Origin of the sequence: Burkholderia sp. 4NA327C6, assembly GCF_005502655.1 — a bacterium.
Classification (GTDB): domain Bacteria; phylum Pseudomonadota; class Gammaproteobacteria; order Burkholderiales; family Burkholderiaceae; genus Burkholderia; species Burkholderia contaminans.
Window position 1 is genome coordinate 1 of the sequence record NZ_SCNZ01000043.1, and the last position, 53,925, is coordinate 53,925.

General features: G+C 64.4%; 58 protein-coding genes, 1 tRNA gene and 3 pseudogenes (1 of these 62 only partly in view). 5 read left to right on the forward strand and 57 right to left on the reverse strand.

Annotated features, from left to right (window positions below; all coding sequences use genetic code 11):
* Positions 1-113: 113 nt before the first annotated feature.
* Positions 114-1,178: pseudogene (mobH, locus tag FFS49_RS31660) on the reverse strand (MobH family relaxase); the annotation flags it as partial.
* A gap of 317 nt (positions 1,179-1,495) precedes the next feature.
* On the opposite strand from mobH, the gene FFS49_RS31670 reads away from it, so the two are divergent.
* The 3 genes from FFS49_RS31670 to FFS49_RS31680 all read left to right on the forward strand — a co-directional run bounded on the left by FFS49_RS31670 (position 1,496) and on the right by FFS49_RS31680 (position 3,218).
* Positions 1,496-2,122: a hypothetical protein gene (locus FFS49_RS31670; RefSeq protein ID WP_023093422.1), complete on the forward strand. Its 627-nt coding sequence runs from the start codon at positions 1,496-1,498 to the stop codon at positions 2,120-2,122.
* Between the two features lie 12 nt (positions 2,123-2,134).
* On the forward strand, positions 2,135-2,767 hold the full coding sequence (locus FFS49_RS31675) for an RES family NAD+ phosphorylase (RefSeq protein WP_023093423.1): 633 nt from the start codon (positions 2,135-2,137) through the stop codon (positions 2,765-2,767).
* 85 nt (positions 2,768-2,852) lie between these two features.
* Positions 2,853-3,218, forward strand: a complete 366-nt coding sequence (locus FFS49_RS31680) for a DUF3742 family protein (RefSeq protein WP_023093424.1) — start codon at positions 2,853-2,855, stop codon at positions 3,216-3,218.
* A gap of 11 nt (positions 3,219-3,229) precedes the next feature.
* Here the strand turns inward: FFS49_RS31680 and FFS49_RS31685 are convergent, their stop codons facing one another.
* The 56 genes and pseudogenes from FFS49_RS31685 to FFS49_RS31965 all read right to left on the reverse strand — a co-directional run bounded on the left by FFS49_RS31685 (position 3,230) and on the right by FFS49_RS31965 (position 52,502).
* Positions 3,230-4,750: a conjugal transfer protein TraG N-terminal domain-containing protein gene (locus FFS49_RS31685; protein ID WP_023093425.1), complete on the reverse strand. Its 1,521-nt coding sequence runs from the start codon at positions 4,748-4,750 to the stop codon at positions 3,230-3,232.
* A gap of 15 nt (positions 4,751-4,765) precedes the next feature.
* On the reverse strand, positions 4,766-5,122 hold the full coding sequence (locus tag FFS49_RS31690; protein WP_023093426.1) for a hypothetical protein: 357 nt from the start codon (positions 5,120-5,122) through the stop codon (positions 4,766-4,768).
* The gene (locus FFS49_RS31695) at positions 5,119-6,513 is read right to left on the reverse strand and encodes an integrating conjugative element protein (RefSeq protein WP_023093427.1); all 1,395 of its coding nucleotides are present in this window, start codon (positions 6,511-6,513) and stop codon (positions 5,119-5,121) included. Before FFS49_RS31695 ends, FFS49_RS31690 begins: the two co-directional genes overlap by 4 nt.
* 9 nt (positions 6,514-6,522) lie before the next feature.
* A complete protein-coding gene (locus FFS49_RS31700; RefSeq protein ID WP_023093428.1) occupies positions 6,523-7,470 on the reverse strand; it encodes a TIGR03756 family integrating conjugative element protein in 948 nt (315 codons plus the stop codon).
* Positions 7,467-7,913, reverse strand: coding sequence for a TIGR03757 family integrating conjugative element protein (locus FFS49_RS31705; RefSeq protein ID WP_023093429.1), 447 nt, complete (start codon positions 7,911-7,913; stop codon positions 7,467-7,469). Before FFS49_RS31705 ends, FFS49_RS31700 begins: the two co-directional genes overlap by 4 nt.
* A gap of 162 nt (positions 7,914-8,075) precedes the next feature.
* Positions 8,076-8,570, reverse strand: coding sequence for a JAB domain-containing protein (locus FFS49_RS31710; protein ID WP_023093430.1), 495 nt, complete (start codon positions 8,568-8,570; stop codon positions 8,076-8,078).
* Between the two features lie 175 nt (positions 8,571-8,745).
* Positions 8,746-9,510, reverse strand: a complete 765-nt coding sequence (locus tag FFS49_RS31715; RefSeq protein WP_023093431.1) for a DsbA family protein — start codon at positions 9,508-9,510, stop codon at positions 8,746-8,748.
* A 13-nt stretch (positions 9,511-9,523) separates the two neighbouring features.
* Entirely contained in the window at positions 9,524-12,391 is a 2,868-nt protein-coding gene (locus FFS49_RS31720) for a conjugative transfer ATPase (protein WP_023093432.1), read from the reverse strand.
* Positions 12,391-12,831 carry a TIGR03751 family conjugal transfer lipoprotein gene (locus tag FFS49_RS31725; RefSeq protein WP_009459662.1) on the reverse strand — a complete coding sequence of 147 codons (441 nt, stop codon included), beginning with the start codon at positions 12,829-12,831 and terminating at the stop codon, positions 12,391-12,393. Before FFS49_RS31725 ends, FFS49_RS31720 begins: the two co-directional genes overlap by 1 nt.
* Positions 12,812-14,242 (reverse strand): TIGR03752 family integrating conjugative element protein, encoded by a 1,431-nt coding sequence (locus FFS49_RS31730; RefSeq protein ID WP_023657222.1) that lies wholly within the window; start codon positions 14,240-14,242, stop codon positions 12,812-12,814. Before FFS49_RS31730 ends, FFS49_RS31725 begins: the two co-directional genes overlap by 20 nt.
* Positions 14,232-15,158, reverse strand: a complete 927-nt coding sequence (locus tag FFS49_RS31735; protein WP_023093434.1) for a TIGR03749 family integrating conjugative element protein — start codon at positions 15,156-15,158, stop codon at positions 14,232-14,234. The genes FFS49_RS31730 and FFS49_RS31735 overlap by 11 nt, the downstream gene beginning before the upstream one ends.
* A complete protein-coding gene (locus FFS49_RS31740) occupies positions 15,155-15,844 on the reverse strand; it encodes a PFL_4703 family integrating conjugative element protein (protein WP_023093435.1) in 690 nt (229 codons plus the stop codon). Before FFS49_RS31740 ends, FFS49_RS31735 begins: the two co-directional genes overlap by 4 nt.
* A complete protein-coding gene (locus FFS49_RS31745; protein ID WP_023093436.1) occupies positions 15,841-16,239 on the reverse strand; it encodes a TIGR03750 family conjugal transfer protein in 399 nt (132 codons plus the stop codon). Before FFS49_RS31745 ends, FFS49_RS31740 begins: the two co-directional genes overlap by 4 nt.
* A gap of 11 nt (positions 16,240-16,250) precedes the next feature.
* Entirely contained in the window at positions 16,251-16,610 is a 360-nt protein-coding gene (locus tag FFS49_RS31750; protein ID WP_023093437.1) for a TIGR03745 family integrating conjugative element membrane protein, read from the reverse strand.
* A 16-nt stretch (positions 16,611-16,626) separates the two neighbouring features.
* Positions 16,627-16,860, reverse strand: a complete 234-nt coding sequence (locus FFS49_RS31755) for a TIGR03758 family integrating conjugative element protein (RefSeq protein ID WP_009459672.1) — start codon at positions 16,858-16,860, stop codon at positions 16,627-16,629.
* Complete coding sequence (locus FFS49_RS31760) at positions 16,857-17,240, reverse strand: RAQPRD family integrative conjugative element protein (protein WP_023093438.1); 384 nt, start codon at positions 17,238-17,240, stop codon at positions 16,857-16,859. Before FFS49_RS31760 ends, FFS49_RS31755 begins: the two co-directional genes overlap by 4 nt.
* A gap of 98 nt (positions 17,241-17,338) precedes the next feature.
* Complete coding sequence (locus FFS49_RS31765; RefSeq protein WP_023093439.1) at positions 17,339-18,088, reverse strand: TIGR03747 family integrating conjugative element membrane protein; 750 nt, start codon at positions 18,086-18,088, stop codon at positions 17,339-17,341.
* Entirely contained in the window at positions 18,085-20,274 is a 2,190-nt protein-coding gene (gene traD / locus FFS49_RS31770; RefSeq protein ID WP_023093440.1) for a type IV conjugative transfer system coupling protein TraD, read from the reverse strand. The genes FFS49_RS31765 and traD overlap by 4 nt, the downstream gene beginning before the upstream one ends.
* A 4-nt stretch (positions 20,275-20,278) precedes the next feature.
* A complete protein-coding gene (locus FFS49_RS31775; RefSeq protein ID WP_023093441.1) occupies positions 20,279-20,818 on the reverse strand; it encodes an integrating conjugative element protein in 540 nt (179 codons plus the stop codon).
* The gene (locus FFS49_RS31780) at positions 20,815-21,420 is read right to left on the reverse strand and encodes a transglycosylase SLT domain-containing protein (protein ID WP_023093442.1); all 606 of its coding nucleotides are present in this window, start codon (positions 21,418-21,420) and stop codon (positions 20,815-20,817) included. The genes FFS49_RS31775 and FFS49_RS31780 overlap by 4 nt, the downstream gene beginning before the upstream one ends.
* Positions 21,402-22,127 carry a TIGR03759 family integrating conjugative element protein gene (locus FFS49_RS31785; protein ID WP_023093443.1) on the reverse strand — a complete coding sequence of 242 codons (726 nt, stop codon included), beginning with the start codon at positions 22,125-22,127 and terminating at the stop codon, positions 21,402-21,404. The genes FFS49_RS31780 and FFS49_RS31785 overlap by 19 nt, the downstream gene beginning before the upstream one ends.
* A gap of 14 nt (positions 22,128-22,141) precedes the next feature.
* Positions 22,142-22,783 (reverse strand): hypothetical protein, encoded by a 642-nt coding sequence (locus FFS49_RS31790; protein ID WP_023093444.1) that lies wholly within the window; start codon positions 22,781-22,783, stop codon positions 22,142-22,144.
* Positions 22,780-23,379, reverse strand: coding sequence for a PilL N-terminal domain-containing protein (locus tag FFS49_RS31795; protein WP_023093445.1), 600 nt, complete (start codon positions 23,377-23,379; stop codon positions 22,780-22,782). Before FFS49_RS31795 ends, FFS49_RS31790 begins: the two co-directional genes overlap by 4 nt.
* A gap of 160 nt (positions 23,380-23,539) precedes the next feature.
* Positions 23,540-24,022 carry a hypothetical protein gene (locus FFS49_RS31800; RefSeq protein WP_023093446.1) on the reverse strand — a complete coding sequence of 161 codons (483 nt, stop codon included), beginning with the start codon at positions 24,020-24,022 and terminating at the stop codon, positions 23,540-23,542.
* A gap of 112 nt (positions 24,023-24,134) precedes the next feature.
* Positions 24,135-25,379 (reverse strand): annotated as a pseudogene (locus FFS49_RS31805) (helicase-related protein); the annotation flags it as partial.
* A gap of 82 nt (positions 25,380-25,461) precedes the next feature.
* The gene (gene ltrA / locus FFS49_RS31810) at positions 25,462-27,180 is read right to left on the reverse strand and encodes a group II intron reverse transcriptase/maturase (protein ID WP_033955702.1); all 1,719 of its coding nucleotides are present in this window, start codon (positions 27,178-27,180) and stop codon (positions 25,462-25,464) included.
* 617 nt (positions 27,181-27,797) lie between these two features.
* Positions 27,798-28,832 (reverse strand): annotated as a pseudogene (locus FFS49_RS31815) (DEAD/DEAH box helicase family protein); the annotation flags it as partial.
* Positions 28,833-28,967: 135 nt separating this feature from the next.
* Positions 28,968-29,273, reverse strand: a complete 306-nt coding sequence (locus tag FFS49_RS31820; RefSeq protein ID WP_023093452.1) for a hypothetical protein — start codon at positions 29,271-29,273, stop codon at positions 28,968-28,970.
* Positions 29,274-29,363: 90 nt separating this feature from the next.
* The gene (locus FFS49_RS31825; protein WP_023093453.1) at positions 29,364-29,684 is read right to left on the reverse strand and encodes a hypothetical protein; all 321 of its coding nucleotides are present in this window, start codon (positions 29,682-29,684) and stop codon (positions 29,364-29,366) included.
* Between the two features lie 50 nt (positions 29,685-29,734).
* Positions 29,735-30,868 carry a DUF6094 domain-containing protein gene (locus tag FFS49_RS31830; RefSeq protein ID WP_255302663.1) on the reverse strand — a complete coding sequence of 378 codons (1,134 nt, stop codon included), beginning with the start codon at positions 30,866-30,868 and terminating at the stop codon, positions 29,735-29,737.
* A 40-nt stretch (positions 30,869-30,908) separates the two neighbouring features.
* Complete coding sequence (locus tag FFS49_RS31835; protein ID WP_023093455.1) at positions 30,909-31,556, reverse strand: hypothetical protein; 648 nt, start codon at positions 31,554-31,556, stop codon at positions 30,909-30,911.
* A gap of 73 nt (positions 31,557-31,629) precedes the next feature.
* Complete coding sequence (locus tag FFS49_RS31840) at positions 31,630-31,890, reverse strand: hypothetical protein (RefSeq protein ID WP_003050326.1); 261 nt, start codon at positions 31,888-31,890, stop codon at positions 31,630-31,632.
* Positions 31,891-31,906: 16 nt separating this feature from the next.
* Positions 31,907-32,314, reverse strand: a complete 408-nt coding sequence (locus FFS49_RS31845) for a hypothetical protein (RefSeq protein WP_023093456.1) — start codon at positions 32,312-32,314, stop codon at positions 31,907-31,909.
* Between the two features lie 101 nt (positions 32,315-32,415).
* A complete protein-coding gene (locus tag FFS49_RS31850; RefSeq protein ID WP_023093457.1) occupies positions 32,416-32,742 on the reverse strand; it encodes a hypothetical protein in 327 nt (108 codons plus the stop codon).
* A 94-nt stretch (positions 32,743-32,836) separates the two neighbouring features.
* On the reverse strand, positions 32,837-33,529 hold the full coding sequence (locus FFS49_RS31855) for a DUF3275 family protein (RefSeq protein ID WP_105816298.1): 693 nt from the start codon (positions 33,527-33,529) through the stop codon (positions 32,837-32,839).
* Between the two features lie 57 nt (positions 33,530-33,586).
* Positions 33,587-34,504 (reverse strand): DUF3577 domain-containing protein, encoded by a 918-nt coding sequence (locus tag FFS49_RS31860; protein WP_023093459.1) that lies wholly within the window; start codon positions 34,502-34,504, stop codon positions 33,587-33,589.
* 366 nt (positions 34,505-34,870) lie between these two features.
* A complete protein-coding gene (locus tag FFS49_RS31870) occupies positions 34,871-35,224 on the reverse strand; it encodes a DUF3085 domain-containing protein (RefSeq protein WP_023093460.1) in 354 nt (117 codons plus the stop codon).
* 123 nt (positions 35,225-35,347) lie between these two features.
* Positions 35,348-36,160, reverse strand: a complete 813-nt coding sequence (locus tag FFS49_RS31875) for a hypothetical protein (RefSeq protein ID WP_023093461.1) — start codon at positions 36,158-36,160, stop codon at positions 35,348-35,350.
* A 283-nt stretch (positions 36,161-36,443) separates the two neighbouring features.
* Complete coding sequence (locus FFS49_RS31880; protein ID WP_023093462.1) at positions 36,444-36,722, reverse strand: hypothetical protein; 279 nt, start codon at positions 36,720-36,722, stop codon at positions 36,444-36,446.
* Positions 36,723-36,818: 96 nt separating this feature from the next.
* Complete coding sequence (locus FFS49_RS31885) at positions 36,819-37,556, reverse strand: hypothetical protein (protein WP_023093463.1); 738 nt, start codon at positions 37,554-37,556, stop codon at positions 36,819-36,821.
* An 80-nt stretch (positions 37,557-37,636) separates the two neighbouring features.
* Positions 37,637-38,323, reverse strand: a complete 687-nt coding sequence (locus FFS49_RS31890; protein ID WP_023093464.1) for a hypothetical protein — start codon at positions 38,321-38,323, stop codon at positions 37,637-37,639.
* Positions 38,324-38,497: 174 nt separating this feature from the next.
* A complete protein-coding gene (locus tag FFS49_RS31895; protein ID WP_023093465.1) occupies positions 38,498-38,890 on the reverse strand; it encodes a hypothetical protein in 393 nt (130 codons plus the stop codon).
* 21 nt (positions 38,891-38,911) lie between these two features.
* A complete protein-coding gene (locus FFS49_RS31900; protein WP_023093466.1) occupies positions 38,912-39,124 on the reverse strand; it encodes a hypothetical protein in 213 nt (70 codons plus the stop codon).
* 329 nt (positions 39,125-39,453) lie between these two features.
* Positions 39,454-40,011 (reverse strand): hypothetical protein, encoded by a 558-nt coding sequence (locus tag FFS49_RS31905; protein ID WP_023093467.1) that lies wholly within the window; start codon positions 40,009-40,011, stop codon positions 39,454-39,456.
* Positions 40,012-40,254: 243 nt separating this feature from the next.
* Positions 40,255-41,862 (reverse strand): DNA cytosine methyltransferase, encoded by a 1,608-nt coding sequence (locus FFS49_RS31910; RefSeq protein ID WP_023093468.1) that lies wholly within the window; start codon positions 41,860-41,862, stop codon positions 40,255-40,257.
* A 517-nt stretch (positions 41,863-42,379) separates the two neighbouring features.
* Positions 42,380-44,392: a DNA topoisomerase III gene (locus FFS49_RS31915; RefSeq protein WP_023093469.1), complete on the reverse strand. Its 2,013-nt coding sequence runs from the start codon at positions 44,390-44,392 to the stop codon at positions 42,380-42,382.
* A gap of 279 nt (positions 44,393-44,671) precedes the next feature.
* Positions 44,672-45,112: a single-stranded DNA-binding protein gene (locus FFS49_RS31920; RefSeq protein WP_031684101.1), complete on the reverse strand. Its 441-nt coding sequence runs from the start codon at positions 45,110-45,112 to the stop codon at positions 44,672-44,674.
* 71 nt (positions 45,113-45,183) lie between these two features.
* Positions 45,184-45,711: a DUF3158 family protein gene (locus FFS49_RS31925; protein WP_034084952.1), complete on the reverse strand. Its 528-nt coding sequence runs from the start codon at positions 45,709-45,711 to the stop codon at positions 45,184-45,186.
* Positions 45,708-46,487 carry a PFL_4669 family integrating conjugative element protein gene (locus FFS49_RS31930; RefSeq protein ID WP_023093472.1) on the reverse strand — a complete coding sequence of 260 codons (780 nt, stop codon included), beginning with the start codon at positions 46,485-46,487 and terminating at the stop codon, positions 45,708-45,710. The genes FFS49_RS31925 and FFS49_RS31930 overlap by 4 nt, the downstream gene beginning before the upstream one ends.
* A 318-nt stretch (positions 46,488-46,805) precedes the next feature.
* Positions 46,806-48,038, reverse strand: coding sequence for an STY4528 family pathogenicity island replication protein (locus tag FFS49_RS31935; RefSeq protein WP_023093473.1), 1,233 nt, complete (start codon positions 48,036-48,038; stop codon positions 46,806-46,808).
* Between the two features lie 3 nt (positions 48,039-48,041).
* Positions 48,042-48,602 carry a DUF2857 domain-containing protein gene (locus FFS49_RS31940; protein ID WP_023093474.1) on the reverse strand — a complete coding sequence of 187 codons (561 nt, stop codon included), beginning with the start codon at positions 48,600-48,602 and terminating at the stop codon, positions 48,042-48,044.
* Positions 48,603-48,617: 15 nt separating this feature from the next.
* Positions 48,618-50,276: a ParB family protein gene (locus FFS49_RS31945; RefSeq protein WP_023093475.1), complete on the reverse strand. Its 1,659-nt coding sequence runs from the start codon at positions 50,274-50,276 to the stop codon at positions 48,618-48,620.
* Positions 50,269-50,517, reverse strand: coding sequence for a hypothetical protein (locus FFS49_RS31950; RefSeq protein ID WP_019726333.1), 249 nt, complete (start codon positions 50,515-50,517; stop codon positions 50,269-50,271). Before FFS49_RS31950 ends, FFS49_RS31945 begins: the two co-directional genes overlap by 8 nt.
* Positions 50,501-51,376, reverse strand: a complete 876-nt coding sequence (locus tag FFS49_RS31955) for a ParA family protein (protein ID WP_023093476.1) — start codon at positions 51,374-51,376, stop codon at positions 50,501-50,503. Before FFS49_RS31955 ends, FFS49_RS31950 begins: the two co-directional genes overlap by 17 nt.
* A gap of 42 nt (positions 51,377-51,418) precedes the next feature.
* Complete coding sequence (locus tag FFS49_RS31960) at positions 51,419-51,631, reverse strand: AlpA family transcriptional regulator (protein ID WP_009459729.1); 213 nt, start codon at positions 51,629-51,631, stop codon at positions 51,419-51,421.
* 118 nt (positions 51,632-51,749) lie between these two features.
* Positions 51,750-52,502, reverse strand: coding sequence for a hypothetical protein (locus tag FFS49_RS31965; protein WP_023093477.1), 753 nt, complete (start codon positions 52,500-52,502; stop codon positions 51,750-51,752).
* A gap of 891 nt (positions 52,503-53,393) precedes the next feature.
* On the opposite strand from FFS49_RS31965, the gene FFS49_RS31970 reads away from it, so the two are divergent.
* Positions 53,394-53,467 (forward strand) — tRNA-Cys (locus tag FFS49_RS31970).
* 158 nt (positions 53,468-53,625) lie between these two features.
* On the forward strand, positions 53,626-53,925 hold the 5' portion of the coding sequence (locus FFS49_RS31975; RefSeq protein ID WP_105816297.1) for a GNAT family N-acetyltransferase. The gene runs 144 nt beyond the window's last position; 300 of the gene's 444 nt are visible here — the first part of the coding sequence; the start codon lies at positions 53,626-53,628; the stop codon falls past the right edge of the window.

Genomic DNA, 53,925 nt, shown 5'->3' on the forward strand with positions numbered 1-53,925 from the left:
GCTACGCAGGTCTCGTTTTTCACTCATACACTCTGATACCAGCTGTCCACGTGGACACGTAGCATCAGAGTGAAGCGATTTCTAGACAAGGACGTCGTTAACGGATCGCATACGAACGAATGGGACCAGCCGGTCGTGCTGGTGACGGTCGCGCGCCAGACCGCTTTGCCGTCCGAGGTGGGCTGGAGCATGCCGTGGTCCTGCAGTACGTTGAACACGGCGGTGTTGTTCGCAGGAATGCCATCGATCCCCTGAGACAGGAGGTGTGCGCGCAGTTTGTCCGAGACCGTCTTGCTCACCAGCCACAAACCATCCTCGGTGAGCCAGCCATCGGAGGCTTCCGGCTGGTTCAGCTTCAACTGTTCCTTGAGCAGGTAGCGCAACCCGTCCAGCAGCTTGCGTTGCAGTGCGTGCTTGGGCGCGGCCATGGCGCGCGCCGGATCGCCGCCCAGCTCCTGGGCCACCGACGCCCGGTCTGCTTGCACGACGAGTTCCCCTAGTACACCGGCATGTTCGTACTGACCGGCCAGCACATAGAGCAGCGGTGCCCAGAGAGCCGGATAGTCGCTGAGCCAGTCCAGGACGTGGCGGTCGAGCAGTTGGCGATAGAGCAAGCCTGTTGCAGCGCTGTGCAGGCGGTATTCGCGGTCGTCACGGTAGCGAAATCGGTACGCCTGGTGCAGCGGGCCATGCCACGGATGCCAAGTACTGCCGTCGGCCAGTTCGACGTGTAGATCGACGGCGATCTTGCCAATATCGTGGAGCAGCGCAGCATAGGCGACGGCGGCGGTCCAGGCTTCGGACTGCGCCGCCTGGTCTTCGGGACTGGCACCGATGGGCAGCAGATGGGACTGCCGCAGTTTCAGGCTGTAGGCCACGATCTCCAGGCCGTGGTCGAGCATGCCGCCCGGATAGGCATGGTGATGCGCCTCGGAGGCCGGAAAGGCTTGGACCAGTTCGGCGTAGCGTTCCAGGGGCGTGCGGTACAGGGTGGCGAATTGCCGGTGTGAGAGCGACGTGCGCTGCCAGATGTGCTCCAGCAGCTTCTGCCGGCGTGGGGTGGCCAGCAGCGATGCGGCCGACTCAGGACGCAGCAGCCCTTTCGGGAGGTCGGTGACGGGTGGTGGCGTCGGTGCGGCAGCGACCGGGGGCCGTTTTCGCTGGAACAGGGAGAGCATGTGAGGTGTCCTAATGACGGGCCGACCGGGAGGCCTTTTGGCCTTTTCGAGGTAGGGCCTTTCCCCTTGCACCCCATTCCCTTGCCATTTCGACCCTTTGGCCTTTAACCGTTTCGGTATAGCGGGGCCTGGACCGCGGCTCCACCGTCAATGTGGAACCCGCTCGAATGCATTGGACGGCGACCAGGCGCTGGCCTCGGTCTATGCTGCGAAGGCGCTGCTTCCGCCGGGTACGTTGCTCTCTAGGCGTCAAAGTTGACAAACGCGACAAAGGCGACTAGAGTGAAGCCTGTCTCAAACCTACTCGGGAGATGACCATGCCCACTGCCATTGAATTCATTGCCGACCGTCTGCCGCGCGTCACGGTGGAAGATGTACGCCGCTTCGCGGATACCGTCGAAATCCGGGATGCCACGGCTTTCGCGGCCGAGTTGCAGGCGTTCGTCCACGAGCGCGTGGAAGCGGTGACACTGCCCGCCAACTTGCAGGGGGAGACCGTTGGGCAGGCCCTTGCACGCAAGGCGGCCGCGCTGCGCGCCGACACGCGCTGGGCACCGAATGAAACCGACGTCCAGCGAGGCCGTGCCGTGCTGCTGGAAACCTTCAACCAGCCGCACAACCTGCCGCCCGCGGAGTTCGCCAAGCTGGCGGACAAGTCGCGCCAGCAGATCTACAAGGACATCCTCGCGCGTCGGCTGCTGGCGCTGAACGTGGGGCCACGCGGTCAGAAGCTGCCCGACTGGCAGCTCGACCCGGTGAAACAGCAGTTGACCCAAACCGTGCTTCAGGAGGTCGAGGGTATCGATCACTGGACGATCTACCGCGCACTGTCCGAACCGCTCGAAGGCTTGGGCGGTCGCTCGCCGGTGGATGCGGTGACGCATGGCACGATCGACGACGTGGCCGAGGCCGTGTTCAACGTGCTGGGCGTTCAGGTGCATTGAAGCGAGACTGCCATGAGCCACGAGCTGCCTTCGTTCCTGATCGATGCCGGTGAACTGCTCCAGCATGTGAGCCGCGTCGTCTATCGGGGCAGCCCGCTGTACTATGGTCGCAGCAGCACCAATCGCTACGACGACCCTGCCCGAACCTACGGCGTGCTCTACCTGGGGCGCGACCTGCCCACGGCGCTGATGGAGTCGGTGTTTCACAAGCATCAGTGGCTTGATGACGCGAAGCGCTCGATCGCATTGAAAGAAGTCCAGGGCAGGATGGTGCGCGCCGTAGGGGTGATGGCCGACGTGCTTCTGGCCGATCTCACGGCACCAGGCGTCATGGCGGGCTACTTTGGCCTGAACCTGGAGCAGTTGGCCAGCCGTGGCTACACGCACACGCAGCAGGTGTCCGCTCATGTGCATGCGATGGTCGGCGACGACGGCCAACCTCTGTTTGACGGGGTACTCTATCCGTCGCGCAACAACTATCCCGCCAAGAGCATCGCCCTGTTCGAGCGTGCGGAAACGAAGGTCAGCGTCATCGAGGACATCGATCTGGTTGACCATGTGGACTGGCCGCGTTTCGTTGCCACCTACCGCATCGGCGTGGAACCCGACCCCGGCCCGATAGAACCGGATGACGAAGCGTCCTGAAGCAGCGAGAAGACACATTGGAAGCCCGAAACGGAATGAAGTGGAGCACACTGGAATAGGCATTCCTCAGTAGCAGGAGACGACCATGAACACCACAACCCGCACCAGCACCGCAGAACGTATCGGCCGCGCCTTTGGCCGTGGATGGCGTGCCTATGCGCGTGGCGAACGGCGGGTATCGAATTGGTTGGTGGCCACAGGGGTGCCTTCGGTTGGTGTCACAGTGCTGCTGTGGGCGGTCAAGCTGGCTGTGCTGGGCGCGCTGCTCTACGCCGCCTTCTGGTTCGCACTCGTGTTGCTGGGAGTCGTGGTGGCGGGATGGGCGGCGGCTGCCAATACCTCGGAAGAAGACGAGTGGCCGTTCACCGACCTCACCGAACTGCGCAAGACACCCGGCTACGATCCCAATCTGTACAACGATACGTCGCACGAGTTGTACACCGACGACTGATCGGCACCGCGCTACTTCAGCTTACCTCCGGTAAGGGCCCCAGCGCCCTTACCGCCTGCTTGGCCGGCGCTCTTGCTGCCATCTGAAAGCCCCTGGATGACGTGCCCGGCCCGAATCCCAACCCAGGTAAGGCTCGCAAGCCAAAAGCCCGGCAAGACCAGGAACATCGTGCCCATGACGAACATCAGGAGCAGGTCGCCAAAGGCATTATTCAGCCCCACCAGTGGATCGAAGTTAGTGTGTGGCCGGTTCCAGCCGAAGCCCCACCCATAGAGCGCATCGAGGATGGTGCTGTCGATCCAGCGTGCGAGTTGGAACCAGAAATCGGTGAAGAACAGCGCGAACTGCACGACGCTGACGGTGACGACCGTCTTCAGGTCATAGGTTCCGACGACCAGTACGAGCGGGATGCAGATGACCAGTGCCATCTTGAGCAAGGCAAGCACCATGGGCAGCGCCTGGCGCACCACGTCCATGGCGGGAAATGCGGCAAGTGCCCCGACCGCCATTCCTACATCCCCCGTGGCCCGCGTCACGATGTTCGGCAGGGTCTTGTCGATCTGGCCGCCGTAGTCGGTATAGACCGAACCCTGGTTGAGCTTCTGCTGTCGCGGTGACGCGATGGTACGGACCACCGAATCGTCCACCTCGGTACGGCTCAGGAACCCGGCCCAGCCCGCCAAGCGATTCAACAGGCTGGGGTCCACCTGGCTCAGCAGCCGTGCCCGCAGGCCGTTGCTGCCATCGGCCCACCACTGCCTGCAGGTCGGGTAACCGCCGCCACTGGCCACCTGCGCAAGCCCTGCGTCGCGGGTGTCGTCATAGGGCCATGACTCGCGCGCCGTGCTGGAACGGTAGCTGTCGTAGTAGCCGCCGGTATCCGTGAAAAACCTCGAACCGATCCAGGTCACGTCGTTCATTTGAGCTTCGTCCAGCTCCGGCCGCGCCATGAACAATTTAGCGCGTGCAGGTCCGTAGCAGTCGTGTGTGAAATCGGCCACTTCCTGAGCCAGAACTGGGTCGTTGATGCGGGTAGCGTCGATCTCCATGCGCATCTGTCGTAGGTCTGTCCCGCACGGAATTGCCGCCACCGAGGCGCTGGTGACGGCGCGCGAGAGCGCGTGCATGAAGGCCCACCAGACCGGCACCTTGGCACTCTGGTTGTTGATGGTGCTGAAGGACTGGGACCAGCCGGTATCCGTGGGCTGCGGCACGTTGACCTGGCACTGGGCCGAGCGCGAGCTGTCGTACTGAATGGTGTTGAGATCCACGTCGATGAAGGGGATGCCGGCGAACATCACCACTACGATGGCGACGAACACCCGGTTCTCGATGCGTGCGGCCGAGAGCACGCCCTTGTTGCCTTCGTCGGCACCCTCCGCACGGGCCTTGAGCCATTCCTGCACGATGATCGTCACGAAGGGCAGTGCGAATACCCCGCTGGATACCAGTACCGCCCAGATGCCGTTGTTGACGATCCAGGACACCAGGGTCAGGTAGTACTCCAGGTAGTCGGTCGTGAAAAGCGTCATGGCTCGGCCCTCCCCTCAACCCTGCATCAACAGGCTGGCTTCAAGCGCCACGATGGCAACGACGCCGGCGATCTCGCTGCGCACCAGGCGGCGCCGCGCTTGCGCGTCGTCCTCACGCGCAAGCAGCCGGCGACGCATCCAGACCCAGCCGTAGGCCGTCGCGCCATACAGGCACAGCCGCCAGACCAGGAAGTAGCCCGCTGCTGCCGCCAGCCAACGCTCCCAGCCCGCGACGCTTCCGACGAGGTAGATGCCAACGATGTTGGCGCTCACGGCGACGGCCGCGAGTACCACCGTCCACAGCAGCGCCTTCGCTGCGCGCCGGCTGAACAGCCAGCGCGGGCGCAGCCAGGTCGCACGCATCAGGCTCATGGCCGGCCTCCCGGATTGCCCTTCTGCAACTGATCGAGGCGGTCAGGCACTGGATCGCCTTCGTAGATGCCACGCGAGCCCGCCGCGCGCGTGCCGTGGCGCTGGATGATCGCCATGGGCGAGTTGTTCGCCAGCTCCCGGCGCAGCTCCAGCTCGGTCTTGAGGTTGCGAATCTCGCGATCGAGCGTGTCGCTCTCGTGGTTCACCGCCTCCACGGCGAGCTGGTTGGCCGCCACGTTGGGTTCCTTCTTGCCGGTCAGCAGAGTGCGTTGCAGCAGTAGCGCCTTCTCCAGCACCGACGCCAGCGCAACCTCGGACGCCAGGCGCTGCGACAGGAGGTGCTGATCCGGCTCGTCGCGCAGTGCCTCGACCACGCCGCGCGTGATGGGCAGCGACGCACTGCCGGCCTCCCGCAGGTTTTCGGGCGTCGTGTTCTTCGCCTTGGATACCAGGTCTTGGAGCGCCTGCAGCTTGGCGTCGTACTCCTCCTGGATCAGGGGCGTCAGCCCGACGCCGGGCACCGTCTCCGTCTTGGTGCAGGCGTCGCAGGTGCGCTGCTCCTTCTCGCCGAGCACCCGTGTTGCCCACTCGATGGCCGCCTGCGGCGTGGTCCAGGTTTGGCACGACAGGCTCGTGCAACTGGCCGGAGCGATTGCCGACGTGTCGGTCACCCCGCGGCCATTGACCAGGTTGTAGCCCGCGCGGGTGACGTCACCGACCACCTTGATCGCGGGCTGACCGGAGCCGCCGGCATTGCTTCCCCCGACCCAGGGCACGCCATCGTTGCCACGGCGCGTCTCGGCCTGCTCGATGGCCGAGACGGCATCCGTGCTCGACACTGCATCACGCAACGCCATGCCTTCGGCCATCTGGCTCCAGCCGAGTTGGCCGCCCGCCGTTTCGGCCATCTTTTCGGCCATGGCGCGGCACGTCAGCTTCGAGCGGTCGAAATCCAGCCGCGCTTGCAGAACGCCGTTGGTGAGCAGGTTGTAGAGGCCTGGATCTGCCCGCTGGATGATCAACGCCGGCAGGGACGCCACAGCACTCGTAGCACTCTGGATCACCGAGGACATGATCTGCTGAAAGCCATTGGTGACACCGTTGAGTTGATTCTTCAACGTGGTCTGGATGCTCATGTCGCCGCAGATCAGATTGCTGTTCCAGCCGACACCCACGCCGAGCGAGCGCATGCCGGCTGCGCGACCCATCGAAACGGCGCTGCCGCCGCCGATGGAATACATGACGTCATCGCCGATGACGTTGCCGCTGGTCTGGTAGCCCAGTTGGCCCCAGGCCACGCCGCTTGCCAGAACCAACGCGCCGGTAAGCGCCAAACAGATCCTCTTGCCACGAGCCGGTGGGGAGAACTGCATAGATTCGGAACGCTTCATCGCGACACCTCAAAGGAAATCAACGCTGCCAAGGAACACCTGTCCACGGCGTTCGCAGCAGGCATACGGCCGCCACAGCGCCCAGGCGTAGTCGCCTTGCTGGGCCTGGGTCAGGAAGCCGGTGCGTGGGAAAACCGTGCAGGACGAGGACAGGACGGGCGTGAGTTCCTGCCACTTGCCAGTCGAGGCATCACCCTCCATCAGCGCGCCGGCGGGCCAGTAGCCATCGCGGGCATTGGCAAGCAGCGGCTGGTACACGTGCAACTGCCCGCGGCGCGTGACGACATCGCCCGCACGCTGGGCCACCACGGCTCCCGATTTGTGGTCGTCGGTCTGGTGTAGGAAGCCGCCGCGGGGATACACGTTGCCCCAAAGGTTCATCGTGGTGCGTGCGCCGACCTCGCGCATGCCGGGAATCAATGCCTCCGGGTAGGCCATCTCGGGCACGTTGTAGCGCCAGGCAAGCGTGTCCAAGGTGCTGAGCAGATACGGCATGAATGCCGTTCCCGCGCCCTCGCAGAAGTAGCCCGAGGACGAAACAAACTGGTTGAACACCTCGACGCCGGGATGGCCGATCACGTCGGCGTTCTTGAATTTCGCGAGATTGTTTTCGTGATCCTCGTTCGTCGTTCCATCGCCGCCCGCTTGGGCGGACGGGTTGGCCGTACTCATCGCCCGGACTTCGACCCACGGGTTCTCGCCCGTGTTGCTGTAGCTGGAGACGACCGCATCGGGAATGTAGTGGCGCACCTTGACAGAGGTGCGCACCGTGCAGCCTCCCCAGGTGCAGTAGAGCCAGTAGCAGATACCCACCACCCGGTACTCCAAGCAATCGGGCGAGGCCACCGAGGCAACGATGGCGGTGGTGTTCAAGGCGTAGCTACCCGTGGCGCTGAGCAGCAGCAAGGAAGCCACGCCAGCCCGCATGCGGCGCATAAGGTCGAATGGCCGCTTCATGGCTGGGCCCTCCGACGCTGCTCAATGCGCGCGACGGCGCGCGCCACATCCGGCTCGCCATAGACCACGTAGCGCTGATCCACCACGACAGCCGGGATGCTGGTGATGCCCAGGCTCCATGCGTCGGTGACGCCTTGGTATGCGGAAGCGATGCGGCGCTGTAGGTCGGCGCCGCCTTGGTTCAGCCGACGCTTGACGGTGGCCGCCGCCTGTTCGGGGGCGGCGGGCAGTTCAGCAGAAAGCTCCGCTTCAATCCGGCGGGCTTCGTCCAGCTCGATCAGCCGCTCGCCGCCCATGGTCTTGACCGGGTGGTGGCTGTCGGTGACGACCAATACGTCGGCCGCGAAGATGACGGGGCTGAACACGGCCAGGGACGCCGGCAGCGCCACAACCAGGCCAAGGGTTCGCCAGCCCGACGCGAACGTGGAAAAGGATGCCGGCATGTCGCGTGCCCCGAAAGTTGATCAGGGCCATAGTCAAACGCGAACCTCATGCCACCCCAACAAACAATGCGCATCGCGGGCTGCCCGCATACCTGCTTGTCCCGCGCCAATAAAAAAACGGAGGCCGAAGCCTCCGCGAGGATCAATGAAGCAATGCGACCGTTACAGCAGGCCGGACTCCGCAAAGGAGAACGGGGAACCCTGGCCGACGATGATGTGGTCCAGTACCCGCACATCGATGAGCGCCAGCGCGGCCTGCAGTTGCTGGGTCAGCATGCGATCCGCGCTCGACGGTTCGGAGATGCCCGAGGGGTGCTGGTGGGCGAAGACCACCGCGGCGGCATTCAGCTCCAGCACACGCTGTACGACGACACGTGGATAGACCGAAGTCGCGTTGATCGTGCCCTTGAACAGCGGCTCGTAGGCCAGCACCTGGTTCATGCTGTTCAGGAACACAGCGGCGAATATCTCGTTGGGCTCAGCGACCAGTTTCAGGCGCAGGTAGTCCCGCACAGCGGCCGGTCGGCTGAGGCACGGTCCAGCTTTGAAAACCCGCCTCTCCAGCAGCACGATGGCTTGCTGGATGATCCAGTCCTCGTGTTGGGCAGCGGTGGCGGAAAGCGACTCCAGGCAGGAGTCGTTGACGACGAAAGACATGGCGAACCTCCAGACGGTGAGATCGGAGGGCGCGCGCCCTGGGAGGGCAAGCCCTCCTGGGGAACGAACAAGGTGCATCCATCACCGCGGCAGCGGTGATCGTTCGCGACCAGGATGCGAGGCGAACGGGTTGCGGTCAGCGCAGCGGACTGCGCCGTAGCCATGAAGACCGGGGCTACCTGGGCATGTCGCCGACGACGTCGGCAGGCATTTCGGATGGGGGTGTGCCGGTCGGACCATCAGCCGCCAGCATGTCCATGGCAGACAACAAGGCGTCGCCCTCGATCGGTCCCTGCAGCAGGATGGCCTGGCCCGTCTGGCGATCGAGCAGGCGCAGTGATGGAGTGGCGGTTACGCCGCTCTTGGTGGCTTCCGCAGCCTGGGCGCGGATAGCCGCACTGGGTCTTTCGCTTGACATGCACTGCTCGATGGCTGGCGTCGATTCGGGGTAGCGCAAGCCATCCGGCAAGCCCTGGCCGTCGCTGCGCGTGTGGGCATAGACCCATTCGACCGCCTGCCAGAACGCGGCATGCCCGCCAGATTCGGCTGCGCATTCGGCCAGACGTGCCTCGGCCGACGCAGCCGGCTCGTGCGCGGCCAGCGGCTGGTGGTGCCATTGCAGCGCCACGTCGGCGTTGGTGCCCACCCACCGCTTGAGCTGCGGGAAATACTCCCGGCAGAACGGGCACTCCAGGTCAGCATAGAGCGTCAGCGTGAAACGGCCTTTGGGGTTGCCCATTAGCCAGGGCGGCCCGGCCACCGGTGCCATGCTGACCGGCGTGGGCGGCTGCGGCGGGGATTCGCCGGGCGACCTCGACACAAGCCAGATCAGCAGCAGCGCGACCAGCACAGCAGCCAATGCCCAGGGCCAGCGGGGCCGCCCGTTGCGGCGGCGGAACGCCTGGACCTGCATCGGAATGGAAGGACGTTTCTGTTCCATGGCGTTCTCCGTCTTACGACAGTTCCAGGGCCGGCGACTCGATGCCGCGCGCCTGGTCGATCTTCTCGGCCACCTTGAAGGCCGCTTCCAGTTCGGTGCAGCCGTAGTGCTGCATGAGCTGGTAGCGCTCGGCCTTCTCTTCGGGTTCGGTCTGCGCCAACGCCAAGTACAGGCTGGGCGGCACGGCGCGGAACAGCACTTCCATGCTCTTGGAGAGGATGACGCCCTCGGTGAATTTCCCCGCCTCCTTGCGCGCAGAAAGCATCAGCGCTTTCTGCGCGGGTGAGAGTTCGCGGAAGCGTGCGATCTTCTCGACCTCATCGGGCGGCATCGACAGGCAGATCCACCACTCAATCATGTTGAGCATGGGCTCCGCGGCACGCGGCAGATCGTCGATATTTTGTGTAGCCAGCCAGAACCAGGCCCCTAGCTTGCGCCACATTTTTGTAATTTTTACGACGTAGGGCGCGAGTAGCGGGTTCTTCGTGATGATGTGGCCTTCGTCGGTCACATTGATGATCGGACGGCCCAGGTACTGGTCGCGCTCGGCGATGTTGTTCACCGTGCTGATCAGGCTGATGTAGGCGATGGAGAGCTGCGCGTTGTAGCCCTCCCGAGCATAGGTCGCGAGATCCACCAGCGTGATGTCGGCCTCGGGCCACGGCGTGCCATCGCGATCGAACATCTCGCCGTCCGTGCCTTGGCAGAACATGTCCATCGCGTCCGCCATCTCCAGCAGCCGCACGCGCCGCATCTCGGGCAGCGTCGGGTCCTGGCCGCGCGTGCGCAGCGCGTTGCGCACGTCGCGCGTGAGCACCGTGCGTTTCTCGGCCACGCAGTGCTCGGCGGCATCGAGGATGCACTGGCGGATCAGCGAGCGATCGGCCCGCGTCATCCGAGCTTCTTCCTTGTCCTCGCCGCCTGTGATCATCAGCCGTGCCGTGATCTCCAGTTCACCCAGCACGTCGCGCTGCTCGTCCTCCTCCATGACCGAGGAATCGGCTGGCAATTCTTCATCCAGTGCATCGGCATCAAGCGTCTGCACGTTGCTGGGCGTTTCGATCAGCCGGCGAGCGTCGGCGAACGGCGCCAGGCTGATGCCTGAGCCAGGAGCCAGCTTGACTCGGTTTACGGTCAGACCCAGGCGCTTGGCGAAGTCGCTGAACAAACCGAAGCTGTTGCCGGCTTCCACGATGAACAGCCGCGGCCGGTAGATGGCCGTGACCTGATTCAAGAGGTTGTTGAGCGTTGCGCTCTTGCCCGAGCCGGTGGGGCCGAATAGGAACAGATGGGCGTTCATCTGCCTGTCCAAGCGGTTCAGCGGATCAAACGTGATCGGCCCGCCACCGCGGTTGAAGAACGTGTTGCCCGGATGGCCCGTACCCTGGCTGCGACCCCACGCCGGCGAGAGATTCGCCACATGCTGGGCGAACATCAGTTGGGTGAACCAGTTCCGCCGATCCTGCGCAGGGTTGTAGCAGCACGGTAGCCAGCGCAGGTAGCTGTTGAGCGGCGCGACTTCATCGTCCTCGCGCACGGGCTGCAACCCCGCGTTGAGCATCACGTTGGCGAGGTCCAGGCCGCGCCTGTCAAGCTCGGCTTCGTCGCGTCCGCGCAGATAGAAGGCCAGCGTGCCGCGGTAGAGCTTGTGCGCGCTGCCGATGAGCGAGCGCGCCTCCTGCACATCCTTGAGCGTCTGCTCCGATGCCAGTGTTTCGCCGACAGCCTTCTTAGCCAGGTGATTCAGGTGCGATTCGAGGATGTCCTGGGGCGTCGCCACCATGGTCAGACACATCGTGGTGTCTTCGGGCATCTGATCGAAAAGCGTGTTGATCGCATCCCCCTTGCGGGTTTCGCCAGTCAGGTGTCCCGTACCGGGCGGCATGCGTAGTCGGTCGGTGACCAGCACACGGTGCGGCATGCCGTCGAAGTACCAGGTGCCGTGCCCGGCATCGGAGCGAGGCTGACCGAAGAACAGCCGTTGGCTGAAATCCCGACCACTCGCCAGCTCGATCTCGCCTTCCTCCACCTCGTCGGGATAGCGGGCCAGCGCATAGAAGCGCTCTCGATCCTCAGCGCTTGGCCCGAGCATCGTGGGGCGTGGGTTGAACCACCGCAGCAACCAGTCGTGAACATCGGCCGCGACCATGCGCCGGGCTTGGATGCCGGCGTTCGCCAGGCCGCCGCAAAGGCGATCGCAGACGATGTTCAGCATTTGCTCGGGTGTCTGGCCACGGCGGTTCGCCTGACCGGTGGCCCGGCGATAGACCACCATGCGCACGCGCCGCGTCTGGCCGCGCCAGCGCAACCGCGTGACCACCGTGTCCTCGAACAGGCCGCCGGGCTTGGCCACCGCGCGCAGGTGGTGGCCGAAGAAGCGAAGATAGAACTCGGTGAAGGCCGTGCCGCGAGCGCGCGGCTGCACGTAGTTGCGCAGGGTCTGCATGTACTGGTCGAAGCTGGGTTCGTCCTGGGCGTAGAGCTGGAGCACCCAGGGGTTCTCGTCCAGCTCATCGAACGAATCCTGGAGCGCGTTTTCGAGCGCGTCGCGGGCATGCGCGAGCCAGCCAGGCTCCCGACCTTCGGTGCCCAGCGGGACCAGCTCGTAGAAGGCTGCGACCGATTGCCCGTCCTCCAGCAGCATGGACTTCGACGGCGGCAGGAACTCCACCCACGGCAGCAGCTCCGCGAACGACTGCGCGACGTCGTACAGCGCCTGCTCGTCCGCCACGGTCGCCGGCTTGCGGCCCTGGATCGTCGCTCCGGGTTCGGCGATGCCGGCCTGGCGCAACGCCTCGACGTGGCGCTGCCAGCCGTCCGGCTGCTCGTCATTGCCACCATCGGATGCAGCCAGCTTCGGCCAAGGGAGTTTCCAGCGCATCAGTAGTCCTCCACGCGCTCGCCCGGCATGGCGTACTGCACGCGCTGGTACAGGGGGAAGACTGTCGTGTAGCCCGGAACCGGCACGGGGTCGGTACCCGCCAGGTGCGGGTACACATACATGACAAGGTCGGGGTTCGGCAGGCGGTGGAACTGGCGATAGACCTCGTTTCGCGCCGTGCGCGTGTAGCGCATCTGTTCGGCGGGTGCGGCCTCCACGTCGGCCTCGGTCAGCGGCCGGCGCAGGCTCTGGCGTGCATCGAGCAATTGCCTGCGCGCCACCTGGCCGGCGCCACCGCTGCCGTCGCCGGCGTTCTGCTGCCAGATGTCCATCATCGTGCTATCGCCGTGCGGGAGCAGCTTTTCCTTGCTGGTGGCACAGCCGCCGAGCACCGCGACGGCGAGGGCCAGCGCCAGGCCCTTATTCAAGTTCGAGAGCATGGCTTTCTCCTGCGCGGTGATCGACCTTGCGGCCTTCGGGATCGAAGTCGATGGCAAGCGGCTTTTCGAGGTGGACGGCGACCTTCGCGCCGGGCTGGACATAGACGGCGGCGAAGGCCTGGCCGTATAGCTTGTTCACCCAGTCGGCCATGTCGCGCACGCCACCGGCCAGGATGCGGCCCACGGCTTCATTGCCCGAGATGCCGACGCTGCCGATGGAGCCGTCGGCGCCGACGTAGGACATCTGGCCGCTGTCGCTGTCGATCAGCGAGGCGACGCCGGCACCGGCGGCGGTAATCAGGGCTTGCGAGCCAAGGTACTGCTGGGCGTTGCTGCGACGCTCCCCGCTGACGCAGGGAATGCCGTATGGGTCGCTGATCCAGCCCAGGCCTCCACTTTGAGAGTTCTGCTGCTGGTTGTTCTGCTGGTTGCCGTCGCGGTCTTCGGGGATGGTGCGGATCGTGCCGTCGTGGAAGACGAAGGTGATGCTGCGTACCTGGCCGCGCACGCACGAGAGCGTCCAGTCGCCCGATGCGGTGCCGCTGAACACGGCACCGGCCACGTCGGGAATGTCGATGCCATTGGCGGTCAGGTTGTCCGATCCGACCAACACCTTGAAGGGGTACGGATCGTTGACGGTTCCGTCGATCGGCACGCGGCCGATCAGCGCCGTCATCGCCACCGACCCCATCAGCGTCGAATTGGTCGGTACGGTATAGACCGCCTTGGCGCTCTTCACGCCTGCGGCGCGTGCGCCTGCGTTCGCCACGGTTTCCGCCGTGGTTTCCAACGTGCTCTGTGCGGGGCCGAAGCTCGTCGGGAAGCTCATGCCGCTACCCGTGCCACGACTGCTGTTGCGCCCCTCGACTTTCCTCGCATCGTCGGGTTCGACCCAGCGCACGCCGCCTTCCATGCCGGCCTCGTCGCCGTCACGCAGCCCCAGACCCACCGGCAGGTCGGCATGGCCGCCGCCACGTCCCCCGATACTGTCCAGGCGCCGTTGCAGGTCGGCAAGCAGCCCTTCGGTCTGCTGGCGCGCGCTGGCTGCCTGCTCTTGGTCGCGACGTAGGTTAGTGCGCTCGGAGTCGAGGGCCGAATTGATGCGCTGGTCAATGGAGTTCTCGCGCTGGCGCAGTCGCTGGTTTTCTTCGCGCTGGGATTTGTTGTCCGAGAGCGCGGTCTGAAGCTCGGTGCGCAACTGCTTCACTTGAGCAACGAGCGTCGCCACGGTGTCGCGCGGGGTATCGCCCTCGATGCCCAGCGCCTTCATTTCCGCTGGAGTGAGCTTGGCGCCGGCATCCGCGGTCGGTGGTGCCGAAGTGCTGCCACCCGAGAACAGCCGGATGGCGACGAACAGCACCAGCACGGCAACCGGGATCATCAGCCACTTCAGGAGTCCATTACTGCGCATGGCGGACCTCCTTGCGGTCGGTGCCATCCTGGGAACTGGCTTCCGGTTGTGGGAGATGCACGGCCGGGTCGAAGCGGTTGACCGCTGGTAGCAGCGATTGCGCCAGGCCACGCCCGCGCGTCACCAGGTACAGGACGGTCGTGTCCTCGGGCGTCCCGCGGGGACCAAGCGCCTCGTGTTGGAAGGTGGCGGTGAGGAAATCGCCTTGCAGCACGCGCGGGTCCAGGGTGATCCAGCCGCTGCTGCTGTTGGTCAGGCGCACGGCGGTCACCCACTGGTCTTCCAGACGCCACGACGCGAGCGCGACCGCGCGCACGGGCAGCGTCGGCATCAGCGTGCCGAGGTCGAGGTCACGGCGCAGGTTCACCCGCATGACGCTCGGCAGCGGCTCCACGGTGCGTAGCGGCGCGTAGAGGTTCTGTGCGGCGAAGCGCGTCAGGACAACCGGCACCGGGGTCTCGCGTCGCGCCGCTCGCGCGCCGGCCTGGTCCTGGGCGCGCGCCGGAGCTTCGTTGTCATCGCCGGGCTGATCGCCATAGCGCGCCGGGGTGCTGTTGCCCTCGACGATGCGCACTGGTTCCAGCTCGGCTTCCCCGTCCTTGGCTGGCTCCGCCGCAATGTCCAGCAGGATCAGCGCGCCCGTGTCGGCGTCCTGCAATTGCAGCCGCGTGGGTTCGATCGGCTCGCTGGCGCGCAGGTACACCGCACCGCCCGCGCTCTGCACCCGCAGGCGCTCGCCGACGCCCGCGGGCACGCCCACGCGGACGTTGCGGTCGATAAACACGACGCGCTCCTGGCCGACCTTCAGCGGCAACGCCAGCGGCATGCGTTCCCAGCGCAGGATCTCCACCGCCTGGACAGCGGGAGCCGCGGCCACTGCCAACAGCCCCAGCAACGTGAGTACAGGATGCTTCATGGGATTTCTCCTTGAGGCGCTTGCGGAGACAGGCCGCCAGACGCCGGGCGCGTCGGCTCCGGCGTGCTGATGCGCTGGGGCGCGCCCTCATAGCAGTCGAGCGCCAGGCCGAACGGGTTGCGGGCAGGATCGACGTCCACCCGCGTGACCTTCACGGGATAGCGCACCAGAGCGCGCTTGACTTGCTCGGCGCCGTAGTACTCGTCGGCGGTGATGTCCAGCGTCACTACCCAGTCGCGGTCGGAAACCACGCGCACGCGGGCCGTGGGGTCGTCGCCGTAGCCGCGGCCGGGGATTTCGTAGATACCGCGCACGCGCTGGCGCAGCTCGCCCGTGCTGCGGCGGTAGTCGTAGTCCGCGCGCAGGAAGGCCTGGCAGGACGGGGTGAGGTACGGCGAGAGCGTGTGGAGGTTGCGCGCGTAGTCCTCTTCGCCATTCGTCGGCCAGCGGTTGAGCGTCTGGAACACGTAGAACGTGAACGCATAGACCGATTCGGGCGGCACTTCCCACCACTTCCTGGTACTGCCGGAGCGCAGGTCAGGCGGAACGTGGATGGTCAGATCGCGCGGAGCGCTCCACCAGCCGCCACCCATGACCAGGGCGACGATGATCAGGGCACCAGTCCCCAGGCGAAGCGTCTTGATGTGCGCCTGCAGGTGGGTGATCTCGTTCTTGAAGCGGCTCATCGCGCGCTCCTTCGGGTGGTCCAGAAGCCGGAACGTGAGATCAGCACATGGCCGCCCACCCAACCCGCCATCAGTGGATGACGTGTCGCAATGCGCCATTGCAGTTGCCGATACAGCCAGGTGTCGGGACGCCCGCGCTTGAGGCGGCGGAGAATGCCGCCGCCGATAAACACGCCCAAGGCCACGCCCAGGACGACGAACGTGGGAGCTAGCGCGATCGTGCGGAACACCCACGACAGCGGCGCGCCGACCAGCAGGCCGGCGCCGCCGGACAAGCCGCAGCAGATCCACAGCTCGTCGGCGGTGAGGCCGCGCACGACAACGGGATGGCGGTTGAGCCGGTGCGGAAGGAACGTCACGGTCCCATCCGCACGGACGTGCTGCTGCTCGGACATACCAGCCTCGCTTACAGGATGCCGGTGGCTTCGGTGAGCAGCCAGATGCCGATCACGAGCAGGACGGCGCCGATGGCGACCGTGAGGCCGAACTGGCCCCACGTCTTGCGGCCGGTGTGGATTTCCGCGTAGGTCCCGTAGGCGTGGTAGCAGACGCCGATGAACATCGACGCCACGACCAGGAGGGCCACGAGCATGATGATGTCGTAGCCGTAGTTACGGATCGTTTCCATGATGCCGTTGCCCGTGCCGCGGGTCGGGTTCTCCAACTGCGGCAGACCCTGCGCGAACGACAGCGCGGGCAGCGCAGCGGCGCCCAAGGCCACGGCGGCGCGCTGGGCAAGACGGGAAGTGAGGATGCGGTTGTGCATGGTCATGCCTTTCAGGTCAGGAGAGGAGGAAGAAAGTCAGGACGAGGTACATCGCGACGAATCGGATGCAGACGCCGAGGAACTGGCGTTGGTTGAGGCGGCTCTCGGACCACCCCACGTAGGCCGTTCGCATGGCCCAAACGCCCCAGACGAGCAGGACCGCGAACACGACGCCGACCAGGACGGTCGCCATCGCTGAAGGTGCGATGCCGCTGTTGGCTTGAAATGCCGAGACCTGGGCGCCGTTCATGGCTTGCCCTCCGCGGTCGTCGGCGGTGATGGCGGGACGACCCGCTCCGTGCGGTAGTCGCCGGTCAATTCGGACGGGTCGCGCGGCTGGGCGCGCGACGGTGTGAGATGGGCCTGGATGCCGGCGCGCACGCGCGCCAGGTCAGCCAGCAGCCTCGGGTAGTCGAAGTGGTAGCGCTCGCCCGGCTGGATGGGGGCATGCGCGGCGCTGTCGGTGACCGTGTGCTCCAGCGCGTCGAGTTGGCGCAGCGCTGCGACCAGCTCCTGACGCTGCGCTGGGGACTCGGCCAACGCCATCGAGGACTGGCCCAACACAAGGACCGTCACGAGAAAAGTGGGCACGCCGCGATGCGCGGCGCGCAGCCAGATCGGAGCCAACATCGCGCCATTCCTGTGTGATCAGCAATGGCTAGATCGTGGAGATCAGGGCTGTTTCAGGCCGCAAACAATAGGAACCTGCGGATGACCGGATTGATCGGCTAGAGGTACTTCTTGAAGCTGCCCGCAGTCAGGCTCACGGCCAGTCCCAGCAAGGCGGCGCTCGGCAACAGGATCAGCAATGGATGCACCGAGATCGGCAGTGCCAGGTACGTGATCCACGGCAGCACGGCCAGGGGCATAAGGCTGGCTTTCGCGCGGTGGTAGATGAACCCGGATTCGCGGCCCGCGCCGAACCTGCGCACGTCGCGTCGTACCAGACCATCAATCAGACCGACGAAAGCGGCCGTGAAGATCAGCGGCAGCGTGAGCACCAGGACCAGCAGGCGCACTAGGAAGGTCAGCGTCGTGAAGGCCGCGGCGATCAGGTAGCTCTCGGCCCAGACATAGACTTGGCTGATGTAGTAGCGGAAGTTGCGCGCCTGCTCGTGGCTGGGTGCGCGGACGCGCTCGGCGGTCTGGCTCATGCGCGCCAGCAGCCCGGAGCGAACAAACACCCATTCGTAGCCTGTATCCACCAACTCGTGCGCTGTGCGCCCCGGCTCCTGCACGACCACGCTGCGCGTGAAGTGGCTGGACAGGTGTCCAAGCTCGTACTGCAACATCTGCTGGGAATGGCGCCAGCCCTGGTCCTTCCAGAACAGGTGCATGCCGACGCACTCCACCACGATCGAGAACAGCAGCGAGCCGATCAGCACTCCAAGCAAGCGAAACGGCAAGGTGACGGTGCCGACGATCAGGCCCTGGCGCTGGTTCTGCTCCCGCTGCGCGGTCGATGCGGCGTCCTTCATGGCGCGGCCTCGTCGGCATTGTGGTCGGTGGCGGTGGCCACCGCAGCAGACTCGGCTGGAGCCGCATCATCCAGCAGGTCATCGGGCAAGGCCGCATTCTGCAAGGTCGGGGAACTGGTGAACTCCCACCACTGCGTAGCCTCGCTGTAGCTCTGGCGCATGTACCCCGCCAGTTGTTGCAGGTCCGCCGGCATCACTTCATCCGGGTCTGGTATCGGCAGCGGCATGCGAACCTTCCAAAGCTGGCCGCCCTGCAGCAGCGCGAAGCACTGGCCTTTGGGCAGGCCGACTACGTGCGATGGCTCGATCATCGGCACGCTGGACATGCTGATGCGGTCCTGGGTGTTCGACGTGAAATCCGTCGCGCCGCGGATGTCCGAACTGTCGGTTGCCCCTGAGACGATGGTAGTGGTATAGACCTCGACCTTCGGCAACTGCCGCGTCAGCAGTTCGGCGGTGGCCGTCTCGCGCACGCGCAGCATGAACAGGTTGTTGAAGTTGCCGATCACCTGGCCAGCTTTCGCGCGGTTGCCGATGCGGGCCTCGATGTCCGAGAGGGTCTGCGTGTACGCGGTGACTTGCAGCCCGGCGCCGCCGCCTTTGTTGATAAGCGGCACGAATTCGTCACCCATGAGTTCATTGAATTCGTCCGCATGGACGTTGATCGGCACGCGCGCGCCAGCAGAGGCGTCCGGCAGGCCATCGTCGATCCCGTGCTTGTAGATATGGCCCGCCACCGAAACCAGGTCGGAGAACATGGAGTTCCCGACCGCTGCGGCAACCTCGGCGTCGGACAGCGCGTCCAGTCCCACATAGACGATGGCGCGCTTCCTGATGACTTGCATCCAATCGAAGATCGGGCGCGGGTCGGCCAGGTCGGAATAGTTCGGTGCCAGGAGCTGCGCGATCTTGCCGCTCGTGAGCTTTTCCAACAACGGCAGCAATGACGCGACGATCTTGTCGAAGTAGGTCTTGTCGTACCGAACTGCCGAGCGCAGTCCGTCGAGCACCGGGTCGTAGTTGCGCGCCTGGGAGAGATACTGCTCCAGCGCAACCACGCGCTTCTCGCGCCCGATCATGTTGCGCGGAATGTTCTTCTCGTTGAGCTTGGCCTCGATCTGGACGATCACCTCCCAGGCCTTGGGCTCGGTCTTGGCGAAGTAGTGCTGGGCGTACTCGATAAACAGCGCGTCGATGTTGATGACGTGCCGCTGGATCAGCATGTAGTCCGGGCGCTGTCCCAGTTCCACTAGGGCACGGGCAATGATGTTGACGAAGCGCCACGCGAACTCCCTGAAGGCCGCGCTATTGCCTTCACCGGAGAGTTGCCCTGCGATACGGGTGGCGACTTCCGAGATGCGACCGAATCGGCCCACCGCGTTGTAGCGGGCGCTAATCTCCGGCCAGCCCAAGTGGAAGATGTAAAACTCGCCTTCACGGCCCGCGCGCTTGGCCTCGACATACATGCGCTTCAAGAGGTCCGCATCCCCTTTGGGGTCGATGACGATCACGACTTCGTGTTCGCCGGCAGCGCTCTTGCGGCGGATGTCCTGGGTCACGAACAACTCGGCCAGTCGCGTCTTGCCCACGCGCGTGGTGCCCAGCACCAGCGAGTGCCCGACACGCTCGCCGAGCGGTAGGCTGACGTCCACCTCGTCCGGTTCGATGCCGTGCAGGCGTGGCAGGCCGCCCACAGGCGGCAGCGGACGCACCGGGTTGAAAGGCACATCCCAGCCCGTGAGCGCGGACAGCCGGGATAGCGGGAACGGCGCGAACTCCAGCCGCTCCTCCAGTCGCCGTGCCAGCCGGTAGGCAGGCGTCGGCTCGACGTATCGGCGGAACTCCGGCCGGTACGTCTGCATCAGCCTATGGGTGTGTTTTTGTTCCCACAGGAACCCGCGCCCGATGAAAAGCCGCTGCTGGCTGACGGGCACGTCCTTGCTCGTCATCACGTAGCGCGACAGGCGGCGGATGTTGCGCCGGTAGCGCAGGATCACGCGGGCATCGCGGTAGCGGATCGCGCCATAGGCGCCGAACGCCAAGGCGCTGCCGACGCCCATGGCCGGGCTCAGCGCGAGCGACCATGGGGCCACCAGGGACAGAAACGCGGCGCCTGCACACGCTGCGACGGTGTATAGCTCCACCGCTGGGCGTAGCAGAACCTCGACCGGCTGTTTCCCCGACATGGCTTCATTGCTCGATGCCGGTGGCCGTGATCAGCGCCGGGTAGTGCCGCAGGCCCAGGCGATCGGCCAGGTCGTCTCCGGCTACGGGCGCAAGCGGCACGCCCGGCACCAGGGCACGCAGCCGTGCCAGGCCCTGCGCGGTCTCGACATTGACCACCAAGCCGACCGCGCCGCGTTCGCGCAAAGCAACGCTGCGGCGCTGCAACCAGGCCCGGGAGGCGTCGTCGTCGCCGATGACCACGAACGGCCGCAGGCCGGGCGCTTCGATCACGCGCCGCGCGACGGTGCCGGGCGTGAGCTTGGCGCTGCGCACCGGCAGCATCGCTGTCTCGTCCGCGGGTGTGGCGGGAACCTGTGGCGTCGGAATGGGGGGACGGGCCGGGACATCGGCGCGCGGCTGGAGGTTGAGGGCCTCGTAGTACGGCAGCGCCGACGTGCCACCGCGATCTTCGACCACGATCAGCGGATCGCCGGCACGCGATGCCAGCGGCAGTCCTGCCAGCAGCACAAGCAGGCCCCGCAGGGCCAGATGGGATTTCGTCATGGGGAAGTCTCCTGGCGCGCGGCGAGCACCGCCGCGTTTGGACGTGCGCCCTGCACACGCGCGAGATGGCGCGACACGCTGCGCCGGTAGCGGGCGGCGGGTTCGCCGCCCGCAGGACGGTGGTAGCGGCCGATCGCGAGCAGCCAGTCTTCGCCGGACGTGTGCTGCTCGTTCAGGATTTCAGCGGCGATGGCGAGGTTGCGATACGGGTCCAGCAGGTCACACGCGCTGGTGAAGCGGTGCTTGTGGTAGCCGAGGTTGATCTGGCCCAGGCCTGCATCGATGCGCGTGTGAGGCGTGGCGCGCATTGCCTGTTGCAAGCCCGAGCAGGCATCGGCGCGCGTGGCAAAGCGGCGCGACTGGCCGGCGACATTGAGGGACCACGGCCACGGGACGATGCGCCCGTTGCGTCGAACTCCGCTCTCCTGCAAGGCCACGGCGTAGAGCACGGTCGAGGGGATGCCCGCCCGCTGGGCGGCGAGCTGGTAGGCGGGTGGCGGAATCTCCTGGGCATGGGCGGCGCAGGCGCACAGGCCGGTAGCGAGCACCAGTGCGCGCAAGAGCTGCGAGACGGAGGTGGCCGCTACGGCTGGCGCTGCCATTGGCCGTTCACCTCGCGCACAGTCGCGGGCAAGTCACCGGGCAGGCCCAGCGACAGCCAGCGGCCACCGTCGTGGTTGAGGGTAATGCTGCCGCTGCGCACGCGTGCCGGGTCGATCTGCGCGCGCTTGGCCCAGTCGCGGATGCGTGCGTCGTCCTGGCGGCTGCCCACCATATACAGGTCGAACTCGGCACCCGAGGATTGCAGCCGCTGCACGAGCTGCCCACAGACCGCGCAGCCGTCCTTGACGAACACCGCCATGCGACCGCTGCCGCGCGCGGTGCCGGTGCCCGGCCCGTCGTCGGGCAGGTTCACGCGCTGCATGCCGGGGTTCAGGCGCTGCCAGGCTTCGTCGTAGGCACGTTGGTAGGCGAGCAGCTTCTCGACGCGGCGTGCCTCGACTTGCACCTGCAGCTCTGCATAGCGCCGCCGTTCTTCGTCGGTGCGTGCCTCGATGCCTAGGGCAGACAGCGGGTCCAGGTTGGGCGAGTAGATGCCCAGCGGCCCATCCATCAGCTCGCGGTAGCGCGCCCATTCCTGGGGTTGGAGGCCCCAGTTGCTTGCTACTCGGTCGTCCAGGACGCGGGCGGCCAGCGGGCGCTCCTGGCTCTGCGCATTGCGGGCGGGAGCTGTGGCTGGCTGCTGCGCCCACGCGGGCCACTGGACTGAAGCCAGCAGGAGTGCGGAAAGGATGATCGACGGCTTCATGTCGTGTGCTCCGATCAGGGAATCGCCACGCGACGGGTCTGGTCGCCGGCTTGGAACACCGCGGCGCTGCCATCGATTGCCTGCAAGCGCCATGGACCGACCGCATCACCGGGCAGCAGCACCTGTAGCTGGTCGGGCGTAGAGTTTCCACTGCTCGGCACGACGGACACGCTGAGCTGGCCGGCGCGCAGTTCGGCGCCGACGATGCGGAACGGCAGTGGCGGCGGTTCAGGCTTGGCGGCGGGCTTGCTCGATGTGCGCGGCTGGGTGGGTGTTGCTGCACGCGCGGCGGTCTGGCGCGTCTTGATCTGCTCGATCTCCGCGCGCAGCGCCTGAAGGTCGTCGGCGGCTGCGTAGCTGCTCAATGTTTTCTCAACCTGGGAAGCGCGTGCTTCCAGGATTTGGCGGGTTTCTTTGAGGTCCGCCGCCGTTGCGACAGGCGGACGCTGCTGGATGGTTCCGATGGTCTCAGCCAGGGCCACCGTCTGCGCTTCGAGGCGTTGCAAACGGGAGTCGAGCCGTTTCTCGTCGGCCTGGTCGCTCATCGCCTGGTAGCCGAGGGCCACGATGACGCTGAGACCGAGCAGCCAGAGCCAGAGCAGGCTTTGCATCACCACGGCGACAGCCGGGCGCCGCGAAGATTGGGGAGTGTTCATGGCTGGCCGCCTGGAATGGAGGGCATCAGTGGGAAGGTCTGCACCGCATCGGCGGCGGCCGGTTCGGGCATTGGTTCGATGGCCACGCTGTCGCCGGGCCGCTCGAAGCAAATCTGTCGTGCGCGGTCATCCGCGTGCAGTTCCCAGGCCGGACCAGCCAGGGTGAGCAGCGCGTCGCGCAAAGTCATGGGACCGAGATGCAGGTGCGCCGCCGGCAGCGGCAGTGCATACAACTCGATCACGGCATGTGCTGTTTGACACAGGCTGTAGCCGCTGCGTTTGAGCACATGCCGCAGCCCATCGCCGACCGTGACGCGGGCATCCGCCGGCATCGAAACATCGATGGTCTGCAACAGCAGGTCGCGCTGCGCCGCCGTGGGGGCCAGCTCGACCAACGTGTAGCGCCCGTAGCGCACAACGGGGATGTACTCGGGTGCTTCGGGTTCGGGCGCGGTCGAGACTTCCTCGAAGGCATCGGGTGCGTGCGGTGCAGTCGTTGTCGCGCAGCCGCCAGCCAGTACCAACCAAAGCAGGCCGAGAAATCCCGCCAGCAGGCGGCGTTCGGGATGGTGAAACCACGGTGGAGAGGGGCACATGGCGCGTCGTCCTGAAACATCGAGCCCTCACCATCGCCGCTCGGGTCACGAGCAGCAGCAAACAATGCGAACCAGGCAGCGCCCGATTTCCCGACAGCCTCACTCCAAAGAAAAAGGCCCCCGAAGGGGCCAGTGAAAGCGCAGATCGGACTCTGCCGAATCAATCCCGAGCCAGCTTCAAGCCGGGATCGACCTGTGCCAGTTGGGCATGCGCCCAGCAGCGCACGAGCTGGCCGTTCTCGCCGAGCGGCCGGTCCGCCACCGCCGCCGAGTACTCGTCGGTGTCGCTGGTGTCGTAGCAGACGACCTTGATCTCGCCGGTGTCGCAGCGGATGGAGTGGATCTGGCCGTCGGTCATATCGACCACGACGACCTGCGGGGCAAGGCCCAGTTCGCGGGCGGCCGACAGGATGGGGCCATATTCGGCAGCGTCGAAGCAGACGAACGGCCCTTCGTACCGGGCTTCTTCGGCCAGATCCTTGGCTTTGTAGTAGTGGGCACCCTGATCGTATTCCTCCTGGGTGGTTCTGACCTTGAAGACCGGCATGTCGGGGGTGCCGGAAACATCGACGCAGGCAACAGCGACTTGCATCTCGATCTCGCCGCCGTCTGCGGGTTCGATCGAAGGGGTGTTGGTGTTCATGGAAATCTCCTTGAAATGAAAATGCGTAGCCATGCCCGCGAAGAACACGGGCATGGCTACGAGGTAGGAACAACAGAAAGCCGGCGGCACTAGGCCGGCGATGGCGTGGGGGTCAGGCGGCGACCAATTGCCGGGCCAGTGCGACCTCGACGGAATCACCGTCCTGGTTGAGCACATCCAGCCCCGATTCGGGCACGTCGCCCGAGGTGGACTGCGAGACCATGATCTTCTTGGCCATCAGCTCTAGGCAGGTCATCTGCGAGGAACCGGCGTAGCCGAGGTAGATCACGCGCACGGACAGCTTCTGCCCGATGCGCCAGGAGCGGCGTGCCGCCTGCTGCAGCGAGTACACGTTGTAGCCCGACTGCATGAACACGATCGTCGGAAACTCCAACAGGTCCAGTCCCGTTTTAACCAGCTCGGGGTTGGTGATGAGCACATCGATGCCACGGTCCAGTTGCTCGGCGATCCAGTCCTCGCGACGGCTGGCATCCACGCTTGCGCGCAGCACCGCCACCCGAAAACCTTCTTGCTCTAGCAGCACCTTCAACCGGCTGGTCGTGTCGCGTGTGCCGGTATAGACCGTGTAGGCCAGGACCTTGCGCCCCTGCGCCTTCTCCTCTTTGCAGATGTCGATCAGCTCGCGCTCTTTCGGCGTCAACTCGAACTCGTTGAACTGAGCCGGGACGAACGCCAAGGTGTTGCGCGTGCGCGGATGCACCACGGTTTCCGACCGGAAGCAGCAATCTGGCCAGGCCAGCAGCACGTTGAGCACCACACCCAGCAAAGTCGTATCGCGTCGTGCAAGAGCCTGTTTCAGCTCCGCGGTCAGCCGACCCGCCAGATCGCGGTAGGCCGCGGCTTGCGCCGTGTCCATCGCGACTTCTCGGAACTCCTCGTCATACGGCGGCAGGACGTTGCCGCCGATGTCCTTGAGCTTGAGGAAGATCGTGAACGGCAGGATGCAGCGCAAGACGCCCTTGGGGCCGAAGCCCGGGGCCTTGACCGTGCGCACCGATACCTTGGTGCCCTTGGCCGTCTTGTGCGCCGTGCCGGTGCTCTCGGAGTAGATGTCCTTCAAGACCCCGTGATCGCGCATGAACGCCATCGCGGCCGAGGTCATGCTGCCGCTCGTGGTCGGGCGGTAGCCGTCTTCGATCATCCGCCCCGGAAGGGCTCGGAACAGCAGGTAGAACAGGTCGTCCCCGTAGCCGCCCATCAGCGTGCCAGTCAGCAGCAAGGTCTTGCGAGCCTTCGCTGCCAGCACACCCATGGCCTGGCCTTGGGCACTGCCGCCGTTCTTGTACTCGTGCGCCTCGTCGGCGATGAGCAGGTCGAACGTGCCTTGCGGCAGGTAGTCGGGTAGGGACAGGCCATTGCTGGCCCATCCCCCCCTAAGAACCGTACGTGAGAGTTTCCCCTCATACGGCTCAAGCCTTTCAAAGCCCGCTTTCGCGGACCGGCTTCACCACCTTGAGACCATTGACGTGAATCTGGTTATGACAGTTTGGATGCACCATGATGAGATTGGTGTTCCCATCCTTTCCGCCATCGACCCGCCGAATGATGTGGTGGACATGCCACCCCGTCTCCTGCGTGATCAACTCTTGGCAGATCGGACAACGACGATCCTGTGCCAACCAGAGGTTGATGAGCTTCTTCCTGCCCCGCAGTGAGTTCTGCATCTTGAGGCTTACACGCTCCTCAAAGTACGTCTCCCACGTCGGGTCGAATGGATTGGCTTCCAACTTGATTGGCCGGTGTCGCCGAATGGGCGTATCCGTTGCCTTCCGCAGTGACGACAGGATGGGGTTCCCATCAGGGAACCTTTCACCCGTCGCCGCCGCAAACACCCAGTTACGGGTGCCTACGGAGTGGAAGTAGCGCTGCTTGATCCAGACGCTGCTTTTCTGCGGATGCCGACGAACGGCCCACTGCCACAACACACGCCAAATCTCATGATCGACACGCGCGAACGTCGCTTTGGACACGACGTGCTGGTGATAATTCGCCCAGCCTTGGATCATTGGGTTGAGCATCCGAATCAGCCGAGGCTGATCCAGCGCCTTATTGCCTTTGACCGCCGAGCGCACTTTCTCCAAAAAGGTCGCCACGTTCGCTTTCGACGGCTTGATCAACAGCTTGCCGTTGTACTTGCGCACGTTTTGCCCGAGGAAATCGAAGCCCTCGTCGATGTGCGTGATCTTGGTCTTCTCGGGTGAGAGCGTGAGCCCCCGTTCCCGCATGAAGTCCTCGATGATCGGCATGACCTCCTGTTCCAGTAGCTCTTTCGAGCGTCCTGTCACGATGAAGTCGTCCGCATACCGCACATAGTTGACCATCAAACGGGTCTGTACACCGTTGGCGTACCGCTTTCTTCCGAACGCAGCATCCAGTTTGGCTTCCAGCCCGTCGAGGACGAGATTCGCCAGAGTTGGCGAGATGATGCCCCCTTGCGGGGTACCAGCTTCTGTTGGAAAAAGTTGCCGATCTTCCATGTATCCGGCCTTGAGCCACTTCCTCAGAATCTCGCGATCCGTCGGTACATGACCCATGAGCCAGTCATGGCTGATGTTGTCGAAGCAGCCCTTGATGTCGCCTTCGAGAACCCACTGCGGTGCCACCTTCTTGGACAGTGCCGTGAAGCACTGTTCGATGGCGTCCGCCGTGGACCTCTCCGGTCGGAACCCAAACGAGCGTCCGTCCGCTGTGGTCTCGGCCACGGGTTCAAGAGCCAGCAGGTATAGCGCCTGCATCGCCCTGTCTCTCATGGTCGGGATACCCAGCGGCCGCATCTTCCCATTGGCTTTAGGAATATAGACACGCTTCAGCGGTTGGGGACGATACCCGCGCCGCTTGATTGACAACATGGCTTGAGACTTGGCTTCCGGGGTGGACCATGTGATGCCATCCACGCCCGGCGTCTTCTTACCTTGGTTCTCGGTGACTCGTCTGACGGCCAATGCTTTGCCGCTGAACGAGTGGGTCAGAATCCACTGCAGGGCTTTCACCTTGCCGTGTTTTCCTTCCCGAGTCGCCTTTACGATACGCGCCTGGAGCCTTCGCACTTCACGGTGACACGCAGCCCAGTCGATGCTGTGCCATGTGACCGATTCGTGTGAGGGCGCACCCGCGCAAGCAATTTCTTGCGTAGTCATCTGCAATTCCCTCTTGTAGAAGGTTGGACAAGTTTTCTCGTAGAGAAAGACCAAGTGGAAGTCTGCCCGCTTTCGCGTGGGATGATGTCGCCTTACGGCTCAACCCCTATCCGTCCCATTACAGGACGGCATTCGCTTTCTCCACATTCCTTTACCCGCACCACCAACAGCATTCCTTACGGTCTGCCTGCCCCGAAGGGCAGCGATACGGGCTTACCGTGTTTCGCTTGAGTAACGAGATGGGTTAGACCCTGCCTTTCCACCGGCGGTCATGATGTCCGTGTGCCCCCAAAACGGATAAAGAGCAACCGACCGCATACCTTTTGGTTCAAGCCTGTCAGCATCTTTGGCTTGTCATTCATAACGGTGTTTAACAGCAGTTCACTTGCGTTGGTCATACCACCCAGCCTAGCGCCGTACCCGCATTGATGCTCGCAGGTAACGCCTTGCCTCACGGCAGCGGCGCGGCCCGAAGGCCCAGCTACATTGTCCCGGCAGCTTCACACAAGACCGTTACCAGTCCTGCATGTGCCGGTAGGCTACTGATGACGGAACATCAGGTTCCTCGTCGGGGTTGCCCCCGTTGGAACAATTACTCAGGCGACTTCACGTCGCACGCGTTTGATGAACTCGGACGGCTGGTAGCCGCCTTCGCCAAAGCCGAACTCCATGTTGGCCATCGCACGTTCCATGCGGGTGGCCTGACGGTCGGAAAACACCAGCTCGCCGTTGCCGTCCATGAGATTGATGAACTCATGGATGTTGTCGCCGAGCATCGAGGCCAGGAAGCCGTCTCCGAACTTCTGCATCAGCTTCTGCGCGGTGACTGCCCCGATGGTCGGGATGCGCTTCAAGGCTTTCAGCACGGCCGAGGACTGGTCGTTGCCGGACAGGCTGCGTGGGCGGATCAGCGTCCACAGGGGCGCTGCGCAATGGCTGCACTTCCTGCGGTACTCCTCGGCTTCAAGCGCGACCGGGTTGACCGGCTCGCCGTCGAGGTCGGTGATGACCGTGCCGCAGTCCGGGCAGGCCGCCACGTCGCCGTGGCGGGTGCGCCGCTGGGTGAAGACAGGCTTCCAGTGGAACCCCATTCGCATCCTGACGCGCCCCAGGACAAAGAACTCCTGGCCGGTCGGCTGCACACCCAACTGCTCGCGCAGCTTGATGAGCTTGACCAAGGTATCGGGGCCGTTGAGCACCCAGACCTTCGCGCCCGCTACTGTCTCCTGGATCTCGCGCCGCCACTTGTAAACAAGGTGCGGGGGCGAGAGAACCAAGGTCCGGCGGTAGCCTTCGGCGTTGAGCACAGCGGCCGTGGCGATGCCGACGGTCGTCTTGCCGCAGCCCATCTCGCCATTGACGATCGCGGCGCGCTCGCCACGGTCAATCAGCAGCTCCGCGGCGGCGTGGACGACTTCGGCCTGGGCCTGGAATAGCTTGCGCTTGAGGCTGGCGACGATGAGCTGGCGATGTGCTTGCGGTTGGCCGGTATAGACCGGCGGGTTGGCGCTGTTGAGGGCGTCGAGCAGTTCGTCGCCGAACTCGCCGACGAAATCCTGAAGGCTCAGGGTCAGAGGGGAGGATTCCGCGTCGAGCAGTTCGCCCTGTACGGGCGCGGCTTCAGCGGCATTGGTTTCGAGATCGAGGGACATGGTGATGCTCCAAAGAAAAAGGGGCATGCACCACCCCCAGCGGGGCAGTGGCATGCCCCGTGGTGGGAAGTAAATCGACGCGTGGCCGACGGTGGTTGAAGGTGCTGGCCTGGGTGGCCAGCGGCTGAACCGTGCTCAGTCCTCGGACGGCAGAACGATGACGGTGGCGTGGCGCTCCGCGTCGGTAACGATGCGAATGGCCAGCCCCGGATGGATCACGTAGTGCGATGCCAGCGATGCGCCTGATTGAAGCGCGGTGCTGTTGGCCTGCCATTGCTGGACGTTGACGTCGCCCCAGTCGCCACGGGTGTGGCGCCTGAAGTACGGGATCGGGTCGAGGCGACCCGAGCGGACCAGGCGGTCAATGCCTTTGCTGAAGATAAGCGCCCCGATGGGGAACGCCAGGCTCTGACAGTAGGTTTCGATGCGATGTGATGCCATGGGCTCCTCCTTGATGAGTCATTGAGCCACGACACCCCTGCCGGAGTGAAGTGGCTCCGTCAGGAAAATGAGGATGACGATGTGGGGACGTCAGATCAGGTCCCGCTCTTCGGGAAGCTGGATCACCGTGGTCTCGTGGTCCTCGCTGGTCTTGACGATTAGCGCCAGGTCCGGCGTGATCCTGAACTGCGAGATCATCAGGTTGTCCTGTTGGATCGCCACGTCGTTGGCTTGGCGTGTGGCCTCATCGATCTCGCCCCAGTCCCCGCGCACATGGCGCTGGACATAGGCTAAGGGGTCGATCAGGCCTCTTCGGGCCAGCCAATGCACCTTCTCGCTCAACTTCAACGTACTCGGTGCGAACAACGGTTGCTTGTGCGGCGCTGGCCGCTTGAACGGATTGGGGAACATGGTGTTTCTCCTTCGATGTGGTACAGCAGGACGGCAGCGCGTCCGGTGGATCAGCGGATGGTTAACACCTCGCCCCGTGTCGCGGAGCCAGGCGTCATGTCCCACGCGCGGATGACGGGCACAAACTTGTCGGTGAGGATGCGGGTCTCGGCGATGGAGCCGTCTTCGCGTTCGGTGAATTCCCGCTGGAGCGTCTTGTCCTTGTGGGTGTCACCTTTGACGACGAGCACGCGCCCCGTCTGGGAGCGCACAACGCCGGAGATCGCGCCCGCGGCCAAGGCCAGGGCGAGATGCCAGTGGGACAAGGCTCGCGCCGGTGGACGCAGCGACTGCTGCGCGGCCCCCAAGTGCGTGTCCAGCGACGGCCAGAGGCCTTGCAGCCTGCCAACCTCGTCGGCGAACTGTTCGGGCTCCATCGTCACGCGGAAGAAATGCTCCGGCTCGGCCGGACTGGCGGGGATGATGTATGGCAAGAACGGCCACTCGCTCGGAAGTTCCTCGGCTTCGACTTCGCCAAGCCCAACCTGCAGCAGCAGGCTGCGCACGGCCTTGACGCCATCGGGGGCCTGCTCGCGCTGGCGCACCCTTCGGCCGAAGATCACCACTTGCTTGAACTGCGTCTCCACCGCTCGGTAGATCCGCAGATCGGTGTAGTGACGTGTCAGCCAGCCGACCAGCTCCGCGTCGAGCACGTAGCCGGGAACGATGAAGACCAGCACGCCGCCGTACTGCAACAGCGACAGCGAACGCTGATAGAACAGCTTTTCGAGGCGGGCACGGCCCTGGCCCTGGTATCCGATGTTGCCGTTGACGTCCTTGGACAGGTCGCCATACGGCGGGTTGAGCCAGAGCAACCCGAAGGACTGTTTGGAGACCATCGTGTCCATCAGGTCCGCGTGCAGGCAGTGATCGACCAGACCTCGGGCATGGCGTGCCCGCTCCGCGTCGAACTCGACGGCGAACGCCTTGGCCTGCTCGCGCCCGAGGGCATGGGCGGCTTCGGCGATCGCCACGCCTTCGCCGGCGCAGGGATCGAGGATGCACATCGGCCCGTCGCTGGGCATCAGTGCGTTGAGGGCTCTTTCGAGCGTGGGTTCGTCGGTCGGGTAGTACCCGTTCTTGGCGAAATTGCGGGCGAGCCGCGGGAACATGAGGGCCATGGAAGTCTCCTGGTTGGCGGGGATGAAACACGGAAGCACGCCAAGGCGTGCCTCCGTGGGTGGGTCAGGCCGCTACCACTTCCGGCGTCCAGATCTTGGCCGGGTATGGATAGGCGGTGAGCACGTCACTGCGGATCAGGGAACCCAGCGCCAAGGTCAGCGCCGGCACGTCGATGGCGAGCCGATGGCCTTCCAGCGGCCCGAGGGCGAACGGAAGGCGGGCCAGCATCTCGCGGCTTTGCAGCAGTTCCAGCACGGTCTCGCGCCAGTGGTCGAGCAGCGGCAACGGGCAGGTGTCCCGCACCAGCATCCACAGGCGGTCAAGCCGGTGGGCACTGTCGCGTGGCAGCAATGCCAATGCGCTGGCGTTGGCCTTGTCGGGCTTGACGCAGCGCCGGTCGAACAGCCACACGTTGGACAGCGAACCGAACAGCGTTCGCCGGTAAGCGCGGGTCATGCGCTTTTCCAGGCGATCGACGTTGCCGACGAACACCGGGACGCTGCCGCCCTGATCGGTGATGATGTGGAACTGGTCCAGTCCCTGCTCGTCGCGCCCGAGGGTCAGGCGAGCAAGGAACTGCTGGACGGCGGTGTCGCGCGCCCAGATGGACAGGAAGATCAGGTTGCCCTGGTCATCGCCGACACAGGCGTCGGCCATCACGTCCGGGCATTCGTCGATGCGGTACAGCGTGGAAGAAGTGTTTGCGGGCATGGTGGTGTCCTCGGATGAACGGGAACAGCACCGCCCCCTGGGGCAAGTACTGCCCCAGTGGGAAGAAAATCGCTCAGTCCGGCTCGAACTGCCGGGTGTGCGGGTTGAAGTGAAGCGCCTCGTCCACCGCCGTGATCGGCGTGAAGCCGTCCAGGTAGATGTTGTTGAGGTACTGGTCGCGGTAGGTCAGTGCCTGCCGTGCCTGTTCCTCGGTGAGGCCGTTGCTGATGAAGTACTCCAGCATCTCCTCGTCGGAGGACACTTCGTCGTTGGACAAACTTCCTTCAACGAGTGCCAGCAGCGAGGGTGAGAGCGCAGCCAGGATCGGGTCCATGTTGGTTCCTCCTGGCTCAGGCCATCAGCGTCGCGGCGGGAGCCGTGACAGCCGTGGGTGTGCGTCGCCGTGCGTGGTAGGCGCGAACGCCTGCACGCCAGTCGGCGGACTGCTCCGGTGCGAGGTCCAGATAGGACAGCGGGCACGAGTAGTAGTACGGGTGCATGGACTCTTCCAGCGGCTTGTAGCCCCACTGGTTGCCGCTGCGTTCCAGCAGATCGCAGCGGATGTAGCGCAGGGACTGGCCCGGCGCGAGATCACGATGCACACCCTCGACCTTGGCGGTCATTTCGACCACGGACCACAGCACGTTGCCGCGCAGTGCGTGAGCGATGACCTTCGCGCTGACGCGCTCGGTCTGCTGCGGTGCGATCAATTCCGCGATCAGCTCAGACCGCGATTGGGGAGAGAAATACCAGCCCATGAGAGGCCTCCTGGAAAAAGTAGAGTCGGAGGCCTCCCGCAGGGGGAGAACCCCGACGGGTGGTGAAAAGCCGATCAAGCGGCGATGACGTGTGCCGGACCTCAGTAGTCCGAATCGCAACCGGCCGGGCAATAACCCAGTTCGATTCCGTGCGAGCAATAGCCGTGTTCAGCGTTCCAGTCCTGGGCTTCCTGCCTTTCGGCCGGTGTCGCGTAGTCCCATTCCTGTGCGATCTGCAGCGCTTGTGCGCGTTGGTCTTCGGGCAATCGAGCAACTTGCTCGTCGATCGCGGAACTGAAGCGTTCGACGTAGTAGTCGTGAGACAGTCCGCACCCCTTGGTGGCTTGTGCGGCTTCCGTCTCGCAGAGAGCCCGCCAAGCGGGTTCATCCAGAGCGGAGCGAGGGGAATCGCAAGCGATGGTGGACATGATGGAGACCTCCAAAAAGGAGCCGAGGCCTCCCCCGCATGGGGAAGGAACCCCGGCGGGTGGATGAAGGACACCGCGGATGCGGCGCCCATGGTTACGCAGGTTGCAGTTCGGCCCGGCGGCTCCACTCCTGCGTCTTGAAGTCCAGCGCGTAGCCCAGTTCGTCCAGGCGGGCGATCTGCGCGCGCAGGGCGCGGCGGTCGATGGTCGAATCCAGCTTCACGGACTCGCCCAGCGGCCACAACAGGCCGAACAGTGCGGCGTCGCCATCCTCGGTGCTGCCGGGGGCAGCAGCCGTAGCAGGCGGCGGCGCGTCCACGCCGAAGGGCGTCGTATCGATCAGCGGGTCCGCGGAGGCCTGCACGGGTGCAGATTTGGCGGACCTGGATGCCTTGGAGGCCTTGACCGGCGTTGCCGCAGGCGGCGGCCCTTGCTCTTCATCGAGCGGATCGACTTCCTGTGGGGCGAAGCTATGTGCTTCGGCCTTGCTCAGCTTGTCGGTGCCGAAAAGTGTCATGCCGTCCAGGTTGGCGCGCATCTCGAAACGCATGCTGCCGTCGCTGATCGGATAGCCTTTGAGGAAGATGTAGCGGAGGACGAATTCCCCTTGGTACTTGCCCTCGGGGTACTGCTCCAGTTCGGCATCTTTTATCGTGAACTTGCCGAGTTGGCATTCGAGCTTGCCAACGTTGAACTTTCCGTTGCGGCCGTGAATGGTGCGCAGCGCGAGCTGGCCCGGGACGATAATGGGCGTGGCCGATTTCTCGGGTGCCGATGTGACTGCCATGATGCTTCTCCTTGAGAAATAGGAAAAAGGCAAGGCCCCGTGAGGGGCCATGCCGGATCAGAACGAAGCAGCCAATGCCGGCTCCTGCTCCTCGACTTCACCTGCGGGCTCGCGCTCGGCGGACTCGGCAGGCTGCTCGGCAGCGGTGTCGGCAGCGTCCTCGGCTTCGGGCGCGGATGCGTCCTGGGCCTGCGGTGCCTCGGCTTGCGCCTGGCTCGTGGGATAGACCTGGGTGCCATCGATCTTGATCAGACCGATGTGGACCAGCGTCGATTCCAGACTCGCGGCCGGTTCCCCGGCGTGCTCGCCCTTGGTGCGGATGTACGGATCGATCTTCATGTCGTTCAGACGGAAGGCGACCAGCACTTTGCGATCCGCTTCGATGGCCTGCACGCACCGGCGAACCAGGTGCTCGGCTTCAGGGGTGGCGACGATCGTGTCGAAATACCGATACTCCGGTTCATCGACAGGGCCGGTCAGCGCTGCGATGCAGCACGACAGGAAGGGATCACCGTCTTTGGGAGTGACGTCCTTCGGGCGGCTGAGGTAGCCGATGCCGCGGGTGATCAGCTCGTGCTGCTTGATCGAGGCCAGTTCGGCCCGGTCAATCAGTTCGGTCTTGAGCAGCCGGGCCTTGAGAGACCCGCCTACTTCGCCCTTGCGTTCACCCTTGTCGCGGATGAAGGGATCGGCGCGCAGATCGCCAGTACGGAAGCGCACCAGTGGGCGCTGCTTGGGATCGTCAACGCCGATGTAGCGCTGGACGAGCTTCTTGGCCTCGGCACCCGAGACTTTGACGTCGAAGTAGCGGTAGCTGGGGTCCCTGGCAGGGCCGACCAGCGCGGCGATGGTGCATGCCAGGAAAGGCTGCGCTCGGCGGCCGCCCCTGACGGGCACTTCACGGACACGCTGGATGTAGCCGATGCCCGAAGTGTGGAGGTCGAAATACGATTTCTCGTTTGAAGTGGTGTTCATGGTGAATCTCCATAGGGATGAAGCGGAGACACACCAGCCCACGCATGCGGGGAGAGGTGCGTAACCCCGCGGTGGGTTGATAAGGCGAAAGCATCCGCCACCAGAGACTGGTGGCCGCTCGCGAATGGATGCGGTGCGAGCTGGCTCGGTCACGCAGTCGAAACTGCGCCGCAACCTCGAAGACCGATGGTTGCCTGGCATGTCGCTGACGACGTCAGCAGGCATGGGGGCAGCATCGCCGGGCCTCGCGCGTGCGACAGCAATCAATCGGCATCCGGGCGCTTCCCATTTTTTCCAGGCTGCCCAGTTCCGCCCAAAAAGAAGCCCCCAAAATGGGGGCTTCAAAGGGTATGCGGACATTTTTGACTACGCCGATTCCACCGCCGCCAGTGACAGATGCGTAGCGGTGGCGGACAGCTCCAGATCATCTGAGCTTTGCAGAATGCGAGTGAAAACGCTGTCTTTCGGGTCGAAGAACTCGCCGAAGTCGTCGCCTCCAAGTTCGGCGCGTGCCAGTTCCCACCAGTCATCGAACGGGTCGATATCCGGGTTGCAGCCGACGGCATAGGCCAGCAGCTTCACGCGGCCATCGGGGCGGCGCTCTCCGCGCTCGGCGAGGAAGTACACGCCCTGGTCCTTGGCCAGGGCGACGCGGCATTGGTTGGCGATGGCCTCGGCAAGCACGGGGCGCAGGTCGGAGCCTCTGAATCGCAGTGACATGGTTGAAATCTCCTGTATGGATTAAGAAAAAGCCCTCCACCCAAACGGATGGAAGGCTTGTGGGGCAGTCGCCGGTAGGCTATGGACTGGTCAGTCGTGCCGCTGGGCTTCCTGTCTGGCATGTCAGGCTGGAACCGCCTGACGTCGCCGAGGAGCTTTGGCGTCGATCACGCTGACGTCGATCAGGCGCCAGCGCCCGTCGTCGATGAGCCGCTCCAGCACGTCACCGAGCATGTCGAAATACACCTCGTCGTGCCGATCGATCAATTCACCGTCGCGATGCAGCTCCACCACGTAGGTGTCGCCGCCACGGTCGTAGAGGATCGTCACCTGACCCTCGAACTTGGTGGTTGAAACCGTGAAGCTGATCGCCGGCGGGGTCTCGATGATCTTGGAGGGCTTGGGATCGACCCAGACGAAGTCGCGGGCACCTGCATCGACCAGCATGTGGGTGATGCACCGGAACCCGTCGGGCGCGGGCATCTCCTCCAACTGCTCGATGAGTTGGCCCAGTTCCATGCACTGCGGCTCGGGAATGGGCAGCTTGGCGGGCGCTTTGCCGAGGATATGCCTCGTGATGGTGTAAGGCGTGCCATCCGAAGTCTTCTCGGTAACGACTTCCGGGGTGTCCGCGCGCAGGCCGTCGAAACGTCGCCGGGCGTAGGGTTGGACATGAACCTTGGCGCCCTCGCTCGGGACGGTGGTCACCAGGTTGGGGTCGAGCACCGCGAACTCGCTGGGCTTGAGCTTGACGACGATGGCATCGTCATTCGCCGCGACCACCTTGCCGTCGAAGGGTTGGGGATCGATGGCGAAGCCCAGCGTCGAGGATTGCGGCTGATCATCGAACACGCGGTACTTGAACGACCGCACGTTGCGGGGCACATGGCCTGCGACAAGCGAAGGCATCAGGGTCTTGATGAGAGAGCGATCCATGGGAATCTCCTTGAGAAAGAACAAGGGATTCCCCGCCCACAAGGGAGAGGTCCCTTGTGGGTGGATGGACGCGGTACGTCCGTAGGAAGAATCGACCAGCACGGTGTCCCGCACTTGCAGCCTTGAAGGCCTCGGCTGCCAGGGCATGTGTCGGCAACGCCGACGAACATGGAGCAAGGATGGCTCTGAAATGGGCGGCCTGCCCGCAAGAAATCGCACAGCGTCGCACCCGCTTTCCAGCGCTTCGGACAAGAAAAAGCCCCTCGAAAGGGGCTTGGTTGGGTCAGGCTTCGTACACGAAGTAGTGTTCTCGCTGACGTGGGAAGAAGACATGTTTCCATGTATCGCCGCTGGTGTTGCCACCGTCGAAGACGACCATTTCGTAGTCGTCAATGTCGGTGTCCACCAGTTCGACGCTGGCGACATGGCGCATGTGCAGCGTGCCGCTCATGCGCTCGAATACCAGGATCTGGCCGATGGCGTCGTCCTGGCCCATGGCATTGACGCAGGAACCGAGCTGGTACTCGAAGTCGGACGTGCTAGGGATGAGGTTGGGGAACATGAGGTTGCTCCTATGAAAATGAACCAGCCCGGCTCCGGGAGGGAGACGGGCTGGTATGGGGAGAACAAAGAGGAAGGATGTTGTGTCGCGTGGCTGCTAGGACTCGGCCAACGGCAGGCCCAACAGCACGGGTGCGTCGGCGTCGAGAATCAGGATGCGCACATCGGCCTGGCCGGCCAGTTCAATGACGTTCGCCAGGTCATCCGGCATGCCCTTGCTTCGGTGCTCCTGGCGAAGCTGCTCCGCACTGATCCCCTCGACGCGCTCCAGGTTCTTGTCCGTCCAGGGGGTGGAGATCAGCTTGATGCCGATCGCCGGGCTGTAAGGAACCCGGAACGCGATGAACAGGAATGCCTCCGGCGTGGCGAGGTCTGCCAGGTTGGCGAGGTATTGGCCGGTTTCCTCGCTTATGTGTGCACTGCTGATTTCCCAGCACCGGCTGTAGTAGCCGGTCTCGAAACTCAGGCGCTGCACGACTTCCCGTGCCGCTTCAGCCGAATAGGTATCGCCGACGTGGATGGGGCGGCCGTCGAAGTCGTCGCCATGGATGGCATAGACCACGGCGCCGATTACGCCTTCACCGCTGACACCTTCTCCGGCATCGCATTCGGCCAGTACCTCGGCATTCACGGGTTGGGGACCATTTTTGACCACGGCGAAATCGCTGGTGATGATGCACGAGGATGAAATCAGTTCCTCGTCGGAAAAGTGCTTTTGGCTCGCGTGGACGATTCGCCAAACATGCGGGCTTCCGTCCTCGTAGCTGATGCACAGCGTGCGGACGATTTTCAGATTCCAGTAGCCGCGGAGAAATGGATTGGGTTTCAGGGACATGGCAACTCTCCAGATTTGAATAATGGAGCCAATCCCCGCCACCGGGAATTGGACCCGGTGGGTTGAAAGTGGAAAATGCGTCAGTCGGCGCTGATCGTTGGCGTCTGGGCCAGCCGTTCGGCGATGCGATGGCGCACATTCAGGCGGAAATGCTCGTCGGTGATGCCGGCAAGCAGGTTGGCGGCCTCCAGCGCGATCAACGCCGAGGCCTCTTCGATGTCGGTGGCCACGATGGTCTTGCGCAGTTGGTCGCCGAGTTGGAGTGCCTGCGAGGACGTTCTGAAGACCTGGGCCTCGCGGCTCAGGTAGCAGCCGTTGCCGCCGAACTCGAACAGCCTCGGTTTGCTGCAATGCCAGCAACCCTCGAACTGGATGGCGGTCAGGTGATGACCGTCATCGAGGCAGGAGGCGATCAGAAACAAGGCTTCCAGGTCGGCGCTGTCCTCGAACTGGTGGTGCTCGATGAGGTTCTCCAGCTCCCAGTCCTGGTCAGCACCGAAGTGCGCGGCCAGCCGTTCAAGCAGAGGTGGAATCGACAGTTCTTCGTCGTCGGGCATGGGGATGCCGAGTTGTGTGGCCAGGTCTTCCAGGCCATCCAGCACATCCGTCCAGCGCGGGTCATTGGTCTCGGCGATCTGGGCGATGTAAGCCTGCCCATTGCCGGGATGGTTTTCATCCAGCGCAAAGGCGCCGAACAGCGCCTTGATGACGGGAGTAACGCGGTCGAGCACGAGAACGCCCGTGCCTTCGTAGTAGTTGTTTGCCATGGTGGCTCCTTTCGGGGAAGTGAGCGGAGCCAGCCCATGCGGACGATGGCATCCGCGGGAATAGCCCAAGGCCGTTGGCGCCGGGCGATGGGTAAGAAAAATTGAGGGACATGGCCTCATGGGCGCATGTCCCTCACGTGGGATCGAGAGGACAGTGGCGTGCCGGAGACCGGCTCACCAGCCGCTGTAGTTCACCAGCAGGTCGGCGATGACCTTGCGGCGTTCCAGGTCGAGACCGTCGAAGTCCGACAGCCCGTCGAAGTGGCAGCGCTTGAGCATGGCACCGCCCTCGCGCGCGTTGTAGAAGCTGACCATGGCGGACAGGAACATGCGTTCGCCGCTGCTCAGGACGCCGAGGGCATCGTTGAGCCGCAGCATGTCGGGACGCAAATCCCACTTGGTGTTGGCCTGGTTCAGGCCTTCGCGGGTGCCGTCGCCGAACCATTGCGGGCCGGCGATCTCGACACCACGCTTCCAGGCCTCGAAGAAGGCTTGGGGCGCGGCAGCGAAATGCTGCTCTTCCCGCATGATCTGATCGACGACTTCCTGTGGCAGAAGCTGGTTCATGACGTGATTCCTCCAGTTGGATCAGGGCGTGGCGAGCTGGGTCCAGCCGCCTCTTTCGAGCGCACGTTGAGCCGCGGCGTAGCTGCGGAAGTACTCGCGGGATTCCCGCGAAACGGGACCTTCGGTATCGCGCGTGCCGATGTAGTGACCGGCGGCGCTTTGCAGGACTTCGAGCGGCAGGAACTTGCCGCAGTAGGTCGAGGCCAGTTGGCCGAAAGAGGCTTGCTGGGACATGGACGGACTCCTTTGAAAAGCGGGGCCTTGTCCCTCACGGGATGGCAGCTCCCGCACGCGGTTGATAAAAGGCATCGACGTCACGAGGACGCGCGTCCGCAGACTTGATGCGATGCGGACTGGTGGGCAACGCGGGAGGGACCCGCGGCAGCCTGGAACCCTGGCTGCTGGCATGTGCTGACGAATCAGCGAACATGCGGGCAGCTTCGTGCGAGGGCCGCTCGGCGTCAGTGGGAAAACGGCATCCGACCCAGCCCCGATTGATGGGCGCAGAAAAGAAAAGCCCCGCATCGAGTGCGGGGCTGTCAGGAGGGTGCGGTGGCGCTGGGTCAATCGGGCTTGTCGCCCAGGACATGCTGCTCCCACAGGTCGAATGCCTGCTCGGGCGGAAGCTCGGCGAGGATGACGATGGGCTGGGCCTGCCGGGCGCGCAGCGAAGCGAAGTACGCCTTGCGGTCGGCGATGGCCTTGAGCTTGATGCCCTTGATGAACAGCAGTTTGCCGTCCTTGATGAACAGCACCTTGTTGCCGATGTCGCGGTTGAAAGCGGCTCGCACCTTGCGTTCCGCGTGCATGGCATCGGCCAGCTCATCGACCAGGAAGTCGAGCGTCATGTCGATGTAATGGGGGTCTTCACCCTCCTGGCCGAGATCGAGCGGCGCAGGCGGCAGTTCCTTGGCGAAGGCTTCGGCCTGAGCCAGCAGCGTCGTCTTGTTATTGAGCGCGCGGAGGAATGTCGAGCCGCCATGCCCGTCGTTGCGGGCCTCGGCGATGGGAGTGCCGTCGAACACGACGGTCGCGGTGAAGCACAGCGTTTCCTCGCTGGCGAAGTCGGCGACCTTGAGGTTCTTCAGCATGATGCGGTCTTGCTTGGTGATGGTGTCCATGGAAAGTCCTGAAATCGACCGGGTGGCGACATGCCCCTGACGGGACGTGGCGACCATCCCGTGGGTTAGAGAAAGGAGGCATCGATGCCCCGGTGGGCAGCGTTCGCCGGTGAGATGCCGAAGCGAACTGGCGGGTGGCGTGGGCGGAACCCACGGCAGCCTTGACACCCTGGCTGCGGGCTGCTGCCGATACATCGGCAATGCAGGGACGAGAATGGCGCGGCGCGCAGGCTGCGTCGTCGATCAATCCGAAGCGGTCGAGCCCGTCTTGTGCAGGCACTGCACCAGCCGGTTGCCCAGCCAAGCCATGCATGGGACGGCCATGGAGTTGCCGATCGCCTTGTAGCGCGGAGCGTCAGCGGCAGGCTTCCCGCGATACGGGATCAGCGTGTAGTCGTCGGGCATGCCCTGCAGCCGCTCGCACTCCATCGGCATCAGCCGCCGCACCCGCCATTGCGACCAGTCGCCGGGGCCGGGGTCGTTCCAGTCGTAGCGGAAATGGGCCTCGAAGTCGGGGGCCAGCACATGGGGCTTGTCAGCACCGCCGCCGCTGGTACGCAGCGCGGCCGCTACGCTGCCGCCCAGCTCGGCGGCAAGACCCTGCGGCCGTCCCCGGAGGGCAACGCAGGTCACCATGGGCACGCCGTAGCCCGGCTTGCCGTTGGACAGGACGGTGCAAGCTACCTGTCCATGGCCTGACTCGAAGCGCACTTCGCCGCGGTTGTTCTGCGCGAAGGCGATGGCGGGTACGACGCCGGCGTTTGCATGACTGTTGCGATGCCCGCCGGCACGCAGCGTTGGCGTCAGGTCGATCGTGGCATCCGCGCCGCTGCCCTGGGCGGTGAAGGCGATGATCGGCACGCCCTTGCCGGTGCCGTCCTCGCTGCTGCCCTTGCCGTTGTTGGCGGTGTCGAGGGTATGGGCGATGCTGCCGGCGACGGACTGCACCATGAACGTCTCGGTGCGGATGTCGTGCTTGGGACCCGCGGCCATCAGGCATGCCGCAACATCGACGGGGCCGGTGCCGCCGCTGAATCCGAACATCGTGGTGACCTTGCCGTAGGGCTGCGTCAGCCCGGCGAATCCTGCGTATCCGCCTGCTGCTGCAGCACCCGGTTCAGTAGCGCGGGCAGCTTCTTGCCACGGCGCGCGGCCCGCAGAAGAATCCCCGAGCAGGCCTGCGCGCTCAAAAAGTACTTCGGTGGGATCGAGACCATCTCCACCACTTGCCACAAGAAACACGCGCTTGCGGCGTTGGGCGACACCGAAATATTGAGCGTCGAGCACGCGCCAGGCGATGCGGCGGCGGGGTCCAGACACACAACCAGCGTGCGCCCATTTTTCCCCTGGCGGCTGGAGCGCACGGCCTTCGCCGGCCAGTGCGCCCAGGAAATGTCCGAAGGCATTGCTGCGGTCGTTGAGGACGCCGGGGACGTTTTCCCAGACGAGCGTTGCCGGCGGGCGGCGGTCTTGGTGGCGGGTTTGGTCGATGGCATTTGCAAGCTCCACATAGGCAAGGGTCAAGGCGCCGCGCGGGTCATCCAGTCCCTGGCGGGCGCCGGCAACGCTGAACGACTGGCATGGCGTGCCGCCGACCAGGATGTCGGGCGCCGGCACGGTGCCGGCGCGCACCTGACGGGCGATCGCGGTCATGTCGCCCAGGTTGGGCACGTGGGGGTAACGGTGAGCGAGCACGGCGCTCGGGAACGGGTCGATCTCGGCGAACCACGCGGCTTCAAGGCCGAGGGGTTGCCAGGCGAGGCTCGCGGCCTCGATGCCGCTGCACACGCTGCCATACAGCAGTGGCGCGGCCTGGGGCGCACCGCGAAGGGTGCAAGGTTGCGGGTTCATGTCGGGTCTCCTGTTCGTGTGGCCCGGGGCGGGCCGGGACGTTGATAGGCAGGAGAAAGGCGCCGAAGGCCTTGCGGCCTTCGGCTCGGGAGGAAAGAACCACCCGTGGGCTGGTGCAGGCCCGGTCGTCGCTAGAACCGTCTGCTCATCAGCAATCACACCCGGCGCATGTCGTGGTTCGCGCCGGCATCGTCTGGCGCACATCCGCGCACAAAGGGAGCCCGTTTTTGCGCCGGCGGGCACCGGCACCGAATACCGCTGACCACGAAGGGTCTCCGGGTGGCTCGCGCAGCCTGGCAAGCCATCGGGGGACCCTTCGCAGAGGCGGGAGAAATGCAGATCAGCAGAACGCGGGAGGCGGTTCGCGGAGAAGCTACCTTCAGGTCCCGCGGCCGGGGATGACCAAGCGGGACGCGCACACGGACAAGAAGGCGTTGCGCGCTGGGCGTCCCGCAGGGCATGCGGGACACAGGCCGCGCCGCCGATGGCGGGCACGGCTCACGGGGAACGGGGTCGGTCAGGAGCCTTTGCGGCCGCCACTGCGCGGACGCGAGGCACTACGCTTGGACGTGCCGGATTCGACCGGCAGAGTGCCTTTGCAGTCGGGGTAGCGGCTGCACGACCAGAACGGGCCGCTCTTGCCGGTGCGCTGGCGCGTGGGCGCGCCGCACTGCGGGCAAGCCGGCCCTTGGGGAACCTTGATGGACAGGGACGTGTTGCCGTACTGCGCGATCAACTGTGAGATCCATGCAGCCTGCTTGCTGATGAATACGTCCAGCGTGAGCTGCCCAGCTTCGATCATGTCCAGCGCCTGTTCCCAGACGGCGGTTGTCCCTGGGTCGGCAATCGCTGTGGGTACCGCGTCGATCAGGGTGAAGGCCGCATCCGAGGCACGGATGGCGCGGCCCTTCTTCACGAGGTAGCCCCGCGTCAGCAGGCCACTGATGATGTTGGCCCGCGTCGCTTCGGTTCCGATGCCGACCGTATCCTTGAGCTTCTGTTTCAGGCGCGGGTCCGAGACCAGTTTGGCGACGCCCTTCATGGACTTGACCAACTCGCCTTGCGTATAAGACCGAGGGGGCAGCGTCTTGAGCGCCTTCAGATCGACGTCGGCCACCTGACATGCCAGCCCCTCGCGCAGCGCGGGCAGTACCTGGCTGCGCGCCGCAGGGGCGCCATCCTCCTCAATTTGCGGTTCGGCCAGCACCAGGCGCCAACCCTTGACGACGACCTGCTTGCCGGTGGCCGCCAGCGTCTGCTGGCCGCAGGAGAGGTTCGCCACGGTGCGGTCGAACTCGTGGTGAGGAAGGAATTGCGCCAGGTAGTGCGCCCGGATCAGCCGATACACTGCCAGTTCCTTCTCACTCATGGTCGAGAGGTTCGCCGGTTCGAGCGTCGGGATGATGCCGTGGTGCGCGGATACCTTTGCGTCGTTCCAGGCGCGTGAGCGTTGAGTGCGGTCGAGCTGGTCCATGATCGGTCGCAGCGACGGATCGGTCTTGACCAGGCTGTCGAGAACCGTTGGCACCTCGGCGAACATGCTTTCGGGCAGGTATCCCGAATCGGAGCGCGGGTACGTCGTGGCCTTGTGCGTCTCGTACAGGGCCTGAGCAATGTCCAAGGTCTCCTGCACATCCAGCCCAAGCTGCTTGGAACACACCTCCTGCAAGGTCCCCAGGTCGAACGGCAGCGGCGGGCCTTCCCGCACGCGCTCAGTTTCGACCGACACCACCTGGGCGCTGTCCGCGACGCGGATCTGCTGCGCGGCGTGCTGCGCGATGGGCTGCTGCAGGCAGCGGCCGGCGTCGTCGGTGCATGCTTTCGGGGGAACCCATTGCGTGGTGAAAGTCTGGCCACCAGCGGACAGGGACACGTCGATGGCCCAGTACGGCACGGACACGAAGGCGGCGATCTCGCGGTCGCGGTCCACGACCAGTTTGAGCGTGGGGGTCTGGACGCGGCCGACCGACAGCACGCCGTCATAGCCGGCCTGTCGTCCCAGCACCGTGAACAAGCGGCTGAGGTTCATGCCGACGAGCCAGTCCGCCCGAGAGCGCGCCAGTGCCGAGTAGTACATCGGCAGGGTCTCGGCCGACGGCCGGAGCTTGCCGAGCGCGGCGCGGATGGACGCATCGTTGAGCGCCGACAGCCACAGCCGCTCGATGGGACCGCGGTAGCCGCACAGATCGATGATCTCGCGGGCGATCAACTCGCCTTCGCGGTCGGCATCAGTGGCGATGACAAGCTGGGTCGCCTTCGCCAGAAGCGCCTTGACGACCTTGAACTGCGTGGCGGTTTTCGGTTTGACCTCGACCCGCCAGTGCTGAGGAATGATGGGCAACTGCTCCAGCGACCAGCGCTTGAGCGCCGTGTCATAGACCTCGGGGGCTGCCGCTTCGACGAGATGGCCGATGCACCAGGTGACGGTGACGCCGGAACCGTTGAGGCAGCCTTCACCGCGCTGCGTGGCACCGAGAATCCGGCCAATGTCTTTGCCCTGGGAGGGCTTCTCGCACAAGAACAGCCGCATGTCCGTCCATCCCGATTCCCGTTGTTCATGGAGTTGCTGGAATCGAGGATGCCGAGCGCCGCCTGGGGCAGCAGCAAACAAGCCGCATGCGGCGGCGACCGCTTTCACGGGATGGAATCGCTTGTACGGGAGGCGCGCGTGGCCGCAGGTGTGCGGATCGGGAGCCGCGATTTGCGGGAGCGCGTGGAATTCAGTGGACGCTGGTGGAGCTATCCCCTGGGGATAGCTCCACCAGCGCATGGAGGGCGGCGAAGACGTGCCACCGCCCTCCAAGCTGGTTCACTTCCTGCGTTTGGATTCTTTCGGCGCAGCCGGTTCCTGCGCGGCCTGGGGCTTGGGCTCTGCCTCCTGCAGCTTTGGGCTGAGGGTCACGGATTCGATGCGGAACGGCAGGATGCCGACGCTGCGCGCATTGATCTGCCAGGTCTCGCGCGGCTGATCCTCGTTGTCCGTCCAGGGTTCGCGCTCCATGCGGCCGACGACCAGCACGCGCATGCCTTTCTGGTACAGGTCCTTCCAGTGCTCGGCGTCGCGGTGCCAGATTTCCACCGGCGCCCAGAAGCCGCCCCGATCCTCAAAGGTGCCATCCTTCTTGGGTACGGGGTTATCGAAATAGACGTTCAGGCGCAGCAGGCGGCTGGGTTCGTCGTTGCCGTTGGGGAATTCGCGGTACTCCGGTGGCGAGCCGATGTTGCCTTCGCCGGAAAAATGCGTGCTCATGGTGTGATCTCCGTGGTGGTTGAATACCCGTGCCTCGTCGGCGTCGGGAGCGTGCTGGATGCCCGGCGCAATCATCGATCGCGCATTGCGGCGGGAATGGGCGTGAGTCGGCGCAGGTAGGCGTCGTCCGCCTGGGCCGCCTTGCTGGCGCATTCCTGCGCCTGCCTGCCCAAGGTGTGCAGCAGGCTGATCTGCATGTTCAACGTGATGCGCTGCAGCTCGATCGCGTGCAGGTCGGCCAGCAGGTTGACGGGCGTGCTGGTGCTGGCGATCAGCTCCCGCCACAGCGCCACGCCCATGGCCGACCTGTCGTGCCTGCGCCAGCGCAAGAAGACGGTTCCTGCGCCGGTGGTCTGTTGGGCCAGTTCGATGGACAGCAGGTGGAAGGGGTGCCCGCATGCCTGCTCCAGCACCTGTCGCTGTGCCAGGGCAATCAACTCGTCGCGCATGGCGAAGCACTGGCTGGCCCAGGCCTCGAAGTCCCCTTTACCCTTAAAAGGCTTTAAAAGGCCTTTTAGAGAGGCTGCGTGTTCCAGCCGCATGAAGGCACCCTGTTGCAGGCCTCGGAAGTAGCGGGTCGGTTGGTTCGGATCGCTCATGCCGGCTCGTCCTCGTCGGCTGCGGTTTCGGGCGGCTCTGCGGTGGTGGCTTCATCTCCGGGCGGAGGTGCTTCGGCAGGACCGTCGCTGCGCTGCTGCAGGCCACGGCGCACGATGGGCGGCGCAAACTTCGAGCGGCGAGTGCCTTCCAGCACGTCCTGCGGCAGTTCGCCGTACTTCTCCAGCGCGGCCCGCGCTGCGGCATTCTTCGACGCGAAATCATCGCGTGTGCAGCCCGAATAGCGGTACTGCTGGGCCAGCGAGAACAGGCTGCGCAGTGAATGTGCGCCCTCGTTGAGCCAGCGTTCCAAGGTGCTGCGGTCAATGAGCGCGGTGTGATGGGCGAGGATCAGCTTGCGGGCGATGTCGTCGTAGTCGGCCAGAAGATAGACCGCGGCAAAGCCGAGCTGCGCGTTGACGAAGAGCGGCAGCTTGACCGGCTGCACGTTGAGGTTTTCGCCCAGGCTAAGCGCTGGCGGCACGCTCGCCAGCGCCTGGTCCACCTGCTCGCGCAGCGATTGCAGCGTGGCCTTGGTGTGGTCGAGCTTTTCCTCGATGCGCAGCATCCAGAAGTCGCTGTACGGGTCGTCCTGCTCCGAGCCCCGCCGCATCTTGTTCATCTGAGCGATGTAGCCGTTCAGGCCGACGATGCCCGGTCGCCCCTCGGTGGCGGCGCGGCCGTGCCAGATGCGGGAAGCGTGGTGGGTGTGCAGGGTCAGCGACATCGCACTGCGCAGGGAGCCGAGATTCAGTTGCAGAGGTTCATTGGTTGCCATGGTGTCCGCTCGTTGTTGGAAAAGGAGCGGCCAGCTTCGGCAGGAAGCGGAAGGCAGTCAGTCAAGAATCCGAATCCCGGCCGGCCCCGGTTTAGGGCGTGGCGGTTGCATGCGGCATGAGCTATCCCCTGGGGATAGCTCCATGGAGCGCCAACGAACGCTGCACGCCGGGATCAGGGGGGACAACACCGATGCTGCGGCAGAGGGTCGATCCCAGGCCTGCGACAGCCTGGTGTTGTGCCCAGCAGCGGAACTATCCCCAGGGGATAGCTCTACTGGCGGCCATGGACATCTACTTTCACCACCTTGCATGCCGACTCAATTGCTGGCGAGCAGATTGCGTAGCCGCTCGATGTGCTGCTTGGCGACTTCCGGTGGCACTGGCTTACCCTGCGGCTGAGGTGGCGGTGCTGGTGGTGGCCGCTCGTTTGGCGGGACGGATGCCGATGGCGCGTCTTTCTTGGCCCAGGCATTGAACTCGCCATGGATGGCGCGCTGGATGATGCCGAACAGATACCCCGCAGGATTGCGGATGCCATGATTGCTGCATCGTGTGGCCCATTCGTCCAGCACGGCCTGTCTCAGCGCGGCATCGACCTGCTGCAATGCCACCCTGGCACCTGTCTGCTGCTCTGCCTTCAGTTCCGTGAAGCGCTTGGGCCATTGCAAATCGCCCAGCGCGCGCGCCTGCGCGGTAGTACGTACTTCATTAATACGACTACTACGTACTGTACGGGCCTGCTTCGGATTCCGAAGAGAGGCGTCTGGCGCGGGTTTCGCCCCTGCTTCGGATTCCGAAGATGGGTCATCCGCATTCCGAAGAAGGCTCGATGCTCCTTCTTCGGATTCGTGGGCGGCATCCTCCTGTGGATAACTCTCGGCGGCCGTGATGCCTTGGCTGGCGAGGCGTTCTGCCAGGACTTGCAGCCGCGACGGCAGTGTGCGCCCAGAGAGCAGCGGATCTTCCGCGATCTCCTTGAGGGTGTTCAGGCCGACCATCTGGACGGCCTTGGCCGAATGGCCAAGGGACTGGCTGACCAGTGCCAGGTAGTCGGCGTCGAGCTGCATGGCCTCGAAGGGCGTCAGTGGTTCGTCGTGCAGAACATAGAGGTTGCCGAGGATGCGGCCGGTCTTGGGGTCACGCCGTCGCCGCACCAGGCTCAACCATCTGGTGAGGCGCAACAGTGTCAACGCTCGGGCCACGGTTTCATGCGAGGCCTGCCCGGCGCAGGGCATCGACGCCAGCCAGGGGCGAAGCTGCTCATAAGTCGGGAAGGCGGTCACGCCATCGTCGTTGAGCATCAGCCGGAACACCTGCCAGGCGTTGCGCTCCAGCGGCGTCAGGCGACGGTCGAGGAACAGCCGCCGCGGCACGGTCTCATGCCGGTTGCCGCTGAAGAGGAAGGCATCGCCGGACGTGGCGGGCGTCGGCGCAGGCATGGGTGCTGGCGCACTGGGGCTGGGCTTGGGCACGAGGTCTTTCAAGGCGGCGTCGAACAGGTCCGCGAGTGCGACGGGGCCACGGCGTGGTGTGGTGTTGTCCACGGCCATGGCTCAACCCAATCCCTGATCGACCCAGCTCTTGATCGAGGCCCAGACCACCGACAGAGGCAGCGACATGCCTTCGGCCAAGTCCATGGTGGCGTCGAGGATGGAGGTTTCGTCTTCGAGATCGACATTTCTGCTGCCGGTCACGGCCTTCCATTGCCGCCACAGCTCCGTGTCCTGTTTCTCATCCAGCACGGGGTGGCGGCCCTTGCGCTTCGGCAGGCCGAGGATTTCGCGGCGAAGCGCCACCTCCTGATGGGTCAGGCCATAGAACCGACTGACCATCTCGGTGCTCGCGCCCAGCCTGAGCATGCGATCGACCGTGGCGATTTCCTTCTCCACGTCCTGCGCCTGCTTGAGCAGTCGCCGGAGCACTTCGCGGTTGACCGTCACCGAGCACCAGGAGACGTTAGCGTTGGCGAGCACGCTGATCAGCGCGGGATGCTTGAGGGCGTCCAGTTCTTCCTCGCCAAACCCCATCAGTTTGCACCGGCGCAGTTGCCCATTACGCAAGTCATAGAGGGCCTGGGCGATGACGGCCTGGTTGAGTGGGTGTGGTGCGGACATGCTGGCCTCCCTCGCTCAAATTCCAACGCCTGCAGCGCCGGCTTCAAGGTCGAGCAGGTGCCGGGCCAACCGCAGCAGCCGGAACAGCTTGACCAGCGAGGTATCGCTCAATCGCTGGGCCGCATCACCCTGGCCGTGCAGCAGCGCCGGCAGTTCGATGACGATTTGCCCGTCGTGCAGGCCGACGTCGGCGGGCCGCTGACCGGCCAGGCACGCTAACAGCGCGAGGACGGCACGGCCCAGCGGCGCCGAGCTTTGGGTGCGGGCCCGGCAGACGAAACCGATACCCTCTGCACGGTCATCAATGCACTCGTCCAGGTCTGCCTCGCCCGCGATTTCGCGGGCGAACTGTGCGATGTGGATGCGCAGGCGCTCGGCTGTGTCCAGGCCGGGATCGATGTACCAGACATCGGAGATCGGATAGAGCCCGCCAGCCTGCACAGGGATGGACTGCAAGACGCTCACCGAGAAGTCTGGCGGCAGCGCATCACCCAACTGGTCGGCGACCATACGCTGAATGGACTGGAGCCGTTCGGTCGTCGGTGCCGGCGAGACGATGTGCTCCCGAAGCAGATCGCCACCCACCGCAGGGTTGGCCGGACTTGCCTGACTGGCATCCGTGTCGCTCTCGCGCGTCGAGGGCGTTGCCGCAGGTCGGCCTGCAGGCGGCGCTGCGGATGCAGCCCCTGCGATGGGTGGCGCAGTGTTGGCAGGTGGGCGCGCGATGGTTCCCGGCTCCGGCAACGCAGGCGGCGTCGAGGGCGGCGTTGGGTCGCTGACCAAGGCGCGCTGCCGGCTCTCGGATTCGGTCATGTCCAGGGCGAGCACGTCGTAATCGACACCAAGCATCTCGGCCATCTGGCCGATCAGCTCGTCCTGTACACGCTGCGCGGAGAACTCGTCGGCCTGGACGTCGAATTGCGACAGCACGTCCTGGAAAAATTCGTCGAAGTCCTGAACCAGTGGGTGGCCCTTGGCGTAGCGCTCCCACGCGAGCATGCAGGCTTTGCGCATGACCGACAGGCGTTCGACCTGATGGCGACCGAGACCGCCATAGAGCACGGTCGGGATCGCGGGCAGGAGATACTGCACCGCGTCGTTCATGCGGCTGATGTGCGACTGTTGTACCGGGAAGCCATCGGCGGCGAGGCGGCGGGCCAGCTCGGACTGGCTCAAGGCAGTGCCGCTTTCTTGCTCGTAGAACTCGCGCGCCTTCTCGACGCCGAGGGCGCGCTCGATGAACGTGAGGCCCCCGCGCAATTCGTTCTCGGCCAGGTGGCCGGTCAGCATGACGACTTCGCCGCGGCTGGGCCACGGCCGGAACAGGCACGATACACGGAAAAACCGCTCGTCCTTGGTCTCTGACCATAGTTCGCGCAGGATCGCCAGCCGCGTATTTCCGCCGTTGCGAATGATGTAGTGGTCCTCACCTGGTCGGCGAGTGATGGCCGGCGCCGCGTCCAGACCGCGCTCGCGGATGGACGCCTTGATTTCCTCGTAGGCCGGGTTGCGTTTTTTCCTGGGATCGTGGTCGTAGGGGCGCAACTGATCTAGGGTCACGACCATGGGTGTGTCGGCGATCGGGTCGCTCAAGGTCGAGGCTGACGGGCCGCTACGCTCGAACCCGGCCGCGAGCAGCTTGCCGGCCATCTGCTGGGAGGTGATCTCAGCCATGGCCGCCTCCCTGCGCTTGGTATCGGGCCTCGCGCTCGGCGCGGCGGATTTGCGCACGGGCATTCAGGGTCGCCCGGTGGTCGCTGGCCGTCGAGCTGGTGTAGATCGCGGCGCAGCCAGGCTTGGTGAACTTGAGGTGGCCGCCAGGCGTGCGTTTGACGTGCCAACCTTCGCCAACCGCGAACTCGATCAGGGCGCGAAGCCGCTTGTGGCCACGGGCAAGCTCATGTGCGTTCGCCATGGGACCTCCCGGCATCAAGAGGGTGTGGCGGACGGCCGGACACCATGGCAAATCGGTGCCGCCATTGCGGAAATAGTTCGTCTGCGAGGCCGCGCATGGTGTCGAGCGCGGCGGGGGCGACTCTGCCCGGCGGCTGGCGGTATTCGACCCGATGCACTGGCAATCCGCGCGTAGCTGCACGCGGATACGCCTCGATGGCCGGCACGTCGGTAGCCAGCACGCGGATGCCGGCGTGGTCCTGGAAAAGATCGCGCAGGGCCTGCTGGATCAGCCGTGCATTGGCTGACACAGGGTGGACACGATTGATGAGCAGATGCAGAGGTGGAGGCTCGATGCCCAGGTGCCGGTAGGGCGCAATGTCTTCGAGCAACTGCATGGTGCCGCGCCGCAGCTCGCGCGCCGCGAGAATTTCCGGGGTCACGGGCGACAGCGCGAGGTTGGAGGCGAGCACCGCCATCTCCAGCAGCACCGAGCGCGCACCTTGGGTGTCGATCAGCACCAGGTCATAGAGAGGCGCCAGGACCGGCAAGAGATGGCGCAACCGTAGGCGCCCATCCGGCGCGTGCAGCAGCAAAGTGTTCAGCTCGCCTCGGTGGTCGTTGGAGAGCACCAAGTCCAGGCCCTCGATGATCGTGCGGGACACAAGCAGCCCGAGGTCGCGCTCGTTGAAGGCCAGCAACTCGTAGATGCCACCAGGTGCGCGGTGGCCTAGCTCGTAGTACGAGGACAAGGTGGGCTGCACGTCGAGGTCGAGCAGCAGTACACGCAGCCCCGCGTCCGCGGCAAGCCCGCCGAGGTTCGCGGCCGTGGTGGTCTTGCCGACGCCACCTTTGGTTGAAATGATGGATACGACCTGCATGGCGTTCTCCGTGTGAGGATGGGAAGTCCGCTGGAGAACGGGTCAGGCCCGGTTGTTGACGCGCTCGGCGATCCACTGATCGATCTCGATGGAGTCCCAACCGACCGCGCGCACGCCCAGGCGCAGCGCCTTCGGGAACAGGCCTTTGCGCATCAGGTTGTAGATGTGGGCGCGTTTGAAACCCGACTTGGTTTCGACTTCATCAAGCCGCAGGATGCGGCGCTCGCTTGCGGGCAGTGCAGGTGTTTGCGACATGGCGGTCACTCCTGAACGCTCAGTGGCGTTTGTTGGCGTGACCTCCATTCAATAGACATGGATGGGAAAAGACATTGCAAATGCAATCTCCGCGATTGCACATACAAGATGGAAAACCTCAGACTGTTGCGCTACGCAGCCGGCGTCTGGCCGTGGCGAACTTGCCGTTTAGCGTCCGCTCCGCGATCCCCATTGCGCCGCTGTGATGGGCGACCAATGCACTGACCACCGCCTCCTGCGTCTTGAAGCTGGAGTACGGCACGCCCGAAGGCGACTGGCCGAGCATCAGGTCCAGCATGCTGCCGATAATGTTCAGGTAGGTGGCTTCGGCGCGATCACTGATCAGGCACTGTGCGCCAGTAGAGGGCGCCATCTGCTTGAGAAGCGCCCCGTGCTTTTCCTGCAACTCATGCAGTTGGCGTTTGTACTGGTCCAAGGTGGACTTCAGGGCCAGGCGCTCGACTAGCATCGCCTGCCCAGTTTCCACCGAGATGAAGGGATGGGCGATGCGCTCGCTCCGGGAGAAGAGGAAGCACGGTCGTTGCTCGGGATAGTGCTGGCGCATCCAGCTCTTCAGATCGACGTGGCGCACCGTCAGATCAGGGGAGTCGATCAGCGCGGAATCGCGCGTCGTGATGCCGTTCCGTCCGAAGGGCAGTTCTCCATTGAGGATGCCGTCGAAGATGCGTTCGGTGCAAAGCCGCAGCTCGTCACAACGTGGACAGTCCAACGACTGCGGCAGGCGCCTTGGCGACGAAATCGAAGCCAGGATCACCTGCTCGTATCGCAGCAGCCCGGCCCAGCGGATGGACGCTTCGATCGGGCGATAGAACACCTTTGATGTTGGTGCATCATTCTTGTTCTCGTGCATGCTCCGTCTCCTTCCAGGAGAAGAACTACATGACCGACTCCTTTGTCGCCGACCTCATGGTCGGCCTGTCGCTTGTGTAGGAAGTGGGTCCCGAAGGCCGCTTCGTCATGTGGTTTGAATACTTCTCACCAGTTCGCGCAACTGGTAGTCGTCGTGTGTTCGATGTGCAAAAATCATCGATTAGAAGGTCGAGCATCGGGACGTAGGCTCGACAGCGACGCTCACGCTATCAGGGTCGTGAGAAGTTACGGTTTCTGCAAAACCGTCTAGGTATGACCTGATATGCCAGCGGTCTTAGGAAGCGCGAGGGGGCCGCAATCGTCGCCCAATGTCCAGCCGGACGCAGCAAACCCGCACCTGTCATGCTTGCCCCGTCATCCTGATATATCGATAAAGAATCGTGTGTGGGAACGCGGTGGCCAGCGTGAGCGTTCTTCCAAAGGAGCTTGGACAGAAGGTCGCCTGTGAGTTGTGGTGCTGGCGCTTCCAGGTGGCATCCGACTTGTGCCATCACCAGAACCATCTACCTGGGTTGTCTTCGCGATGATGGATGCGGGCAGACAACCGGGCGTGGGTGATGAGTTCGAGGCAGTCGCCTACGACGATGTACCGATCGTGGGTGTGGTGTGCTGAGTGCAGCTCTATGGACGTCCGTGGAACTCTTTGGACGAATTTGTTGCCGAGGACGAAAAACAAGGCTACAATTGAGGTCTTCGCTGGCCAGCCCAACGAAGAAAGTGTTTGGGAAACAACGACTTACTGTCCTAGTACACGTCTCGTTTCCCGCTCCAAGTAATGGGGAAGCCAAGCTTCCCTTTTTATTTGATGGACTTTCGGTCCTCGAATAAAAAATCTGTCGCTTGCCTCACGGCATTCGCACAGTCCGCTTTTGGCGCGATAGCAAAGCGGTTATGCAGCGGCCTGCAAAGCCGTTTAGGCCGGTTCGACTCCGGCTCGCGCCTCCAGGTAGAACGAGATAAAGCCCCGCTTCGGCGGGGCTTTTCTTTTTCTGCGTCCGGCTCGGAGGCGGGTGGGGCAGGTGCGGTAGCATGGCGCGATCAGCGGGCGTTCGAGTCCTGCACGAGACGCCGAGGCGATCGATGGCGAAACCAGGTGAAGCGAATTGACCACCACCGGGCTTGAAGTGAGAGCGGCGCGGCTAGCCGATTGCGCCGCAATCGCGAGGCTGCTGTGCCAGCTTGGATACGAGGCAACGCCCGCGCTGATTCACGAAAAATTGCAGTCGTTCGCCGACAAGCCAGGTGACCGGGTATGTGTGGCAACGATGGGCGGCGAGGTGGTCGGCAGCATCAGCCTGCACATCCTGCCGCTCTTTCATGCAGCCGGAAATCTCGGGCGCATCACGAGCATGGTCGTCGACGAGCGTCACAAGGGATGCGGAATTGGTGGTGCACTGATGGCG

What these genes read in the sequence shown, in the direction of transcription:
- FFS49_RS31670 (WP_023093422.1), top strand. Translation starts at nt 1,496, where the DNA reads ATGCCCACTGCCATTGAATTCATTGCCGACCGTCTGCCGCGCGTCACG.
- FFS49_RS31675 (WP_023093423.1), top strand. Translation starts at nt 2,135, where the DNA reads ATGAGCCACGAGCTGCCTTCGTTCCTGATCGATGCCGGTGAACTGCTC.
- FFS49_RS31680 (WP_023093424.1), top strand. Translation starts at nt 2,853, where the DNA reads ATGAACACCACAACCCGCACCAGCACCGCAGAACGTATCGGCCGCGCC.
- FFS49_RS31685 (WP_023093425.1), bottom strand. Translation starts at nt 4,750, where the DNA reads ATGACGCTTTTCACGACCGACTACCTGGAGTACTACCTGACCCTGGTG.
- FFS49_RS31690 (WP_023093426.1), bottom strand. Translation starts at nt 5,122, where the DNA reads ATGAGCCTGATGCGTGCGACCTGGCTGCGCCCGCGCTGGCTGTTCAGC.
- FFS49_RS31695 (WP_023093427.1), bottom strand. Translation starts at nt 6,513, where the DNA reads ATGAAGCGTTCCGAATCTATGCAGTTCTCCCCACCGGCTCGTGGCAAG.
- FFS49_RS31700 (WP_023093428.1), bottom strand. Translation starts at nt 7,470, where the DNA reads ATGAAGCGGCCATTCGACCTTATGCGCCGCATGCGGGCTGGCGTGGCT.
- FFS49_RS31705 (WP_023093429.1), bottom strand. Translation starts at nt 7,913, where the DNA reads ATGCCGGCATCCTTTTCCACGTTCGCGTCGGGCTGGCGAACCCTTGGC.
- FFS49_RS31710 (WP_023093430.1), bottom strand. Translation starts at nt 8,570, where the DNA reads ATGTCTTTCGTCGTCAACGACTCCTGCCTGGAGTCGCTTTCCGCCACC.
- FFS49_RS31715 (WP_023093431.1), bottom strand. Translation starts at nt 9,510, where the DNA reads ATGGAACAGAAACGTCCTTCCATTCCGATGCAGGTCCAGGCGTTCCGC.
- FFS49_RS31720 (WP_023093432.1), bottom strand. Translation starts at nt 12,391, where the DNA reads ATGCGCTGGAAACTCCCTTGGCCGAAGCTGGCTGCATCCGATGGTGGC.
- FFS49_RS31725 (WP_009459662.1), bottom strand. Translation starts at nt 12,831, where the DNA reads ATGCTCTCGAACTTGAATAAGGGCCTGGCGCTGGCCCTCGCCGTCGCG.
- FFS49_RS31730 (WP_023657222.1), bottom strand. Translation starts at nt 14,242, where the DNA reads ATGCGCAGTAATGGACTCCTGAAGTGGCTGATGATCCCGGTTGCCGTG.
- FFS49_RS31735 (WP_023093434.1), bottom strand. Translation starts at nt 15,158, where the DNA reads ATGAAGCATCCTGTACTCACGTTGCTGGGGCTGTTGGCAGTGGCCGCG.
- FFS49_RS31740 (WP_023093435.1), bottom strand. Translation starts at nt 15,844, where the DNA reads ATGAGCCGCTTCAAGAACGAGATCACCCACCTGCAGGCGCACATCAAG.
- FFS49_RS31745 (WP_023093436.1), bottom strand. Translation starts at nt 16,239, where the DNA reads ATGTCCGAGCAGCAGCACGTCCGTGCGGATGGGACCGTGACGTTCCTT.
- FFS49_RS31750 (WP_023093437.1), bottom strand. Translation starts at nt 16,610, where the DNA reads ATGCACAACCGCATCCTCACTTCCCGTCTTGCCCAGCGCGCCGCCGTG.
- FFS49_RS31755 (WP_009459672.1), bottom strand. Translation starts at nt 16,860, where the DNA reads ATGAACGGCGCCCAGGTCTCGGCATTTCAAGCCAACAGCGGCATCGCA.
- FFS49_RS31760 (WP_023093438.1), bottom strand. Translation starts at nt 17,240, where the DNA reads ATGTTGGCTCCGATCTGGCTGCGCGCCGCGCATCGCGGCGTGCCCACT.
- FFS49_RS31765 (WP_023093439.1), bottom strand. Translation starts at nt 18,088, where the DNA reads ATGAAGGACGCCGCATCGACCGCGCAGCGGGAGCAGAACCAGCGCCAG.
- traD (WP_023093440.1), bottom strand. Translation starts at nt 20,274, where the DNA reads ATGTCGGGGAAACAGCCGGTCGAGGTTCTGCTACGCCCAGCGGTGGAG.
- FFS49_RS31775 (WP_023093441.1), bottom strand. Translation starts at nt 20,818, where the DNA reads ATGACGAAATCCCATCTGGCCCTGCGGGGCCTGCTTGTGCTGCTGGCA.
- FFS49_RS31780 (WP_023093442.1), bottom strand. Translation starts at nt 21,420, where the DNA reads ATGGCAGCGCCAGCCGTAGCGGCCACCTCCGTCTCGCAGCTCTTGCGC.
- FFS49_RS31785 (WP_023093443.1), bottom strand. Translation starts at nt 22,127, where the DNA reads ATGAAGCCGTCGATCATCCTTTCCGCACTCCTGCTGGCTTCAGTCCAG.
- FFS49_RS31790 (WP_023093444.1), bottom strand. Translation starts at nt 22,783, where the DNA reads ATGAACACTCCCCAATCTTCGCGGCGCCCGGCTGTCGCCGTGGTGATG.
- FFS49_RS31795 (WP_023093445.1), bottom strand. Translation starts at nt 23,379, where the DNA reads ATGTGCCCCTCTCCACCGTGGTTTCACCATCCCGAACGCCGCCTGCTG.
- FFS49_RS31800 (WP_023093446.1), bottom strand. Translation starts at nt 24,022, where the DNA reads ATGAACACCAACACCCCTTCGATCGAACCCGCAGACGGCGGCGAGATC.
- ltrA (WP_033955702.1), bottom strand. Translation starts at nt 27,180, where the DNA reads ATGACTACGCAAGAAATTGCTTGCGCGGGTGCGCCCTCACACGAATCG.
- FFS49_RS31820 (WP_023093452.1), bottom strand. Translation starts at nt 29,273, where the DNA reads ATGGCATCACATCGCATCGAAACCTACTGTCAGAGCCTGGCGTTCCCC.
- FFS49_RS31825 (WP_023093453.1), bottom strand. Translation starts at nt 29,684, where the DNA reads ATGTTCCCCAATCCGTTCAAGCGGCCAGCGCCGCACAAGCAACCGTTG.
- FFS49_RS31835 (WP_023093455.1), bottom strand. Translation starts at nt 31,556, where the DNA reads ATGCCCGCAAACACTTCTTCCACGCTGTACCGCATCGACGAATGCCCG.
- FFS49_RS31840 (WP_003050326.1), bottom strand. Translation starts at nt 31,890, where the DNA reads ATGGACCCGATCCTGGCTGCGCTCTCACCCTCGCTGCTGGCACTCGTT.
- FFS49_RS31845 (WP_023093456.1), bottom strand. Translation starts at nt 32,314, where the DNA reads ATGGGCTGGTATTTCTCTCCCCAATCGCGGTCTGAGCTGATCGCGGAA.
- FFS49_RS31850 (WP_023093457.1), bottom strand. Translation starts at nt 32,742, where the DNA reads ATGTCCACCATCGCTTGCGATTCCCCTCGCTCCGCTCTGGATGAACCC.
- FFS49_RS31855 (WP_105816298.1), bottom strand. Translation starts at nt 33,529, where the DNA reads ATGGCAGTCACATCGGCACCCGAGAAATCGGCCACGCCCATTATCGTC.
- FFS49_RS31860 (WP_023093459.1), bottom strand. Translation starts at nt 34,504, where the DNA reads ATGAACACCACTTCAAACGAGAAATCGTATTTCGACCTCCACACTTCG.
- FFS49_RS31870 (WP_023093460.1), bottom strand. Translation starts at nt 35,224, where the DNA reads ATGTCACTGCGATTCAGAGGCTCCGACCTGCGCCCCGTGCTTGCCGAG.
- FFS49_RS31875 (WP_023093461.1), bottom strand. Translation starts at nt 36,160, where the DNA reads ATGGATCGCTCTCTCATCAAGACCCTGATGCCTTCGCTTGTCGCAGGC.
- FFS49_RS31880 (WP_023093462.1), bottom strand. Translation starts at nt 36,722, where the DNA reads ATGTTCCCCAACCTCATCCCTAGCACGTCCGACTTCGAGTACCAGCTC.
- FFS49_RS31885 (WP_023093463.1), bottom strand. Translation starts at nt 37,556, where the DNA reads ATGTCCCTGAAACCCAATCCATTTCTCCGCGGCTACTGGAATCTGAAA.
- FFS49_RS31890 (WP_023093464.1), bottom strand. Translation starts at nt 38,323, where the DNA reads ATGGCAAACAACTACTACGAAGGCACGGGCGTTCTCGTGCTCGACCGC.
- FFS49_RS31895 (WP_023093465.1), bottom strand. Translation starts at nt 38,890, where the DNA reads ATGAACCAGCTTCTGCCACAGGAAGTCGTCGATCAGATCATGCGGGAA.
- FFS49_RS31900 (WP_023093466.1), bottom strand. Translation starts at nt 39,124, where the DNA reads ATGTCCCAGCAAGCCTCTTTCGGCCAACTGGCCTCGACCTACTGCGGC.
- FFS49_RS31905 (WP_023093467.1), bottom strand. Translation starts at nt 40,011, where the DNA reads ATGGACACCATCACCAAGCAAGACCGCATCATGCTGAAGAACCTCAAG.
- FFS49_RS31910 (WP_023093468.1), bottom strand. Translation starts at nt 41,862, where the DNA reads ATGAACCCGCAACCTTGCACCCTTCGCGGTGCGCCCCAGGCCGCGCCA.
- FFS49_RS31915 (WP_023093469.1), bottom strand. Translation starts at nt 44,392, where the DNA reads ATGCGGCTGTTCTTGTGCGAGAAGCCCTCCCAGGGCAAAGACATTGGC.
- FFS49_RS31920 (WP_031684101.1), bottom strand. Translation starts at nt 45,112, where the DNA reads ATGAGCACGCATTTTTCCGGCGAAGGCAACATCGGCTCGCCACCGGAG.
- FFS49_RS31925 (WP_034084952.1), bottom strand. Translation starts at nt 45,711, where the DNA reads ATGAGCGATCCGAACCAACCGACCCGCTACTTCCGAGGCCTGCAACAG.
- FFS49_RS31930 (WP_023093472.1), bottom strand. Translation starts at nt 46,487, where the DNA reads ATGGCAACCAATGAACCTCTGCAACTGAATCTCGGCTCCCTGCGCAGT.
- FFS49_RS31935 (WP_023093473.1), bottom strand. Translation starts at nt 48,038, where the DNA reads ATGGCCGTGGACAACACCACACCACGCCGTGGCCCCGTCGCACTCGCG.
- FFS49_RS31940 (WP_023093474.1), bottom strand. Translation starts at nt 48,602, where the DNA reads ATGTCCGCACCACACCCACTCAACCAGGCCGTCATCGCCCAGGCCCTC.
- FFS49_RS31945 (WP_023093475.1), bottom strand. Translation starts at nt 50,276, where the DNA reads ATGGCTGAGATCACCTCCCAGCAGATGGCCGGCAAGCTGCTCGCGGCC.
- FFS49_RS31950 (WP_019726333.1), bottom strand. Translation starts at nt 50,517, where the DNA reads ATGGCGAACGCACATGAGCTTGCCCGTGGCCACAAGCGGCTTCGCGCC.
- FFS49_RS31955 (WP_023093476.1), bottom strand. Translation starts at nt 51,376, where the DNA reads ATGCAGGTCGTATCCATCATTTCAACCAAAGGTGGCGTCGGCAAGACC.
- FFS49_RS31960 (WP_009459729.1), bottom strand. Translation starts at nt 51,631, where the DNA reads ATGTCGCAAACACCTGCACTGCCCGCAAGCGAGCGCCGCATCCTGCGG.
- FFS49_RS31965 (WP_023093477.1), bottom strand. Translation starts at nt 52,502, where the DNA reads ATGCACGAGAACAAGAATGATGCACCAACATCAAAGGTGTTCTATCGC.